The 57671-nt window shown below is 41.0% G+C and carries 55 protein-coding genes and 1 tRNA gene (1 of these 56 running past the window's edge); 17 read left to right on the top strand and 39 right to left on the bottom strand.

Annotation, left to right across the window (positions count from 1 at the left end; genetic code table 11):
* The 3 genes from AC1W6K_RS05710 to AC1W6K_RS05720 all read right to left on the bottom strand — a co-directional run.
* The coding region (locus AC1W6K_RS05710) for a succinate dehydrogenase/fumarate reductase iron-sulfur subunit (protein ID WP_481946763.1) at positions 1–646 on the bottom strand (646 nt) is incomplete at its 3' end.
* A 9-nt stretch (positions 647–655) separates the two neighbouring features.
* The gene (locus tag AC1W6K_RS05715; protein WP_481946764.1) at positions 656–2635 is read right to left on the bottom strand and encodes a fumarate reductase/succinate dehydrogenase flavoprotein subunit; all 1980 of its coding nucleotides are present in this window, start codon (positions 2633–2635) and stop codon (positions 656–658) included.
* Positions 2636–2654: 19 nt separating this feature from the next.
* Positions 2655–3323 (bottom strand): succinate dehydrogenase cytochrome b subunit, encoded by a 669-nt coding sequence (locus tag AC1W6K_RS05720; RefSeq protein ID WP_395783978.1) that lies wholly within the window; start codon positions 3321–3323, stop codon positions 2655–2657.
* Positions 3324–3507: 184 nt separating this feature from the next.
* On the opposite strand from AC1W6K_RS05720, the gene AC1W6K_RS05725 reads away from it, so the two are divergent.
* Positions 3508–6282 carry a T9SS type B sorting domain-containing protein gene (locus tag AC1W6K_RS05725; RefSeq protein ID WP_481721662.1) on the top strand — a complete coding sequence of 925 codons (2775 nt, stop codon included), beginning with the start codon at positions 3508–3510 and terminating at the stop codon, positions 6280–6282.
* Positions 6261–6641 carry a thiol-disulfide oxidoreductase DCC family protein gene (locus AC1W6K_RS05730; RefSeq protein WP_481721664.1) on the top strand — a complete coding sequence of 127 codons (381 nt, stop codon included), beginning with the start codon at positions 6261–6263 and terminating at the stop codon, positions 6639–6641. Before AC1W6K_RS05725 ends, AC1W6K_RS05730 begins: the two co-directional genes overlap by 22 nt.
* On the opposite strand, the gene AC1W6K_RS05735 is transcribed toward AC1W6K_RS05730, so the two are convergent.
* Entirely contained in the window at positions 6625–7740 is a 1116-nt protein-coding gene (locus AC1W6K_RS05735) for a sialate O-acetylesterase (protein ID WP_481721666.1), read from the bottom strand. The genes AC1W6K_RS05730 and AC1W6K_RS05735 overlap by 17 nt on opposite strands.
* A gap of 81 nt (positions 7741–7821) precedes the next feature.
* On the opposite strand from AC1W6K_RS05735, the gene fabD reads away from it, so the two are divergent.
* Entirely contained in the window at positions 7822–8709 is an 888-nt protein-coding gene (gene fabD / locus AC1W6K_RS05740) for an ACP S-malonyltransferase (RefSeq protein ID WP_481946765.1), read from the top strand.
* A 96-nt stretch (positions 8710–8805) separates the two neighbouring features.
* Positions 8806–8876, top strand: a tRNA-Gln gene (locus AC1W6K_RS05745).
* A gap of 54 nt (positions 8877–8930) precedes the next feature.
* Here the strand turns inward: AC1W6K_RS05745 and AC1W6K_RS05750 are convergent.
* From AC1W6K_RS05750 to AC1W6K_RS05760, 3 genes are read right to left on the bottom strand one after another with little or no spacing between them, the layout of a single operon-like run.
* Positions 8931–9701 carry a TonB-dependent receptor plug domain-containing protein gene (locus AC1W6K_RS05750; protein WP_481946766.1) on the bottom strand — a complete coding sequence of 257 codons (771 nt, stop codon included), beginning with the start codon at positions 9699–9701 and terminating at the stop codon, positions 8931–8933.
* Entirely contained in the window at positions 9698–10942 is a 1245-nt protein-coding gene (locus tag AC1W6K_RS05755; protein WP_481946767.1) for an AGE family epimerase/isomerase, read from the bottom strand. Before AC1W6K_RS05755 ends, AC1W6K_RS05750 begins: the two co-directional genes overlap by 4 nt.
* Positions 10923–11891, bottom strand: a complete 969-nt coding sequence (locus tag AC1W6K_RS05760; protein WP_481946768.1) for a bifunctional heptose 7-phosphate kinase/heptose 1-phosphate adenyltransferase — start codon at positions 11889–11891, stop codon at positions 10923–10925. The genes AC1W6K_RS05755 and AC1W6K_RS05760 overlap by 20 nt, the downstream gene beginning before the upstream one ends.
* A 217-nt stretch (positions 11892–12108) precedes the next feature.
* On the opposite strand from AC1W6K_RS05760, the gene glmM reads away from it, so the two are divergent.
* Both glmM and AC1W6K_RS05770 read left to right on the top strand, forming a co-directional pair.
* Positions 12109–13497 carry a phosphoglucosamine mutase gene (gene glmM, locus AC1W6K_RS05765; protein WP_481946769.1) on the top strand — a complete coding sequence of 463 codons (1389 nt, stop codon included), beginning with the start codon at positions 12109–12111 and terminating at the stop codon, positions 13495–13497.
* Positions 13498–13504: 7 nt separating this feature from the next.
* Positions 13505–14653 carry a cysteine desulfurase family protein gene (locus AC1W6K_RS05770; RefSeq protein WP_481946770.1) on the top strand — a complete coding sequence of 383 codons (1149 nt, stop codon included), beginning with the start codon at positions 13505–13507 and terminating at the stop codon, positions 14651–14653.
* A 109-nt stretch (positions 14654–14762) separates the two neighbouring features.
* Here the strand turns inward: AC1W6K_RS05770 and proS are convergent, their stop codons facing one another.
* Positions 14763–16235: a proline--tRNA ligase gene (gene proS, locus AC1W6K_RS05775; RefSeq protein WP_481946771.1), complete on the bottom strand. Its 1473-nt coding sequence runs from the start codon at positions 16233–16235 to the stop codon at positions 14763–14765.
* A gap of 191 nt (positions 16236–16426) precedes the next feature.
* Between proS and AC1W6K_RS05780 the strand changes: the two genes are divergently transcribed.
* Together AC1W6K_RS05780 and AC1W6K_RS05785 are read left to right on the top strand one after the other, a co-directional pair.
* Positions 16427–17395 carry a hypothetical protein gene (locus tag AC1W6K_RS05780; RefSeq protein ID WP_481946772.1) on the top strand — a complete coding sequence of 323 codons (969 nt, stop codon included), beginning with the start codon at positions 16427–16429 and terminating at the stop codon, positions 17393–17395.
* A gap of 7 nt (positions 17396–17402) precedes the next feature.
* A complete protein-coding gene (locus AC1W6K_RS05785) occupies positions 17403–18971 on the top strand; it encodes an OmpP1/FadL family transporter (RefSeq protein ID WP_481946773.1) in 1569 nt (522 codons plus the stop codon).
* On the opposite strand, the gene AC1W6K_RS05790 is transcribed toward AC1W6K_RS05785, so the two are convergent.
* From AC1W6K_RS05790 to AC1W6K_RS05800, 3 genes are read right to left on the bottom strand one after another with little or no spacing between them, the layout of a single operon-like run.
* The gene (locus tag AC1W6K_RS05790) at positions 18968–19486 is read right to left on the bottom strand and encodes a shikimate kinase (RefSeq protein WP_481946774.1); all 519 of its coding nucleotides are present in this window, start codon (positions 19484–19486) and stop codon (positions 18968–18970) included. The genes AC1W6K_RS05785 and AC1W6K_RS05790 overlap by 4 nt on opposite strands.
* Before the next feature lie 7 nt (positions 19487–19493).
* A complete protein-coding gene (locus AC1W6K_RS05795) occupies positions 19494–20585 on the bottom strand; it encodes a BT_3928 family protein (protein ID WP_481946775.1) in 1092 nt (363 codons plus the stop codon).
* A gap of 5 nt (positions 20586–20590) precedes the next feature.
* Positions 20591–21175 carry a DUF1599 domain-containing protein gene (locus tag AC1W6K_RS05800; protein WP_481721961.1) on the bottom strand — a complete coding sequence of 195 codons (585 nt, stop codon included), beginning with the start codon at positions 21173–21175 and terminating at the stop codon, positions 20591–20593.
* 75 nt (positions 21176–21250) lie between these two features.
* Between AC1W6K_RS05800 and folP the strand changes: the two genes are divergently transcribed.
* Together folP and AC1W6K_RS05810 are read left to right on the top strand one after the other, a co-directional pair.
* Positions 21251–22120, top strand: a complete 870-nt coding sequence (folP, locus tag AC1W6K_RS05805; protein ID WP_481946776.1) for a dihydropteroate synthase — start codon at positions 21251–21253, stop codon at positions 22118–22120.
* A complete protein-coding gene (locus tag AC1W6K_RS05810; RefSeq protein WP_481946777.1) occupies positions 22098–22916 on the top strand; it encodes an aminotransferase class IV in 819 nt (272 codons plus the stop codon). The genes folP and AC1W6K_RS05810 overlap by 23 nt, the downstream gene beginning before the upstream one ends.
* Before the next feature lie 22 nt (positions 22917–22938).
* On the opposite strand, the gene mog is transcribed toward AC1W6K_RS05810, so the two are convergent.
* From mog to aroQ, 8 genes are read right to left on the bottom strand one after another with little or no spacing between them, the layout of a single operon-like run.
* Positions 22939–23457: a molybdopterin adenylyltransferase gene (gene mog / locus AC1W6K_RS05815; RefSeq protein ID WP_481721955.1), complete on the bottom strand. Its 519-nt coding sequence runs from the start codon at positions 23455–23457 to the stop codon at positions 22939–22941.
* Positions 23454–24224: a tRNA threonylcarbamoyladenosine dehydratase gene (locus tag AC1W6K_RS05820; protein WP_481946778.1), complete on the bottom strand. Its 771-nt coding sequence runs from the start codon at positions 24222–24224 to the stop codon at positions 23454–23456. The genes mog and AC1W6K_RS05820 overlap by 4 nt, the downstream gene beginning before the upstream one ends.
* Positions 24225–24226: 2 nt before the next feature.
* Positions 24227–25180: a glycosyltransferase family 2 protein gene (locus tag AC1W6K_RS05825; RefSeq protein ID WP_481946779.1), complete on the bottom strand. Its 954-nt coding sequence runs from the start codon at positions 25178–25180 to the stop codon at positions 24227–24229.
* A gap of 46 nt (positions 25181–25226) precedes the next feature.
* Positions 25227–25931, bottom strand: coding sequence for a tRNA1(Val) (adenine(37)-N6)-methyltransferase (locus tag AC1W6K_RS05830; RefSeq protein ID WP_481721950.1), 705 nt, complete (start codon positions 25929–25931; stop codon positions 25227–25229).
* A complete protein-coding gene (locus AC1W6K_RS05835; RefSeq protein WP_481721948.1) occupies positions 25918–26541 on the bottom strand; it encodes a ribonuclease H1 domain-containing protein in 624 nt (207 codons plus the stop codon). The genes AC1W6K_RS05830 and AC1W6K_RS05835 overlap by 14 nt, the downstream gene beginning before the upstream one ends.
* Before the next feature lies 1 nt (position 26542).
* Positions 26543–27115, bottom strand: coding sequence for a MarC family protein (locus AC1W6K_RS05840; protein WP_377983900.1), 573 nt, complete (start codon positions 27113–27115; stop codon positions 26543–26545).
* Positions 27115–28158, bottom strand: a complete 1044-nt coding sequence (locus AC1W6K_RS05845; RefSeq protein WP_481946780.1) for an aminotransferase class V-fold PLP-dependent enzyme — start codon at positions 28156–28158, stop codon at positions 27115–27117. The genes AC1W6K_RS05840 and AC1W6K_RS05845 overlap by 1 nt, the downstream gene beginning before the upstream one ends.
* A 6-nt stretch (positions 28159–28164) precedes the next feature.
* On the bottom strand, positions 28165–28590 hold the full coding sequence (gene aroQ, locus AC1W6K_RS05850) for a type II 3-dehydroquinate dehydratase (protein ID WP_481946781.1): 426 nt from the start codon (positions 28588–28590) through the stop codon (positions 28165–28167).
* A gap of 71 nt (positions 28591–28661) precedes the next feature.
* Here aroQ and xerD point away from each other — a divergent pair, with 71 nt between their 5' ends.
* The gene (gene xerD, locus AC1W6K_RS05855; protein ID WP_481946804.1) at positions 28662–29570 is read left to right on the top strand and encodes a site-specific tyrosine recombinase XerD; all 909 of its coding nucleotides are present in this window, start codon (positions 28662–28664) and stop codon (positions 29568–29570) included.
* Here xerD and AC1W6K_RS05860 read toward each other — a convergent pair.
* The 4 genes from AC1W6K_RS05860 to AC1W6K_RS05875 are packed head-to-tail and all read right to left on the bottom strand — an operon-like array spanning position 29567 to position 32306.
* Positions 29567–29971 carry a hypothetical protein gene (locus AC1W6K_RS05860; RefSeq protein ID WP_481722451.1) on the bottom strand — a complete coding sequence of 135 codons (405 nt, stop codon included), beginning with the start codon at positions 29969–29971 and terminating at the stop codon, positions 29567–29569. The two genes, xerD and AC1W6K_RS05860, sit on opposite strands and share 4 nt — an antisense overlap.
* Positions 29972–29975: 4 nt before the next feature.
* Positions 29976–31193 carry an alanine dehydrogenase gene (locus AC1W6K_RS05865; RefSeq protein ID WP_481946782.1) on the bottom strand — a complete coding sequence of 406 codons (1218 nt, stop codon included), beginning with the start codon at positions 31191–31193 and terminating at the stop codon, positions 29976–29978.
* Positions 31180–31608 carry a tRNA (adenosine(37)-N6)-threonylcarbamoyltransferase complex ATPase subunit type 1 TsaE gene (tsaE, locus tag AC1W6K_RS05870; RefSeq protein ID WP_481722447.1) on the bottom strand — a complete coding sequence of 143 codons (429 nt, stop codon included), beginning with the start codon at positions 31606–31608 and terminating at the stop codon, positions 31180–31182. The genes AC1W6K_RS05865 and tsaE overlap by 14 nt, the downstream gene beginning before the upstream one ends.
* A complete protein-coding gene (locus AC1W6K_RS05875; RefSeq protein ID WP_481722445.1) occupies positions 31605–32306 on the bottom strand; it encodes an SDR family oxidoreductase in 702 nt (233 codons plus the stop codon). Before AC1W6K_RS05875 ends, tsaE begins: the two co-directional genes overlap by 4 nt.
* Positions 32307–32336: 30 nt before the next feature.
* On the opposite strand from AC1W6K_RS05875, the gene AC1W6K_RS05880 reads away from it, so the two are divergent.
* A complete protein-coding gene (locus tag AC1W6K_RS05880; protein ID WP_481946783.1) occupies positions 32337–33068 on the top strand; it encodes an MlaE family ABC transporter permease in 732 nt (243 codons plus the stop codon).
* On the opposite strand, the gene AC1W6K_RS05885 is transcribed toward AC1W6K_RS05880, so the two are convergent.
* Genes AC1W6K_RS05885 through AC1W6K_RS05895 form a run of 3 tightly spaced genes read right to left on the bottom strand, consistent with a single transcriptional unit; the run spans position 33065 to position 35661 of the window.
* Positions 33065–33919, bottom strand: a complete 855-nt coding sequence (locus tag AC1W6K_RS05885) for a transglutaminase family protein (protein WP_481946784.1) — start codon at positions 33917–33919, stop codon at positions 33065–33067. The two genes, AC1W6K_RS05880 and AC1W6K_RS05885, sit on opposite strands and share 4 nt — an antisense overlap.
* Positions 33916–34641: a proteasome-type protease gene (locus tag AC1W6K_RS05890; RefSeq protein ID WP_481722141.1), complete on the bottom strand. Its 726-nt coding sequence runs from the start codon at positions 34639–34641 to the stop codon at positions 33916–33918. Before AC1W6K_RS05890 ends, AC1W6K_RS05885 begins: the two co-directional genes overlap by 4 nt.
* Positions 34642–34698: 57 nt before the next feature.
* Complete coding sequence (locus AC1W6K_RS05895) at positions 34699–35661, bottom strand: alpha-E domain-containing protein (protein WP_395784042.1); 963 nt, start codon at positions 35659–35661, stop codon at positions 34699–34701.
* 184 nt (positions 35662–35845) lie between these two features.
* On the opposite strand from AC1W6K_RS05895, the gene AC1W6K_RS05900 reads away from it, so the two are divergent.
* From AC1W6K_RS05900 to lolA1, 3 genes are all read left to right on the top strand, one after another.
* Complete coding sequence (locus AC1W6K_RS05900; protein WP_481946785.1) at positions 35846–36889, top strand: quinone-dependent dihydroorotate dehydrogenase; 1044 nt, start codon at positions 35846–35848, stop codon at positions 36887–36889.
* 64 nt (positions 36890–36953) lie between these two features.
* Positions 36954–39407 carry an FtsK/SpoIIIE family DNA translocase gene (locus AC1W6K_RS05905; RefSeq protein WP_481946786.1) on the top strand — a complete coding sequence of 818 codons (2454 nt, stop codon included), beginning with the start codon at positions 36954–36956 and terminating at the stop codon, positions 39405–39407.
* Positions 39408–39409: 2 nt separating this feature from the next.
* Positions 39410–40012: an outer membrane lipoprotein periplasmic chaperone LolA1 gene (gene lolA1 / locus AC1W6K_RS05910; protein ID WP_481722145.1), complete on the top strand. Its 603-nt coding sequence runs from the start codon at positions 39410–39412 to the stop codon at positions 40010–40012.
* Between the two features lie 26 nt (positions 40013–40038).
* On the opposite strand, the gene purQ is transcribed toward lolA1, so the two are convergent.
* The 3 genes from purQ to AC1W6K_RS05925 all read right to left on the bottom strand — a co-directional run bounded on the left by purQ (position 40039) and on the right by AC1W6K_RS05925 (position 43563).
* A complete protein-coding gene (purQ, locus tag AC1W6K_RS05915) occupies positions 40039–40725 on the bottom strand; it encodes a phosphoribosylformylglycinamidine synthase I (protein WP_481946787.1) in 687 nt (228 codons plus the stop codon).
* Between the two features lie 119 nt (positions 40726–40844).
* A complete protein-coding gene (ahcY, locus tag AC1W6K_RS05920) occupies positions 40845–42161 on the bottom strand; it encodes an adenosylhomocysteinase (protein ID WP_481722149.1) in 1317 nt (438 codons plus the stop codon).
* Positions 42162–42267: 106 nt separating this feature from the next.
* On the bottom strand, positions 42268–43563 hold the full coding sequence (locus AC1W6K_RS05925; RefSeq protein WP_481946788.1) for a UDP-N-acetylmuramoyl-tripeptide--D-alanyl-D-alanine ligase: 1296 nt from the start codon (positions 43561–43563) through the stop codon (positions 42268–42270).
* A gap of 46 nt (positions 43564–43609) precedes the next feature.
* Between AC1W6K_RS05925 and AC1W6K_RS05930 the strand changes: the two genes are divergently transcribed.
* The gene (locus AC1W6K_RS05930; RefSeq protein ID WP_481946789.1) at positions 43610–45664 is read left to right on the top strand and encodes an FG-GAP-like repeat-containing protein; all 2055 of its coding nucleotides are present in this window, start codon (positions 43610–43612) and stop codon (positions 45662–45664) included.
* On the opposite strand, the gene AC1W6K_RS05935 is transcribed toward AC1W6K_RS05930, so the two are convergent.
* Positions 45661–46614 carry a sulfite exporter TauE/SafE family protein gene (locus tag AC1W6K_RS05935; protein ID WP_481721566.1) on the bottom strand — a complete coding sequence of 318 codons (954 nt, stop codon included), beginning with the start codon at positions 46612–46614 and terminating at the stop codon, positions 45661–45663. The two genes, AC1W6K_RS05930 and AC1W6K_RS05935, sit on opposite strands and share 4 nt — an antisense overlap.
* A 121-nt stretch (positions 46615–46735) precedes the next feature.
* Between AC1W6K_RS05935 and leuS the strand changes: the two genes are divergently transcribed.
* Complete coding sequence (gene leuS / locus AC1W6K_RS05940; protein WP_481946790.1) at positions 46736–49552, top strand: leucine--tRNA ligase; 2817 nt, start codon at positions 46736–46738, stop codon at positions 49550–49552.
* 28 nt (positions 49553–49580) lie between these two features.
* Here leuS and AC1W6K_RS05945 read toward each other — a convergent pair whose 3' ends face one another.
* The 9 genes from AC1W6K_RS05945 to AC1W6K_RS05985 form a co-directional block, all read right to left on the bottom strand.
* Complete coding sequence (locus AC1W6K_RS05945) at positions 49581–50024, bottom strand: hypothetical protein (protein ID WP_481946791.1); 444 nt, start codon at positions 50022–50024, stop codon at positions 49581–49583.
* Between the two features lie 81 nt (positions 50025–50105).
* Positions 50106–51116, bottom strand: coding sequence for an SO2930 family diheme c-type cytochrome (locus tag AC1W6K_RS05950; RefSeq protein ID WP_481946792.1), 1011 nt, complete (start codon positions 51114–51116; stop codon positions 50106–50108).
* 2 nt (positions 51117–51118) lie between these two features.
* The gene (locus tag AC1W6K_RS05955; RefSeq protein WP_481946793.1) at positions 51119–52318 is read right to left on the bottom strand and encodes a parallel beta-helix domain-containing protein; all 1200 of its coding nucleotides are present in this window, start codon (positions 52316–52318) and stop codon (positions 51119–51121) included.
* Between the two features lie 5 nt (positions 52319–52323).
* Positions 52324–52680 carry a hypothetical protein gene (locus AC1W6K_RS05960; protein WP_481946794.1) on the bottom strand — a complete coding sequence of 119 codons (357 nt, stop codon included), beginning with the start codon at positions 52678–52680 and terminating at the stop codon, positions 52324–52326.
* 32 nt (positions 52681–52712) lie between these two features.
* Positions 52713–54077, bottom strand: a complete 1365-nt coding sequence (locus AC1W6K_RS05965; RefSeq protein ID WP_481946795.1) for an alkaline phosphatase family protein — start codon at positions 54075–54077, stop codon at positions 52713–52715.
* Positions 54062–55240, bottom strand: coding sequence for a metabolite traffic protein EboE (gene eboE, locus AC1W6K_RS05970; RefSeq protein ID WP_481946796.1), 1179 nt, complete (start codon positions 55238–55240; stop codon positions 54062–54064). Before eboE ends, AC1W6K_RS05965 begins: the two co-directional genes overlap by 16 nt.
* Position 55241: 1 nt before the next feature.
* Positions 55242–56387 (bottom strand): 3-dehydroquinate synthase, encoded by a 1146-nt coding sequence (locus AC1W6K_RS05975; RefSeq protein WP_481946797.1) that lies wholly within the window; start codon positions 56385–56387, stop codon positions 55242–55244.
* Positions 56388–56397: 10 nt separating this feature from the next.
* On the bottom strand, positions 56398–57285 hold the full coding sequence (gene eboC, locus AC1W6K_RS05980; protein ID WP_481946798.1) for a UbiA-like protein EboC: 888 nt from the start codon (positions 57283–57285) through the stop codon (positions 56398–56400).
* Positions 57285–57671, bottom strand: the end of a protein-coding gene (locus AC1W6K_RS05985) for a TatD family hydrolase (protein WP_395786212.1). Its footprint extends 519 nt past the window's final position; the window shows 387 of its 906 coding nt (coding positions 520–906); the start codon falls outside the window, past its right edge; its stop codon occupies positions 57285–57287. Before AC1W6K_RS05985 ends, eboC begins: the two co-directional genes overlap by 1 nt.

The following is a 57671-nucleotide window of genomic DNA, read 5'->3' on the forward strand; positions in this document are numbered from 1 at the left end:
CAAATCCTTCCTCATCCATTTGTGCAACCATTGCCTCAGCTCTTTTTCCTGCCTCTACTTGTCCTTGCGGCAATAAAGCTAATTGTGAAATTTTAGCTGAAGTAAATAGCATCGCCGAAGCATTTTTACATGCTGCTACGCATGCGCCGCAGCCAATACAAGCCGCCGCAGCAAAAGCTTGATCTGCATTTTCTTTTGGTATAGGTAAGGAGTTGGCATCTTGTGCATTTCCCGTATTTACGGAAACGAAGCCACCAGCTGCAATAATGCGATCAAAAGCTGAACGATTAACAACTAAATCTTTAATGACAGGGAATGCACTTGATCTCCAAGGTTCCACTGTGATTGTTTGTCCGTCTTTAAAAGAGCGCATGTGCAATTGGCAAGTAGTTACACCGCGGTTAGGTCCGTGTGGTCGGCCATTTATGTACATCGAGCACATACCGCAAATACCTTCTCTGCAATCATGATCAAAAGCCACCGGATCATCTCCTTCTTCGATTAATCGGTTGTTTAACACGTCAATCATTTCCAAAAATGACATATCTGTGGAGATGCCGCTTACCTGGTATGTTTCAAATTTACCAGCTACGCGTGCATTTTTTTGTCTCCAAATTTTGAGTGTCAGGTTTAAATTTCCTTCCATTGTATCGAATTATTTATAAGATCTTTGAGCAATTTTGATGTTTTCGTATTTCAATTCTTCTTTGTGAAGTTTGAAAGTCGATTGTTTTTCGTATTCCCAAGCGGCTACATAGGCGTAGTTCTCGTCATCACGAAGGGCTTCCCCGTCTTCTGTTTGGTATTCCGTACGGAAGTGACCTCCACAACTCTCGTTGCGATCTAAGGCATCAATACACATTAACTCGCCTAATTCAAGGAAGTCGGCCACACGACCCGCTTTCTCTAATTCAGGATTTAAATTATCGATTTCACCAGGAATTTTGACGTCCGACCAGAATTCTTTTTGTAGGGCTTGAATCTCTTTAATGGATGCTTTTAGGCCTTTTTCGCTACGTGCCATTCCGCATTCGTCCCACATGATTTTTCCTAAACGCTTGTGGAAATAATCAACGGGTTTATTTCCTTTGATGTTCATCAAGGTTTCTAGACGTTCACGTACTTCTTTTTCAGCTGCCACAAACGGCGCTGAATCAGTTGACATGGCCGGCGTACGAATTTCGGATGCCAAATAAGCACCAATCGTGTATGGAATCACGAAATAGCCATCTGCTAATCCTTGCATTAAAGCAGAAGCTCCTAATCGATTGGCTCCGTGATCAGAAAAGTTGGCTTCGCCCAGCGCATATAAACCTGGCACTGTTGTCATTAAGTTATAATCGACCCAAAGTCCACCCATTGTATAGTGAACTGCTGGATAAATACGCATTGGAACTGTATATGGATCTTCACCCGTAATTTGCTTGTACATGTCAAACAAGTTGCCATATTTCTCTTTGACGACTGCTTTACCCATTGTTTGAATTTCTTCATATGATGGATTTTGCATGTTATGTTTGTTAGCCTCTCCTTGGCCGTAGCGAATAATCGCCGCAGCATAGTCTAAGTAAACAGCCATTTTAGATGCGCCTACTCCAAAACCCGCATCACAACGCTCTTTGGCTGCACGTGATGCAATGTCACGAGGCACTAGGTTTCCGAATGCAGGATAACGACGCTCTAAATAATAATCTCTTTCTTCTTCTGGAATCTCATTGGCTTTACGGGTATCGTTTTCCTTTTTAGGAACCCAAATACGGCCGTCATTACGAAGTGACTCCGACATCAAAGTTAACTTCGATTGGTGATCACCTGAAACTGGTATACAAGTTGGGTGAATCTGAGTGTAACATGGATTTGCAATGAAAGCACCTTTTTTGTGCGCTTTCCAAGCGGCTGTTACGTTGGATCCCATTGCATTGGTAGATAAGTAGAAAACATTTCCATAACCGCCAGTACAAAGCAATACCGCATGTCCGAAGTGACGCTCCAATGCACCTGTAACGGAATCACGCGCGATAATACCACGCGCTTTCCCGTCGATAGTTACGACATCAAGCATTTCGTGGCGTGTATACATTTTAACGTTACCCATGCCCACTTGGCGTTGCAAGGAAGAATAAGCACCTAATAACAATTGCTGCCCAGTTTGCCCAGCCGCGTAAAATGTCCGTTGAACTTGCGTTCCACCGAAAGAACGGTTAGAAAGCAATCCGCCGTATTCACGTGCAAATGGTACACCCTGTGCCACACATTGATCTATAATACTACCAGACACTTCTGCTAAACGGTGAACGTTTGCTTCTCGAGAGCGGTAGTCACCGCCTTTGATGGTATCGTAGAATAAGCGGTAAATGGAGTCCCCGTCATTTTGGTAGTTCTTTGCTGCATTAATACCTCCTTGTGCTGCAATTGAGTGCGCACGGCGTGGAGAATCTTGGAAGCAAAATACTTTTACTTTATATCCTAGTTCAGCTAACGAGGCTGCGGCAGATGCACCGGCCAAACCTGAGCCAACAATGACGATTTCTAACGAACGTTTGTTGGCAGGATTAACTAATGGCACGCTTGAGCGGTACTTGGTCCATTTTTCAGCCAGCGAACCTTCTGGAATTTTAGCATCTAATTTTGTCATAATCGTATCGGCTGAGGAATTATTGAATCAAATTAAAATAGAAGGCGATTGGCATCGCAGCAAATAATGCGGCAATTATAATGGAATAGATTGCGCCAATGGTCTTAATTGTAGGTGTGTACTTAGGGTGATTCCATCCCATCGTTTGGAATGCGCTTTGAAAACCGTGCAATAAATGATAGCCTAAGGAAATGCAACCTAATACATAAATGAGCACAACGATTGGACTTTGAAATACTATTTGCATTTCATTATATAGGGTATGTGTTTCAGTTAAGTCATTTGTCAAACGGGAGAAATACCAGAAATGTCTTAAGTGTACGATAAGAAATATCAATAATAATGTCCCCAACAAACCCATTGATCGCGAATACCATTTACTATTGGCTGCTCCATCTACAACCGCATAGGCTACGGGACGTTTCTTTTTATTAGCTAGCCAAAGACGAAGGCCATCAAAAATGTGTAGCAATAAACCGCCAAATAAAACAATTTCCATCGTTCGTATAATCGGGTTATGTGCCATAAATTCGGCCCCTTCGTTAAATGCGGCACCCCCATCATTCAAGAAAATCGTTGCATTTAAACCGCAATGTACAAGTAGGAAACTGATCAAAAATAGGCCGGTGATGGCCATGATGAGCTTTTTGCCTAGTGAAGAATTAAGTGATTTTGCTAGCCAAGCCATAAATAAGGTTGTTAGATTTAAGTAAAAACAATCAAAGCGATTGTTGATTTAAACAATGCTGCTGAATTTTAGCCTTCAAAACTACATTCCAATCGCTTCTCAATCAAATTAATCGCTTAAAAAATCTATTTTTTTTAATTATTAAATTTCGCCTTGTTAACTTGCTCATCTTCTCATTTGTTTTATGCGTAAATATATTTTTTTCTTCTTTTTGTTCTTCATTTCGGGCAGCCCCTTACTAGCTACGCACCTAAAGGGTGGGGAGATCACAGTTAAACGTATATCGGATAAAACGCTGACCTATGAGTTTACCTTAACCACCTATACAGAAAGTAATGCTGCGAATGATCAGCAGGAAGAGGTCAACTTTTGTTTCGGGGATGGTTCGGGTATTTTTAAGGCTAAACGTTGCTGTGGGACACCCATAAATTTGGGTAATGGGACATTGAAGAACATTTACAAGATTGAATATACGTATCCCGCACCCTCGCTCGTTTACCGTGTTTCCGCAGCTATCCCAAATCGGAATGATGGCGTTCGGAACATGACAAGATCTGTTGATGTTGCTTTTTATGTGGAGACAAGTTTCTCCATTAATTCCGGACTTGGTTTAAATTCCACGCCTTTACTGTTAAATCCAGCTGTTGACCTCACGGCCATTGTTGGTCAAAAATTCATTCATAATGCGAATGCGGTCGATGCTGAGGGTGACAGTTTAGCTTACCGATTGTCTGTCTCAAAGACTGGTGAAAGCGAAACGTGTAATTCTGTTAGTCGTGGGATTACAACACCTAATTTTAGGCAGCCAAACGAGGTATCTTCAGTCAAATCTAGTTTTGATATAAATCCGCTTACGGGTGATTTAGTGTGGGACACTCCACAAGAACTTGGACTTTATAACTGTGCATTTATAGTTGAAGAATGGCGAAATGGGGTTAAAATCTCCGAAACTGTTCGCGATATGCAAATCGAAGTGAAGGATGCGGATAACAGGGCACCTAAGTTAACGGTTCCCGCTGATGTATGTGTGTTAGCCGGAACGAACATTGTTCAAACGATAACGGCAGATGATGTGGCTTCCAAAACTGGACGTCTCGACCCATTGACCATCTTTAGTTCGGGTAATGTGTATGCGAATGTTGATCCAATTTATGCCGTATTACAACCATTTGCCTCATTTAATTCGATTCCTAGGCAAACATCACCTGCAAGGGCGACGTTTTCGTGGCAGACGGCGTGCCAACATATCCGCAAGGAGCCGTATGATGTTTTGTTTAAAGTTGAAGATAATCCGCCAACGGCCATTGGAAATGCCATCAAATTAGTTGATAGTAAAATATGGAAAATACGTGTTTTGGCGCCTGTGGTTCAAGGATTAAAAGTGGTCACTGGAACTTCCAGTGCTACATTGTCTTGGACTCCATATACCTGTTTATTGCCAAATACCTCATTGATTATTTATCGAAAATCAGGGCCTTGTGTTACGGTTGTCAATAAGTCCTGTGGAACGGGAATGACATTACCTGGTTTTGTGGAGATTGGACGTTTAAAGGCTACTGAAACTAGTTTTGAGGATAAGTCACTTCAGAAGAATACCAATTATACGTATGTCATTGTCGTTGCATTTACAAATTCAAAAGGGTTAGAGGACTTCAGTCCGATGTCTTCGGGTGTATGCGCGTTGATTGCTACTGCAGCGCCTGTAATGACGCAAGTATCCGTATTGAAAACATCAAAGACACAGGGTGAAATAAGTGTTCGGTGGTCGAAACCGCTAAATTTAGACACACTTTCATTTCCAGGTCCATATCAATATCAGCTAAAGCGTGCAGAAAGTATTTCAGCTGTTGAATTCAAATCAGTGGGCTCGCCGATAACCGATACCGTTTTTGTGGATAAGGGATTGAATACCTTGGAACGGGGTTATCGATATCAAGTGGATGTATTTTATGTAAAAAATCAAAAATTAGAGTTGTTGGATTCGCCCACTCCCGCGAGTTCGGTTCGTTTACAAGGAGTGGCTGCGGGAAAGACCATTAAATTAAGTTGGGAAGCCAATGTGCCTTGGAATAATAGTTTTCAGGTACATCGCATTTACCGCGCTCGTGGCAACGGAGTTTTCAATCAAATTAATGAGATCTCGGTAGGTGACCCAGCTACGTTTCAGTACACGGATTTAGGTGTGGATTTTGTGACAACAGATGGGAAATTTGATGTAGCGATTTTACCAGATTCAACCTATACTTATTTTGTTGAGACTGTTGGCGAATACGCTCGTCCTACATGGGCTAAAGGGCTCGTTAATGCGTCTCAATCGCTAGCAATAAAATCATTTATTGAACTTAATCCTTGCCCTCCTGTGCTGAAAATAGGGTCTAATCCATGTGATTCGCCGGGTGGTGATTGTTTGCCAACTAGTTTTACAAATACGTTAACGTGGACGCCTACTGTGACAAATTTGTGTGATCCTCAAATTGATTTTTATCGGGTTTATTTTTCAAAGACGGTGGATGGGAAGTATGGGTTTGTGGGGGAGAAAAAGGGTTTATCTTTTTTACATAGTCAGTCAAGTTCATTTGTGGGCTGTTATTATGTGACCGCAGTCAATTTTGATGGGAAAGAAAGTGCGAAGAGTAATACGGTTTGTCAAGATAATTGTCCTGCATTTGATTTGCCTAATTTATTTAGTCCCAATGGAGATCAAAAAAATGATCTGTTCTTACCTATGCGATGCCCAAGTTTTGTCAACCAAGTCACTTGTACAATAGTTGACCGATTCGGTCAAGTCGTTTACAACTACGATGGACCATTACTTGGTTTTGGTTGGAATGGTAAAGGATTGAATGGTCGGGATGTGCCACCGGGATCATATTTTTACACATGTGAGGTAAAGTTTGAAGTAGTGGATGAATCGAAGAAATCGAAATCATTGAAAGGATGGGTGGAGCTAATTCGTTAGTCGTTTTTATTGATGGGGATTGTGGTTTTTGTCAATGGGCCAGTGGTATCCTTCGTCGGATTTCAGCTGAGGAGTTGGCTATTTATCCGCAATCCACGGCGCTATGTAAGTCCTATCAAGAAAAAATCCCAGATTCTCGGTGGTCGTTAGCTACGGTTCAGGTGGTTACAAACGGTCGATTGTATATCAAATCTGCGGCGATTGCGGAGGTACTCAAGCATGCAAAATGGCCATTTTTGCCATTAAGGCTTGTTTTTTTACTTCCGGTAAAGCTTTTGGATCACATGTATGATTTCGTCGCCAAACATCGGTACTTTTTCAACGGAAAGGAAGCTTGTGAGATTAATTCGAAGGAGTAAATGGCTTGGAGACCTGGAAGAATAAAGGTGTAAGAACTTCTTTCCACTGGATGGCGGCGATTTCTAACGCGGCAAAATTGTAGTGAACGCCATCCCAACGCATGCCACCGTCTTTTACTGCTTGAAGATTTGCACCTTCGTAAGTGAAGTCAATTTCTTTCAACATACGAGATTGTGCTCTTCTGACTTTGATTTGGTCGGGTATGTCTTGCCCCGCATTGGATAGCGCAATCATGAATGGTAAATTCGGTTGACCTATTAAATCACGGGTTTTTTGAATGTAGCGTTTGGTGAAATAAATGATGTCATTTTCAGCCTCATTGTAATCATTTTCCCCATGAACGACAAGTATGGCGCGAAGGCCAGTTTTCTTCATGTCGGTAAGTAAACTTTGTTCGAATCGGGCATACGGGTAACGGATTTTCCAGTCGTAGATTTTATTTTCAAAAGGCTCTCCATATGCTGATTTCCCCCATTGAATTGAGGTCGTTCCCCCTTGGCCCGTATTGTATAATAATATAGGAACATTAAGTTTCTTTTTGGTGTAGTCGGCGACACGTCCCCAGAAAGCTGGATTTGCGCCAGGTATTGACCATAATTTTATTTGACACCAGGTTTTGTCGTAATCGCTAATTACGTAGGGTTCTTGTCCTTCTGCCAGTGAATGGCCAATCACAGCAAAGACTTCACCTACATTTATGGTGGTCGGCAGTAAACCATCTGTTGCAATTTTTCCGTCTGTAATGAGTTGAATTTGAGCATAGTAGCCGCCGCCAACTAATTTGAATTTACCCGAAAATTGTTTGTTGGCCACATCCACGGTCAAATTTTGCCAATCAGTTGATTGCCCACCAAGTCTACTGACAAATTTAATTTTGGCTGTTTGGAAAGTTGCTCCAGCTTGTCCTTTAATGATAATTTCTCCTTCGTTGCTGTTCGATCTTTGCACAAAAGTTTTACTTTTTTCGAGATCAATGCTTGCTGTGGCTGGTGCTAGAAAGGTATCGTTCGGTGAAATCGGCTCTTGGTCTGAGGTGCATGCTCCTAAGACAAAAATGCTGATAAAAAGAATGCTTACGGTTAATAATCGTTTGTGCATTTGCTGGCGTTGTTTTTAAAACCGACTAGAAAAAATTATCTTTGCCGAGCTAAAATTTAGCCCAAATTTAATAAATATAATATGAAAGCATATATTTTTCCGGGTCAAGGTTCTCAATTTCCTGGTATGGCGAAGGATTTGTACGAGCAATTTGATTTAGCTCGTTCGATAGTGGATGAGGCGGATTCAATTTTAGGATTTTCGTTGGCGAAGGTGATGTTTGAGGGGACGGATGAGGAATTGAAGCAAACGCGCGTGACGCAGCCAGCCATTTACTTGCATTCCGTTTTGGTTGCTAAGTTGGGCAAAGATTTTAATCCTGGTATGGTCGCAGGGCATTCGTTGGGTGAATTTTCAGCCTTGGTTGCTGCCGGAGGATTGGCATGGCAAGATGGCTTACAGTTAGTATATAAGCGTGCATTGGCCATGCAAAAGGCATGTGAAATTCAGCCTAGCACCATGGCGGCAGTTTTAGGATTGCCAGATGCAACAATTGAAGAGATTTGTGCCGCTTATGGTTCATCGGTTGTTGCCGCAAATTACAATTGCCCAGGCCAAGTAGTAATCTCGGGTTCTGTGGAAGGAATCGAGGCGGTTGGAATTCAGTTAAAAGAAGCGGGGGCAAAGCGTGTATTGCCCTTACCAGTGGGAGGGGCGTTTCATTCCCCTTTTATGGAGCCAGCGCGAATTGAGTTAGCAGCAGCTATTGAAGCTACGGCAATTGCGAATCCGGTTTGTCCGATTTTTCAAAATATCAATGCGCAAGCATCACAGGATTCAGGTCAAATTAAGGCAAATTTAATCGCGCAATTGACTGGTGCGGTTCGTTGGACGCAATCGATAGAAGCTATGGTTACCGGTGGTGCCAGTGAATTCATTGAATGTGGCCCTGGTAAAGTTTTACAAGGCTTAGTTCGTAAGATTCATGCGGAGGCCGAAGTATCGTCAATGGAATTGGCTGATTTATAGGAAGTAGTCTCGTCAGTGCTCAAATAAATCATTTTTTTTTGGGCGATATTTGATTTTTTCCAAGATAGAACTTACTTTTGCATCACATTTTGATACTGACCTATGGTGTAATGGTAACACACCAGTTTTTGGTTCTGGTTTTCTAGGTTCGAATCCTGGTAGGTCAACAGAATAATAAATTAGAGCCTTCTGCAGCAATGTGGAAGGCTTTTTTTGTTTGTTCAATTTTTGAGTAGACGCTTTAAATTTTCATCACTTTCTGATTTTTTAAACTCTTTACTTTGTTTCCCCCAGGTCCAAATCGTTAAAGGAAGCGTAACACCCCGCTGCAATTCCTCCGAGATGCCTGGTGTTACATCACCTTTAATCGTGCTTATGACAACTACGCCATTTGCTCCACGTACTCCGTACATAGCGGTTTGAGATGGATCTTTTAAAACTGTCACCGAAGCAATGTCATTGGGATTTATGGAATTAATATTTCCGTTGATTGGGACTCCATCGACGACATATAAAGGGCTATTTGCATTTATCGAACCAATTCCTCGAACACGAACCATAGCTCCTCCGCCAGGTGAATTATCATTCCCAATCGTAACTCCGGACACTTGCCCTTGTAATTTTTGATTGACTGTGGCTACATTTACTTGGTTTAATGTCCGATTGTCAACCTCATTAAGCGATTTTGATGTTATTTTTTCTTTTGAATTTGAGGGAATTAATTGCACCCCAATACCAGGCTCACCTTGGGCATTTCTGCCATTTATAAACTTTACCTCATGAATTTGTTTTAATGGAATCGCAGAAGTATCCCTGAATTCTTGCTGATTTACTTTGTCGGCAGGCTCATGCCAAATAACCCACATGGTGTCTTTGCGGATTGTGATTTGTTGGCGTTCACCATGAAAGTATTTTTTCAAAATGCTTTCCGCTGTTTCAGATTGTCCGAACGCTTGTAAGCCCAGTAGCATAAAAATTAAGATTTTCTTCATTTGTTTAATTCGCCTAGTTTCTCATAAGAGAGAATCATCGAACGAACGTTATGGTAGTTGATTTTCCAATTATGGGACATGTGACGCCAGATAGGCTCACCTTCTCGCGTCATGAGTGGCCACCACTCACCTGTGAGTTGATTAATCATTTTGTCAAAAACAAATCGGTGAACTTGTTTATGTGCTTCTAAAAATCTTTGATCTTTGGTTAGTTTGAATGCGTCTAGCATGCCGATGAGCATTTCGGCTTGTTGCCAAAATTCCTTCTCGAAATCCGATGCTTCACCTGTATGCGAACCTTCCACGTAAACGCCACCAAATTCCCAATCAATGCCGTGGTCTAAGGCATGATAAAAAGCTTTTTCTATGTTTGGCCGATATTTCTCCAGATCAAATCCACCGATTTTGATGGCATGCATGAGGAGCCAACCGAATTCCGCGTTGTGGCCGTAGGAGGTATTGTCTGTTGATGAGGCTTTTTGGCCTCCATCCGCAAAACGGTCCCAGCCCCAAACAATGTCAAATTTGATTTGTGGGGCTACGTCCCAATTTGCCCAAAACTGTGGAATGCCTGTTCCAGTAACCGGATGCATGATTTTATGAATCAAAATTTCGATCACTTCTTCTAGTTTTCGGCGGTGTATCTCCTTTCCACTTGCTTCATATAAAGTTGTAAATGCCTCCATTAAATGCATGTGGACATCTAGCGTTTTGCGATCTCCTCCGGGCGATCCGGGTCCCACAAGTGACCAATCCGCCGCAAAAAATTCCCAGTAACCACCGTGATACGTGTCTACTGCATGTTTTTGTAAAAGATCAAAAACCTTCTCTGCATATTCCAAGCCGATGAGGTCACCCGTTGCAAGCGTATACTCACTTAAGGCATAAATAGCAAAACTATGTCCATAGCCTATTTTTTGTTTGTTTGTGGCCTTACCCGCCCGATCCGTCATCCAATAAAATCCACCATGTTCTGCATCCCACATTTTTTCGAGAAGAAATTTGACTCCATGTTCTGCCATCTCTTTCATGATTGGTCCCCCAAAACCATGTCGGTAAGCCTGCGCATACGTGAAGACGGATCGCGTTTGAGCAATTAAAGATTTTTCGTCATCTCCGGCATCGTTCCCAAATTCATCAAAATGGGTTAGGAAGCCTCCTTGATTTTTATCGATTGTTCTCGATGTCCAAAAGGGTAGTAATTGATTTTCCGTGTAGGTTTTAATTTCCGATTGCATCATGAAGTTGTTTAATTTCTTGTGGGCTTGCGCTGCCCGTTTCTCCTATTTTTTGAATGCTGATATGAACAGCTAAACTAGCGAATTTACATGATTCTGCGATGCTAGCTCCTGTTGCTTTTGCCGCACTAAATGCAGCGACGACCATGTCACCTGCGCCCACGGTATCGATGGGGCCTTGAACAGGTATTGCTTTTTCCCAGTGAAATTCTGTCGGACTCGCATAGATCATACCTTGCTCTCCTAAGGTTACAAGGACTGGTTTATTGCGTTGAACAACCCATTGCTTTATTTGAAATTCGAAGTCAGTTACTTCGCCAATAATGTTTTTAAATTCCTCTTCATTAACCTTCAAAAGGGTATTTTGGGCTTCATTTCCCAAGCTACGAAGGTCGGCAATAGCCTTTTCGTTGGTAATGTTTTGTAATAGGTTTAAGCTTTCCTTATTCAGTAATGGGTACTTGAATTGTTCGTTGATAACCACCCAATGATACGCATCGATTTGTTTTTCAAGTGTATCAATTAACGGTTTTGCATGTGTGTGAAATTGTAGATTGCGTGTGCCGAAATCTAATCGATTTTGTTCCTCATTCACCCGCATCGGCTTCGTGTACGTAGGTGTATCTAATGCATCAATTACATGGAGGTGTTTCGTTGAAATGTGGTATTTTTCGGCCTCATGACTCATTTCGCGCCCAAATAAGTCGTTTCCTCGAACGCCAAAAGCATCAACTTGAACGCCGAGGCTAGCTAAATTTTTTGCCACATTACCTGCTCCACCTAAATAAGCCTGCGGTTTTTGGCAGATATGCACTACTTTGCCTGTTTCGACTGAAATTTCTGAACTATCTGGGTTGATATCAAAATAGAAATCCAACGCATAATCACCGATGACGGCCATCTTAAGCTGGCTGATTTGCGCCAAAAGAGCGTCTAAACGCTTGGAATTCATGAATTTAAATTTGTTGATTTGAAATTACACAAAATAAGTTTTGAAGTCAATTTATTATCTTCCCACTTACCTTTGGCAATCCTCCAAGGTTTGCCAAAGGTATAGGGGGGATTCGTTTTTTCAAGCTGAAAAACTGATAAATCGACACTTAAATAGTGATAATATTCTGCGTGGAATTTATTATTTTTGGGCTTTTATTTACCTTATCTTCTTTGTTTTGGCATTAATTAAATCTATTTCAGGCATCCGTGGGACGATTGGAGGAAAACCTGGTGAAGGCCTGAGTCCAATTGATATTGTTACGTTTGCCGCCGCTTATGGCGCTTGGTTAAAAGGAACCAAACCCACATCCAACCAAATTGTACTTGGCCGAGATGCGCGGATTTCGGGTTCCATGGTTTCTTCATTGGTAGCAAATACGCTTATTGGGCTTGGTTGGGATGTTTTGGATATTGGTTTATCTACAACTCCTACGGTTGAGCTTGCTGTCCCATGGACGAAATCTGCAGGCGGAATTATTATTACCGCCAGCCATAATCCAGCTCAATGGAATGCACTTAAATTACTTAACGACGCAGGCGAATTTATTTCAGATGCTGATGGGAAAGCGATGCTCGCTTTAGCTGAAAATCTTGATTTTACCTTTGCAGAAGTAACTAAATTAGGTAAAATCACTCAAGATGATTCGTTTTTACAACAACACATTGATCACGTCTTAGGACTTCGTTGGGTAGATAAATCAGCTATTCAAGCCAAGAATTTTAAGGTTTTAGTCGATGCTGTTAATTCAACCGGAGGAATCGTGGTGCCTCAGCTCCTTAATGCGCTTGGTGTGATGGATGTGGATGTGATATTTGGGGAACCTAATGGACATTTTGGGCATAATCCGGAACCTTTACCAGAGAATTTGATTGAAATGATTGCCAAAATGAAGGCAGGCTCATACGATTTAGGTATCGTCGTTGACCCCGATGTAGATCGTTTGTGTTTCATCTCGGAAGATGGAAGTGCATTTGGTGAGGAATATACATTAGTTGCTATTGCGGATTATATCTTGTCGATTGAAAATGGGAATACAGTTTCCAATCTGTCTTCAACGCGGGCTTTGGCAGATGTGACGCAAAAGCATAAAGGAATTTATTTTGCTGCTGCTGTAGGTGAAGTTAATGTGGTGACAAAAATGAAAGCTGAAAATGCAATCATTGGCGGAGAAGGTAATGGTGGTGTTATTTTCCCAGAGTCGCATTATGGACGTGATGCATTAGTTGGCATTGGATTATTTTTAACGCATTTAGCCCGTAAAAATAAAAAAGTTAGTGACTTGCGCGCTGAATATCCTGCCTACATTATGTCGAAAAACAAAATTGAACTTTCGGCAAATTTGAATGTTGATTTAATCTTGGCGACTGTCGCCGAACAATTTAAAGAGGAACGTGTAAACACCATTGATGGCGTTAAAATAGATTTTGCAGATCGCTGGGTTCATTTACGCAAATCAAATACGGAACCAATTATTAGAATTTATTCTGAGGCACCAACGGAGTCCGAAGCGAATGGGTTAGCCCAACAAATTATGCAGGCAATCAAAGCGATTGCCAGCAAATAAGAATAACATGACATCAACAACTAAAACACCAATTTACTTAGACAATGCAGCAACCACCTCTGTGGATCCGGCGGTATGGTCTGAAATGCAGCCTTTGTTTGAGCAATTTACCGCAAATCCATCGTCGATTCATGCCCATGGCCGACAAGCCAAAGTTGTCGTAGAAAAAGCAAGGAAGGCCGTAGCTGCTTTGTTAAATACGTCGCCAGCTGAAATATTTTTCACGTCCGGAGGTACAGAAGCGGATAATACGGTGATTCAATCGGCAGTTTTATACGGTGGTGTCAAGACGATTATTACATCGCCCCTAGAACATCATGCGGTTTTACATACCGCTGAGGCATGGGGAAAATTAGGTGTAGCAGAGGTGAAATTGGTTCAAATTACAGACCAAGGAGATATTGATTTGGGTCATTTAGAGGAGCTGTTGGCAGATAGTCCAAAGGCCTTAGTAAGCCTAATGCATGGAAATAACGAAATTGGAAATATAGTGGATTTGCATGCGGTAGGAAATTTATGCCGTAAATATGGTGCCCTTTTTCATTCTGATACGGTACAAACAGTAGGTCATTTTATACACGATTTACAAGCCTTACCTGTCGATTTTATCGTGGGTGCTGCCCATAAATTTCATGGGCCTAAAGGTATTGGATTTTTATATGCGCGTGCTGGAGTGGGCTTTCATCCATTAATGCACGGCGGAGCACAAGAGCGCAATCAGCGTGGAGGAACAGAAAATGTGTATGGGATGGTTGGCCTAGCAAAAGCGTTATCATTGGCCTATGAATCTATGGAATCCCACATGTCCCACATTAAATCCATTAAATCTTATTTTATCGAAGGACTTAAAGCTCGCTTTCCAGGTGTGGAGTTCAACGGTCGGTCAGGCGAAATAGACACAAGTTTATACACAGTTTTGAATGTTCGCTTTCCAAACGTTCCTGATGGCGATATGCTTTTATTTCAATTGGATATTGAAAAGATATCGGCTTCAGGTGGCAGTGCCTGCTCTAGCGGCACATCTGTGGGTTCACATGTGCTTTCAGCTTTAAATCCTGCAGCAACTGGCGCCGCAGTACGCTTCTCTTTTTCGAAGAATAATACCAAAGAGGAGATTGATCGCGTACTTGAGGTGCTGGAAAGATTGGTCAAATAGATTAAAAATAGACGCGAAACTTGAACTGTACCCAAAAAGTTGGACAACTTATTGGATGCAGTCCACACTCCGCGTCTTTTTTGTTTTTCAACGTCTAACGTCCAATATTCTAATATGCACGCGCAAACAATACGCGTTTGCTAGATGGATTTCCGGTCAAAATACAATTCCCTGCTTGCTCCTTGGCATCTAATGGAATGCAACGAATCGTTGCTTTCGTTAAATCCTTTATTTTTTCTTCCGTTTCAGATGTACCATCCCAGTGGGCTGAAACGAATCCGCCGATGTCTAATTTGGCATTAAATTCATCCCACGAGTTCACTTCAAATGTATTTTCGGTACGGAATGACAATGCCTTCGCATAAATTTTTTCCTGAATATCCGCTAATGTGTCAACCACCACCTGCTCAATTCCTTCGAATACCATGGATGTTTTTTCACGGGTATCTCGACGAGCTAATTCAATGGTCCCATTTTCCATATCTCGATTTCCAATCGCTAGGCGAATAGGCACACCTTTTAATTCATATTCGGCAAATTTAAAACCTGGGCTTTGGTTTTCCGATACATCAAATTTAACCGAAACCCCTTGCTTACGTAGCGTTTTTACAAGTGGATTTACTTTATCCTTGATTGCATTTAATTGGTCTTCTCCCTTATAAATAGGCACAATTACTACCTGAATTGGGGCTAATTTAGGTGGTAAAACCAATCCTTGATCATCCGAATGAGCCATAATTAAGGCCCCCATCAAACGCGTAGAAACACCCCACGAAGTTCCCCAAACATAGTCTAATTGGTTTTCCTTACTTAAGAATTTCACGTCAAATGCCTTGGCGAAATTCTGACCTAAAAAGTGAGACGTTCCGGCTTGTAAAGCTTTTCCATCTTGCATAAGTGCCTCGATACAATAGGTTTCATCTGCTCCAGCAAAGCGCTCATTAACTGTTTTAATTCCCTTGACCACAGGCAAAGCCATGAAATTTTCGGCGAATTCGGCATACACATCCAACATCCGTTCCGTTTCTTCAATGGCCTCTTGCTTGGTTGCATGTGCCGTGTGCCCTTCTTGCCAAAGAAATTCTGCGGTACGTAAGAAAAGGCGCGTACGCATTTCCCAGCGAACAACATTTGCCCATTGATTGATCAATAATGGTAAATCTCGATAGGATTGAATCCAATTTTTGTAAGATGACCAAATTACTGTTTCAGACGTAGGCCGTACGATTAATTCCTCCTCCAGCTTGGCATCTGGATCCACAATCACACCACCCCCATTGGGGTCATTTTTTAGTCGGTAATGGGTAACAACAGCGCATTCTTTGGCAAAACCTTCCACGTGTGAAGCTTCTTTTGAAAGAAAAGATTTAGGTATAAACAAGGGAAAATAGGCATTTTCGTGACCAGTTTCCTTGAACATATCATCTAGAGCACGTTGCATTTTTTCCCAAATGGAATAGCCATATGGTTTAATGATCATACATCCGCGAACGGCCGAATTTTCAGCCAAATCAGCCCGTTTTACTAATTCATTATACCATTCTGAATAATTTTCGGAACGACTAGGTAGGGATTTACTCATAAGATTTATTTCGCAATTTTATATTCTCGTTTCATTGTTCTGCTAGTAAGTGTTTAGGTTCTACCATTTTTGTTCTATAACTTAGACTAAAATTCCTAGACCTAGCGTTAATACGTATAAATAATCGAACTTTGAGCGCCAAAGATACGTTATTGTCTGTAGTTTTAACTTATAATTTAATCACTTTAGCCATGAAAAATTATTGGAATGCCTTCGTAGTTGTGGCCAGTTTATTTATTTTTTCCGCGTGTTCGCTCTCGCAACCCGGAAGCCAGCAGTCTTTAGTGGCTGATGATTTATATGATTCTTTTCAAAAACCTGCTTCCGCATATACCCCTAAAAAAAGTTCAAATTACCTTAATCCAGAAGAAGACGCTACCTTAATTCAAGAAGAAGAGGGAGTTATGATTCGTGAGGATGAAACTAATTTTTTGAATTCGCGCAGTGTTTATGCGAATTCGTATGCAGACGGGTTTAACTCCGGTTTTCAGTCAGGAATGTTTTCCGCCAATCCTTGGAATAATTGGTACAATAATCCCTTCATTTCATTTGGCATGGGAGGATTCTATGGTTCACGTATTATTGCGCCTATCAACGCATGGGGAATGTATGATCCATTTTTAAATCCTTTTGCGTTCAATCGTTTCTCCGGGTTCTACGACCCTTATTTTGGATTTAATGGATTTCGTAACCCGTATGCGTTCAATGGTTTTGGCATGGGTGGCTTTGGTATGGTAGGCTTCGGTAACATGGGCGGCTTTGGAGGATTTAATGGCTACGGGAATACAAATTATTACAGTACTCCTTCAGCTATAAATATAACGCGTGAACCTGCCATGCGACCAAATCGTGGCCCGAGAGAAGAGCGCTCAACGAACAGATACAGTGATGGAAATATGAATAACTCACCTAGAGGTGGTAATAACTCGTATAATGCGCAAAGTACGAACCAACCACGTGCAACAAGTGGCCAATCTAATAATGCTCCAGTTCAGGCTGCACCGCGTCGTAATACTAATTTTGAATATAGATCTGCGCAGCCTCAAACAAACTACAGCCAACCTCAGCAGAATTATTCAGCTCCATCCTCAAATTATAATTCGGGGGGGTCTTATTCAGGTGGCAGTGGTGGTGGTGGTTCTTCACGTGGTCCAAGATAAGGTATTCATGAAAAAGCTTCTTTTATTCTATGTATCTGTGCTCACAGTGACACAGATGCATGCACAGATTTATTCCTATCCGAATTTAGCCAGACAATTTAGTTCAAGTTATGCGACAGGCTCAGCCCGTATGCAAGGTCTGGGTGGTAGTTTTGGTGTTTTAGGTGCCGATTTGAGTTCTATATCGGGCAATCCTGCTGGATTAGGGTTTTATACCCGTTCCGAAGTTGGAATGAATGTTGGGTTTCTAGACGCACAGACTACATCAAATTACTTTGATCAATCTACCCAAGAGTCAAATTCAAGTTTACACATACCTAATTTTGGCGTTGTGATTACGGGAGATTACATGAATCGGTCGGATTGGCGGGGGACTTTTGGGTTTAGTTATTCGCAACGTACCGTGTTTACACAACCTTTACAAGTTGAGGGATTGAATAACCGCAGTTCGTATTTAGATTTCTTAATCGAAAAAGCGAATAGTCGGTATAATTATGCTGGGGGTGGTGATATAGATGGCAACGTAATCGATGATGAATATGATTCTTTTAGTAAAGCTGCTAATACGCTCGAAGGCGTTGCCTATCAAACATTTTTGATCAACAATTCAAGTTCTGGTGGTGCTCCTTTTAATCGATTTGAGCCGAATTTGCCTACGAACCAATTTGGTGTGGCTACAAATTCGGGTGTAGTTTCGCAATGGAATTTTAGTTACGGGGCCAACTATAAGGAGCGTTTATTTATAGGCGTTGGTCTACATTTTTCGAAATTAAAGTCCATCAATGATTTTAGTTGGACCGAAGAATTTATCGGAGCCAATTACATTGCCGGTTTTGAAACGAATGAAAAACTGGAGACTACAGGTTCAGGCATATCGGCTACGCTGGGCTTAATTTACAAATTAACACCAAGTTTACGCATTTCGCTAGCTGCTGAGTCGCCTATGTATTACGATCAAATGGCAGAAAGATTGACTGGAATTACATTTCCACGTGTTTTTGGTGTTCCTTCTGAGTTAAATGGAAATCCCATAACGATTACAAAAGTTAATCCAGTTCGACTAATGCCAAACGAGTTTAATTACCAAATGACAACCCCACTAAAGTTTTCAGCGGGAGCTGCCTATTTTTTCGGTAAGCGTGCTCTAGTAAGTTTTGATGCGGAATATATGAACTACCCAGGAATTCGTCTTGCTGCGGCTGAATTGGGCGCGTTTGCCAACCAGCAATTTAAAGATAAATATAATGGACAAGTTAAGGCCAATTTTCAGTCAGCACTTAACCTTAAAGTAGGCGCTGAAATTCGAGTTAGTTCAGCTTGGAGCGTTCGTGGGGGAGTGGTAACGTATGGACAAATTTACGCTTCAGATTATGATTTAATTGATCGAAGCCAGTTTCAAATTTCAGCCGGGTTGGGTTATCGTTCCAATGCCTTTTATCTAGACTTGGGTGTTTGGCAACGTACCGGGAAGGATGCTTACACGCCATATGTATTAAAAAATGCAGCTGATTATGGTTCAGCTGCATTGCAAATTTTGAATACCCAAGTAGTAATCGGAGGCGGTGTCTATTTTTAAACAGGAATGTATTGTTCTAAAAGCCAAAGGATCTGACTTACCGTTATTTCTCCATCTACTTGAATATCAGATTTTTGATATTCAGGAAGGCGTTCTTGAAATGTTTTCTTAATCGATTCAATGACTACTTCCTCACTTTGCGTTTTGTCCAATAATGGACGATTATTTCCTTGAGCCTTATAAAGTCGTTTTGCCAAATCGTTGACATCTACATTTAAAAAGATACTTATGCCATTTTGCTTTATGAATTCCATGTTATTATTAAAGCAAGGAACGCCGCCACCCGTTGCAATAACCATCGATTGATCCGGCTGAAAGCCATGCAATGTCTTCTTTTCTAATTCCCTAAAGTGGGCTTCGCCATAATTTGAAAATATTTCTGATACAGTCTTTTGTTCCCTTGTTTCAATCAATTTGTCCATATCAGTAAAGCTGTATCCCAAATTCCGCGCTAATTCTTTCCCTAATGTGCTTTTTCCTGATGAGGGCATTCCGACTAAATAAATATTTTTCATTCCTGTACTAGTTTAAACTTTGATGAATTTCATCCGCGGTAGGAAGGCTATAGGCCGACCATTTTCCTTTGACGGTTCCTTGGCTAATAAGCCAAAGACCGGGACTTGAGCGAATGATTGTTTTTAAAACTTTGGTATCTGCTGATAAGGCAGGGAAGGCCAATTGGTATTGATGTCTCAATGCATTCACCTCTTCATCTGTAGACGCACTGATTAACCAAATAGGTACTTTAAGTTCTTTTGCTAGGGCTGCTATGGTTGAAAACACCTTTTCATGTGTGTGATGTACATTAGGGACGATGACTAAAACATGATTGCCATTAAATAGCTTTTGTGTATAATTTGTGGTGTCACCGTCCACCCAGAGCTGGTAATCCGTGATCAATGGCCTAGCTTCTTTTTCATTAAGGGCTCGCATGGAAACATATTCTGCCTTAGGATCTGTGGGCATCTCCGTTAATTCGGTTTCCTTCCCATTAATCTTGTAGATGTAACTAAATTTCAGTTCCTCCCGGTTTTTCATGTTTTTAGGAATATTTTCCCCAATGGCATAGGGTAAACTATCCCAAATAGGTAGAAAAAAGTAGGAATATACACCAAAACCAATACTGAGTAGGGCACTCAATAAGACCCATTTGCCGCTTTTTGAGCGAAGAGTAGGCTTATCTGTAGCAAACAATAAACCGGTCAAGACTAATAAAAAGATATCTTTACCAAATGACGTCCATGGAGTCAATTTGATGGCTTCCCCAAAACACCCACAGTCGGTGACTTTATTGAAATAAGCCGAATAAAACGTTAGAAAGCTAAAAAATAGAATTAATCCAATAAAGCTGTAGAGGATTTTTTTCGTCTGGAAATTGAGCCATAAAGCGATCGCGAGCACTACTTCGGCGCTGCTTAATAAGATCGAAAGGAGTAAGGCTTGAGGAATAAGTAATTTCCAAAACCCAGACATCCATGGGAAATCTACCGAAAAAACGTCAAAATATTCCTCCAACTTTAGTTGAGTTCCTATTGGGTCATTAAGTTTAATGAGCCCAGAGAAAAGAAATAGTCCTGCCAGCAGAAAAGTGGCAATTTGACGGGTTAGTTTCATGTAATTTATTGTTGCTGCTGAGCCATTTGAATTTGCCCTTGTTTCAATTGAATTAGGCAGAAAACAGCATAATTCAACATGTCTTGGTAATTGGCTTCCACTCCCTCTGAAACGAGTGTAACTCCTTGATTGTTTTCAATTTGCTTAGTCCGGAATATTTTCATTAATATCAAGTCGGTCATGCTACTTATGCGCATATCGCGCCACGCTTCACCGTAATCATGGTTTTTATTTCGCAATAATTCCAGGGTTATTTCGACTTGTTGGTCATAATGCTGGCCAATTTCTGATGGACTAAATTCCATTTGATCCGAATTTTCAAGCGATTTTTGAATTAATGCAATAATACAATAATTGATGATGCCTATGAATTCACTTTCGATACCATCTTCGATTTTTTGAAGACCTTTATCTTGGATACTGCGAATGCGTTGAGCTTTGATGAAAATCTGGTCAGTTAGACTTGGCAAACGTAAAATTCGCCATGAAGTGCCGTAATCTTTGTTCTTTTTATCGAACAAGGCTTTGCAGTATGCAATTACTTGGCGATATTCGATTTCGGTTTGGGAAGGCGATGAGTCCCTATTCATACGGTCTTAATTTTTACGATGCTCGTTTTCTTTTAGCCTACAAAAATATTTAATTTATCCTAAATTTCAGCCGATTTGAAATCTCTTTTTCCATCTTTTCAAACTATTCGATTGCAAGATCGAATTTTGTCGTTTGAGCGCCCGGTGATCATGGGGATTTTAAATAGTACACCGGATTCTTTTTATGCAGAAAGTCGGGTGGCTAATCTTGAAATTTCCAGAGAACGCGCCGCGAGTATGGTCGCCCTCGGAGCTACTTTTTTGGATGTTGGTGGTCACTCAACACGCCCAGGAGCTGCACCTGTCAGCACTCAGGAGGAAATTGATCGCGTAATTCCTGTAATTTCTATGCTTCGAGAAGCGTTTCCGGATGTCTTTATTTCTGTTGATACATATCGTTTGGCTGTTGCCCAAGCTGCGTTTGCTGTTGGCGCCCATCTATTTAATGACATTGGAGCCGGTCAAATGGACGATGGTATTTTCGAATGGGTGGCAGCACATAAAATTCCTTATGTCTTAACACACAGTGTAGGTAAGTTTACTGAGGTACATGATGTGCCAAATTACAAGCAAGTTGTTGAAGATGTCTGGTCAAATTTGGCTTTGAAATTACAGGAATTACGCCAATTGGGTGCTGTGGATATTTTTATTGATCCTGGTTTTGGATTCTCTAAATCGTTAGAACACAATTATGAGTTAGTAGTACACTTAGAAAACTTTACAAATTTGGGTGCTCCTGTGCTAGTTGGCTTATCGCGCAAAACCATGATTTATAAAGAATTAGGCATTTCAGCGGCAGAATCTTTAAATGGAACGAGTGTGTTACATACGATTGCCTTGCAAAAGGGAGTATCTGTTTTGCGCGTACATGACGTTGCGGAGGCTGCTGAAGTCATTCATTTGGTAGAAAAAATAAAACAATATGGAATATCCGATTTGGTTTAATGGTTCTTGGAAAAAGGCCTCTGAAGTACATGTTTCGGTTAAGGATGTTGGCTTTTTAAGGGGCTATGGCATTTTTGATTTTTTCCGAATTATGGATGGAAACCCTGTGTTTTTATCCGACCATCTCGATCGATTTATACGCTCAGCAGACTTGATGGGGTTGAAGTATAGTTATTCGAAAGAGGAATTAGCTACATGTATTCATGAATTAGCGGCCATGTCGACGGATGCTTGTTTGGGTGTAAAAATGGTGCTGACAGGTGGAGAAAGCAGTAATGGCTTTGAACCTGCAGAATCTTCTAATTTGTGGATACTACCTGGTGTTTTTCAATTTGCGGATCCAATCAAAGGCATGCGTTTGATGAGTCAGGTATATGTACGGGAAATGGCAGAAATCAAGTCGTTGAATTATGCGTTTGCGATACGGAATTGGGCGCACGTAAAAGCCGCTGGTGCTGATGATTTAATTTATTATACCATGGAACACGGTGTATCCGAATCCTCGCGGAGTAATTTGTTTTACGTTAAAGACGGTGTTATTCATACGCCTGATGTCCATATTTTGGAAGGGATTACGCGTAAGCATATGATAGATTTGGCTTCTGAAAAGTATCAAGTTAAAATTGGTCATTGTTCATTAGCTGATTTTCTACATGCCGACGAGGTATTTACCACGGGTAGCACGAAACGTGTTGTTCCCATTTTAGCCATTGATGGCAATGTGATAGGCAACGGAGCGCGTGGGCCTGTGACGAAGCAACTCTATGATATGTTGGTTGAGTCCGAAGGGAAATAGTCCGAAGTCTAACGTCCAGCGTCTAACTTTTTGGTCTAAACGCCTTCATATTTTCCTCATTGCATTCCAAATAAGGCCCACCTATCAGATCAATGCAATAGGGGATGGCAGGGAAAACGACTTCTAAACATTGGCGAATTGCCTTCGGTTTTCCCGGTAGATTGACAATCAGAGTTTGATTCAAAATCCCAGCGGTTTGTCGGCTTAGTATCGCCGTAGGTACATATTGCAGACTTACTGACCGCATTAATTCACCAAAACCAGGGAGCATTTTTTGGCAAACAGCTTCAGTCGCCTCCGGAGTTACATCGCGTAAGGCTGGGCCTGTACCTCCAGTGGTCACCAACAAACAAACTTCTTCACTCATTTCAATCATTTTGGCCTCTAGTAAAGCTTGCTCATCTGGAATAACGGCATAAACGACTTCGAATTTTGAGGTCAAATATTCGTTTAATAATTCAACAACTGCCTTGCCCGGGATATCTTCGTAGATACCCGCGCTCGCTCGGTCAGACACATTGATGACGCCTATTTTGATCATTTTCGCTTCGATTTAAGTTTCTTCTCCATCGGGATGGGCTCGTCGAGTAAATCTCGAATGACAATGGAAGCCATGACGCCTCCAAAAGCAGCAGGAAGATAGGAGATGGTGCCGTAGGCCGACTTCTTAAAGTTGCTTCCATCGGTCAAAATAAGCGATTCATCTTTTACTTTTTCGAGTGAAAATACGGTTTTGATACCTTTTCCGACACCCATTTTTCGGATACGCTTACGAACTAATGACGCTAAATAACACTGACGAGTATCAAATAAATCTCCTGTACGCAATTGTGTTGGATCCATCTTGCCCCCAGCTCCCATTGAACTAGCAATGCGGTATTTTAAATCATAGGCCGTTTTTAAAAGCGTAATTTTAGGCGTAACCGAATCAATGCAATCCATGACGTAATCAAATTTCGTGTTCTCTAGAATTTCCTTTGCCGCTTCAGGACTCAAAAATGTTTCATGCGTAGTTAAGTGCAAGGCAGGGTTGATGGCCAACAACCGTTCCGCCATAATCTGTGCTTTTGATACACCATGATTAGTTGACAAAGCCGGTAATTGTCGATTTCGATTGGTCGGATCCACCACATCACCATCCACAATAGTCATGGTTCCCACGCCCGCGCGCGCGATAAATTCGGCCGCAAATGAACCGACGCCTCCAAGGCCAACGACCAATACGTGCGCTTTTTGTAATGTTTGAATTCCAGTTGAACCAATTAATAGCTCAGAGCGACTGAGCCAGCTAAGATCATTCGTTTGCATACTTAGGCAATTTCATCCTTGATTTGGTATTGTGTAGTTTTATCTGAATTCGTGATAAGTAACTCGCCTAAAAAGCCAGCCACGAATAATTGAACCCCTAGAATGATTGCGACCAAGGCTAAAAAAAATAACGGATTATCGGTAACGTTGCGGTACTTCAGATGCTTAGTAATGTTATATAGCTTTTCCCCAATCAACCATAAAGTGATAATAGAGCCCGAGAAGAATGATAAAATCCCTAAACTACCAAAAAGGTGCATCGGTCTTTTGCCAAATGTTTGGACAAACGTGATAGATAAAAGGTCTAAGAAGCCATACAGAAAGCGTTCTAAACCAAATTTCGTTACGCCATATTTCCGAGATTGATGTTGGACTACTTTCTCGCCAATCTGTGTAAATCCATTCCATTTGGCTTGAACAGGAATATAGCGATGCATTTCACCGTACAATTTAATGGTCTTGACAACTTCAAGTTTATAAGCCTTCAGGCCGCAATTGAAATCATTCAATTTTACCCCTGAAAGTGCGCGGGTCGCGGCATTGTATAATTTGGTGGGAATTGTTTTAGAAATTGGATCAAAACGTTTTTGCTTCCAACCTGATACTAAATCCAATCCATCCTCCTTGATCATTCGATATAATTCCGGGATTTCATCTGGAGAATCCTGCAAATCAGCATCCATAGTAATAACTACTTCGCCACTGGCTAGTTGGAAACCTTCATGAAGGGCTGCCGATTTTCCATAATTTCTGGCAAAAGATATTCCTTTTAGGGACTTATATTCTTTGGATAAGGATTGTAAGACAGTCCACGATATGTCCCGACTTCCATCATTCACAAAGATCATTTCGTATTGAAATGAATTTGCCTGCATCACGCGGTCGATCCATGCGCATAGCTCGGGCAAGGATTCGGCTTCGTTATAAAGGGGCACTACGATGGATATCTGCAACATATTGTGGTGTCAAACGGACAAAAATACGAATTCTCGTGGATATTGTTTAGTCGAAAATTAAATAGTAGGGTTTCAGCAGGTGGATGAATTCAGCGGTATAGCTTTGGTCGGAATTTTTGATGCAAATCATTTCTCTTTTTTGTACGCCAATATGGCGTGAACCTAATGCCATGACGCGTAAAGTTTCTCGGTCTTTTTGATGTTTTACTTCTACCAAATGATTGATATAAAGCCCTAGTTTTTTCGCCTCATTTTCGAATTGTTTCATGCCAAATGGAGGATACAATATAGCAAATTGACCATCCGGATTTAGATTTTTTGATATACCCTCCGCAAGTTCTGCCGGACTTAGGTGGTCCGTGTGCATGGCAATTTGCTTGCTTGCATTCGGATTCGCCTGGTGATCCATGAAAAAGGGTGGGTTACTGATAATGAAGTCGAAGTTATCTGCGAACCTTTGAATGGATTCGGAGATAATTTCGATGGAATAAGGCAAATTGAGCACATTTTCACGTGCGAGTACCCCTACGTCTGCTTGGATTTCTAGACCTGTGATGGTACAAGATGGGTTTTCTTGTGCAATCATAGAAGCTAATAATCCACATCCGGTACCAATATCGAGCACTTTTCGTGAAGCAAATTGCTGTGCCCATGCGCCGAACAAACAGGCCTCCGTTGTAATTTTAAGACCTGGACTGCCATGTGCCAGTTGAAATTGTTTGAATTGAAAGATTGATCTACTTTCGGCCATAATCCGCTGGATTTTCACCCCAATCTTCCGTTTCCCATTTAAGGATTTGTGTGGTCGTTGGGTTGTTTTTTAGCCAAGAAATTGCCTTGTCAACTAAATCGAATAGCTCCTCTGTTTGCGTGTTTCGCTCTAGATTAGTTTTTATCGCCTTATTTCGAACCCAAGCAATAGCTGTTCTTGAGTCGGAATACAGTGGATATGGGCAATTGATTTTTTTCAAATAGGAAAGGCCGTGAACGATGGCAAGGAATTCGCCGAGGTTTACAGTACCCACTGGGAATGGCCCACGTTTGAATAACACTTCTTTGGTTTCTGTATTAACACCTTGATATTCCAAAACACCTGGATTTCCTGCACAAGCAGCGTCCACCGATATGCTTGGTTTAATGCAAGGTGCAGCGTTAACCGTCCGTAAAACGGATTTGGCTTTCGGGTTTACACTCGCCCAATAATTCTTTTTTGAAGCAGCATAAGCTTCATCCCGTGTATCGAAGGATTTATATTGAGCCCCGGCAAAACCTTTAATATGCTTTTCTGTCTCAGCCCATGAATCAAAAATACCTTTTTGATGGCCTTCCCAAATCACATAATATTTCTGCTTTTTTGCCATCTTAGAACATTCGCGTCTTGAATATCTTGATTGCAATGGCAATTAAGATAACGCCAAAAACCTTGCGTAAAACCTGTGTACCCGCATTGCCCAGTTTCTTCTCAATCCAAACGCTAGAACGTAAAACGAGGTAAATAAATATCAAGTTGATGAATATACTTACCATGATATTTTCTTCCTCAAATTGAGATTTCAATGAAATAAGCGTTGTCATCGTCCCTGCGCCGGCTATAATTGGAAATGCTAATGGGACAATACTATGCGATGCACCTTCTTGAAGTTCTTCTGATTTGAAAATATTACGCCCTAAGGTCATTTCAAGGCCGATTAAGAAGATGATTAATGCACCTGCCATGGCAAATGAATTCGTATCAACTCCCAGAAAACGTAAGATTAATTTACCTGCAAAGAAAAAGCCAATCATAATGAGGCCTGAAACCAAGGTAGCTTGCTCTGCGTGAATGTTACCATTTTTCTTCCGCAAATCAATGATGATTGGAATAGATCCCAAAATATCGATTACTGAAAATAGAATCAAAGACGAGGAAAGGATTTCTTTGAGGTCGAATTTCATCATGTTAATATGTTGATGAGTTGTTGAATATCTGCTTCCGTATGGCTAGGAAAATTGGCTATTCGAACGGTATTGGATTTCCATTCCCCATATCCTTTTCCTAATTCAACGCCATGTGCTAAACAAACACGTTGGATGCGTTCGATTTCCGCTGCTGGACCTGTTAATGCCAAAACAGTGGGAAGTCGGCGAGCTTTTTCTGGAATTAAGTATTGAAGATCCCAATGCTTTTGTGTCTCCCAAAATTCCTCCCAGATAGCTAATTTTCGTTGGGTCTCTTGTTCGATTTCGCGTAAATTAGGTAGTGTTTGGGTGAGTCGACACATTAAATATATACTCAATACATTGGGTGTATAATGCGTTTGGAAGCTTTTTCGATTGTCTTCCATGAGTAAAATATCATTGTAATGTATGCGATGGTTCAAGGTATGTGCGCGTTGCAAGGCTTTTGGCGAACAAATCATGATACCAAGGCCAGCCGGAATTCCGAGGCACTTTTGAACCGAAGCAAACCAAACATCGGCCTCTTCCCAAGGCAGAACTATTCCTCCCATGGAAGAAGTAGCATCCACGGCAATAAGCACATCATTTGGGTAATCCAACCGACGGATTTGTTGGCCCGTCCCATTCGACGTTTCACTTTGGACTAAACAAACAGTATCTACATCAGACGCTAAGAGACTAGCGTTTTCAGCCAACGATTCATGTAAGCCAAAGGAAATCAATTGGGTATTTGGATTGATTTGCGAGGCATATTGGCCCCATTTTTTTCCAAAAGCGCCATTGTAGAAATGAGCACTTTTTGAGCCAACAAGCGATTGAGCCACAATTTCCCATGCTTCCGTGGCTGAGGAAACAAAATAGATGGTGTAATCTGGAGGTATATTCCAGGAAGCGGTCATAGCTTCCATGGTTTCTTTTAATAATATTTCGAAGCGTTTGCTGCGGTGATTGATGCTAACAATACCTTGGTCAAAGGCCTCTTGAATGAAATCAAGCGCCTGAGGATAAACCTTTGATGGACCCGGATAAAATGAAAGCATCTTTTTTTATACGAAAGAGTATAAACCTAACTCGTATCCACGTAAGCCAAAACCCACGATAATACCTTTGCAATTTGGGCTTAAATAACTGTGTCCTCTAAATGATTCTCGAGCATGTACATTTGAAATATGTACTTCAATGACCGGCGTTTTAATCGATGAAACGGCGTCAGCAATCGCTATAGAGGTATGCGTGTATCCACCCGCATTTAATAAAATACCTTCATACGTGAAGCCCACTTCATGTAGTTTATTGATGATGGCACCCTCTTCATTGGACTGAAAATACTCGATGTCCAATTGTTCTTCGAATTTCTCTCTCAGGATATCTAAGAACTGTTCAAATGTTTGATGCCCATAAATTTCTGGCTCGCGTGTGCCTAATAAATTTAAGTTGGGCCCATTCAGGATGAGTATTTTTTTACGTACCATGGTCTACAAATAAAAGCGAAACAGTTTTCAAATTTCTCCTAAATTTACGGGATAGTTTGAATATTATGTCCATGTGGGAAAAGGAAATCCAATTGTTTGGTAATTATCTGAAAATTGAACGTGGCCTTTCGGGACATTCACATGAAGCTTATTTGCGAGATGTGCGCAAATTTGCCCTTTATTTAGCCCCTGTTGTTGGGAAGGATTTTTCTATCGATCAAGTAACAGAAAATCATATTCTTGATTTTTTTAATGTCTTGCATGGATTAGGAATTGAGGCAAGTTCACAAGCGCGTTGCTTGTCAGGGCTCAGGAGTTTTTTTCAATTTGTAGGCGAAGAAAACACCCTAATTTCAGATCCTACTACCCACATGAAGTCCCCACAAAAGGGACGGCACCTTCCTGATACCTTATCGTATGATGAAATAGAATTGATTTTGCAGGCAAATGATTTGTCGACAAATGAAGGTGTACGCAATCGGGCAATGATTGAATTACTTTATGGTTCTGGACTTCGAGTATCGGAATTAGTGGGCCTTAAACTTACAGATATTTATGCTGATTTAGGCCTTCTAAAAGTACGCGGAAAGGGTGATAAAGAGCGATTAGTACCCATTGGACGTGAGGCATTTCATTATTTAACTTTATACCGTGAGCAAGTTAGACCGCGTATTTCGTTGAAAAAGGATGCGCACAATGTGCTATTTTTAAATCGGCGCGGCGCCATGCTTAGTCGGGTGATGGTCTTTTTGATTTGTAAGGATTTGGCAGCTAAAGCAGGAATTCAAAAATCCATTAGTCCGCATACCTTTAGACATTCATTTGCAACTCACTTGATTGAGGGGGGCGCTGACTTACGTGCGGTACAGGAACTGCTCGGTCATGAGTCCATTTTGACAACTGAAATTTACACCCATTTAGATCGAGCATACCTAAGTCAAATGGTGCAGGATTTTCATCCAATGAATCGAAAAAATTAAGCCTCGTCGGGATAAGGAATAAATACAAAATTGGTGAATTGTCCATCCACCACAAATAAGCAGGCGAACTCCTCGACATCCTTGTAATTCTGCTCAAAAAGTTCGCGATTTTCCTCCGCGATTAGTTTGCGCTGAATAAACTCCTCCAGTAATGAGGCGTGGTAATTCCATTTATTCTCACCTAATTCGGAGACTCCAATCAACTTTTGACCTATTTCAATCGGCCGCTGCGAACAAACAAAGATTGGAAAATCAGAGAATCCCCGTTTTTTAATTTGGTATGCTGCTTCCTTCAAGGCATCAGCCACTTTGATAAAGTCACTCGATATAAGTCCCAAATATTTCCCGTTTAACTCAGGTGAATTGGGCGCGTTTGATAGGGCGGTGTAGTCTTCGATCATGAAATTAGCTTCTACTTAGTAATAATAACTGAATGTCTTTCACTGCTTTTTTAAATAACTTACCCATGTGGCCGTTGGTCACATGGCCTTGATAGCAATAAATCCCCTTCATAAAGGATTTTCCTTGCCAAAGCATCTCCTCGATTCCCCCTGTTTTACCCGCTTTTAAAATAAATGAGGTCAATAAATTACTCATGGCTAAGCTAGCGGTCTGGGCAACTAAGGAAGGAATATTTGGAACGCAATAGTGCGTGATACCATATTTAGTAAACGTTGGTTTACCCAAGTGGCTTATTTCAGATGTCTCAAAACAGCCTCCTTGGTCGATACAAACGTCCATAATCAACGTTCCCGGCTTTAATTTGCTAACCATTTCTTCTGTGATGATGCAAGGGGTAACTCCTGAATCGGAACGGAGGGCGCCAACGATCAAATTAGCATCCTGAAGGGCATTCGGGAGGTTTTCGGAATCAATTACTTGCGTGACCAATGGGAACCCGAGGCTTTGTTTTAAGCGTTGTAGCTTATAAATATCTTTATCAAAAACTTGGACTTGAATGCCCGCATGCCAGGCTGCACGAGCGACTTGCTCTACTACATTTCCGGAGCCTAATAAGACGATCCGACAAGGTGAGACGCCAGTTACATTTCCTACTAAAATGCCGCCACCGTGGGATGCACTTAAAATTTGACTGGCTATGGGCATGACCATTTGGCCTGCAATTTCTGCCATGCTTTTGACAAATGGCAATCCTCCACCATTATCTTCCACATATTCCAACCCAATGGCCATGATTTTTTTGGCATTGATTTGATCAATTGCCTCTGCGCTTAGCTGGTACTTGGCCGCACTCGCTACAAAAGCTTGACCGGGTTTCATGTGACTAATCTCTTCGATGGTCGGCGCATTTATTTTTAACACGAGGCTACTTTGCCAAACTTCTTGAATTTGATCCGTCACCGAGGCGCCTGCCAATAAATAATCCGCATCACTGAATCCTGCCCGGTCCGCCGCTCCGCGTTCCATGATTAGCTCATGACCATTGGCCACCAGTAATTGTACTGCTTGTGGACTTAGACTAATGCGATTTTCGTAGGTGGACCTTTCTTTTGGTAGACCTATTTGAATGCTTTTTGCATTCTGCTTCGTCCATGACATCGCCTCCTTGGGCATAATACCCTGTTGCGCAAGTAGTTCGTGAAAAGGATTAATGGTGCTCATGGAGTGTCAGACTTCGTGTATTTTCGTCAATGGGTGTTATGTCAAATTCCACATGTGGAATATTCCAAAGTTCTTCTGCTTGCTCAGGCCATTCAATCAGGCAAATTTTCCCTGAATCTAAATAATCTTCGATGCCAATGTCTAAAGCCTCTTGTGCATTTTTCAATCGGTATAAATCGAAATGGTAAATGTCCGAATCATTTGGTCGCGCATATTCATTGACCAGTGCGAACGTTGGGCTTTGGACATGCCCTTCAACGCCTAATTGACGTGTTATTTCTTTTATGAGCGTTGTCTTTCCAGCTCCCATTTGGCCTCGAAATAACCAGATAGAACTATGGGCTAATGCAACAGGAATTAATTCCGATGCCACTTGGGCCAAATCCGTTAATGCATATGCTTGCCAAGTTCTCATAAATCAATATCACCCAATTGTGGTCTAATGAGGATTTCTTCCAATACGGTCGAAGGGTTCATTTGATAGGCTGCCCAAATCGTAGAAGCAATATCATCCGCGGGTATAAATCTTTCCGTGGGTAATTCCACGCCATCCCAAGACGGGGTTAATGTGGCACCTGGTAAGATAGCTGTCACGCGAATTCCTTGTGTTTTAGTCTCCTCGCGCAAGACTTTAGTCATACCCAATAAGGCAAATTTGCTTATGCAATAGGAGCCACCTAAGGTGTATGCGGTAATTGACGCAGTTGAACACATATTAAATATATGCCCTGATTTTCTGGCTTGAAACGTAGGCAATAAGGCACGGGTCAAATGATATGCACTGTATAAATTTGTCTCAATTTGCTTTTCCAATACCCCATCCTCCTCATTTTGAATTTGACCCGGGAGGAACACGCCCGTGTTATTCACTAAGATTTCGATCGTTTGAGATTTAGATAACACCCATGTCGCGAAGGCTTGTACTTGTTTTTTGTCACTCAAATCTGCCGCATAGGTGTGTAGGCGTGGATTATTGTATTCGTGTGCTAAGACATTTAACTTCTCCTGACTCCGTGAACAAGTAAAAACTTGGAAACCTTCTTGAAGGAATTTTTTTACTAATGCCTTGCCAATTCCCTGACTTCCGCCACTAATTACTATCGATTTATCCATTATCTTTGGTGCTCATTGTTTGTGCAACACATGTCAAAATTAGGCAAATATTTACTCTTCCTAGGTAAGCTTTTTACAAATCCTGAAAAATTTCGGGTGAATTGGAAATTGATTATGCAGGAATCTAAAGATATCGGTATCGATTCGATGTTGATTGTTACGATTGTGTCTAGTTTTTTAGGAGCAGTTACCTGTGTTCAAACGGCTGCCAATATGGATAATCCGTTTGTTCCGAAATATATCATCAGTTTAATTGTACGTGATTCGACGATCTTGGAATTGGGGCCTACGATTACATGTGTGGTTTTAGCGGGTAAGGTGGGGTCTAATATTGCGGGCCAACTAGGCACGATGCGAATTTCAGAACAAATTGATGCACTTGAGGTCATGGGAATTAATTCTTCGTCTTATTTAGTGCTACCCAAATTGATTGCGGCCATGTTGACCTTTCCGATGCTCGTGACCATGGCTTGCTTCTTAGGAATCTACGGTGGTTATTTGGCGGGATGGTTAACAGGATCAGTGACTCCACAAGATTATATTTACGGTTTACAATTCGATTTCAAGCCAAACTATGTGATTTTTGCTTTGATCAAATCGTTGGTTTTTGGCTTTTTGGTTGTCTCAATTTCAGCCTTCCAAGGGTTCTACACCAAAGGCGGTGCGTATGAAGTGGGTAAAGCCGGAACCACCGCAGTTACGAATGCGTGTATTGCCATATTGGTTGCAGATTATCTATTGGCCCAATTACTCGTAGGCTAAACGCGTTGAATAAACACTTCAGTCAGTAATGTCGACGTCGCCACTCCTCGATACGTTCCAAAAACCGGTGTGATTTCCTCTGGAAGGCAGGAGGCTGCTAAAGGAATATGATTACCAGCAACGACTTCATGTTGCGTTGGATCATATCCACGCCAACCGCCACCTGGCAAATAAACCTCTACCCAAGCATGTAAATGGTGCGTTTGATTCGGTACATCTACTGGAGCAATGCCTGTATAATATCCTGAAACGAATCTCGTTGCTAATCCCAAGGCGCGGCAAAGTGCTGAAAATAGTACCGCATAATCCCGACATGAACCTTTGCGGTTCATTAATGTAAATTCGGGGGTATTGGGTGCTCCTTCTTCGCGAATTTCGTGGGCAAATTGTTTGTAGATAAAGGCATTGACATCACTAAGGAATTCTGAAGTGCTCCATTGTACTTGAGATGCTAGGTGACGCGCTGTTTGTTCGATCACAGGTGTGACACCGTCTAAACCTAAATAGGGAGCAAGTGTCTTCACATAAGCATCTGAATAGCGCATGGGCAATCGTTTACTTTCAAATGGGAAATACACAAAATCAAACGGATTGAATTCTGTAGTCTCAACAACAGCATTTATATTAATGACTAAGCTGCTGGTGGGCGCCTTAAAGAATAAGATATTTTGGATATTACCCTCAGGATCTAAATTTTTTGAAATTTGGACGGGTGTTGGGGAGATGCTGAGATCAAATGTTTTGACCGTTAGTAATGAACTTTTACGGGGATGAACATATAACACATGCGGCTCCAAATAAACAGGTTCGCTGTACGTATAAGCTAAACTGTGGTGGATGTTAGCGATCATTTCGGGAGCGAAATTAGGTCTTTCATCCAATTTTCCTCAATGCCTTCCAATGACTTACGTAAGGCTTGATTCCAGTCATCTGAAATTTTCTGCATGTCTTCTTTGTATAAACGCACCTCTTTGGCCTTAAAGGTGCCTTTTTCGTATACGACTACGTCAATGGGGAAATCAACATCATTGGTACTAACTTGTGTGGCATCAAAAGAAAGAAACCCCATTTTTAAAGCATCCTTTAGGGGAGTGTCGAAATGTAGGTTTCGATTTAGAAGCGGTTTGCCATAGTTTGAATTACCAATAATCTGATATTTTAATCCATCGTTAATTTCGATCCAATTGCCTTCAGGAAAAATTAGAAATAATTTATGGGTATCATCTTTGGGCATTTGACCGCCAACAATCGCATGGAGGTTAAATTGATAGCCTTCTTTTTCAAGAGATTCCCGATCTTCTTGTGCAACTTTTTTAAGCATTTGCCCAAACGCTGTAGCCGCTTGAAACATAAAATCGTAGCTCGCTTCTTCTTCGTCGACCGTCTGATTAAAGTAAGTTACCGCCTTGTCCCGAACCGACCGTAAACCAGCTGTCATGATAAACAGGCTACGGTTTTTGATTTCATGAATCGAGATTTTCTTGTTCGAATACATCTCGTTTCCTGCCGTAATACGTGTGTCTGCGATGGCAATAAGTCCTTCTTTAACGGTAATTCCTAAGCAATAAGTCATATGTTCCGTGGTGGCAAATGGGTGCGCAATATTACAATTTTTTCGCGTAAGGCGTGTTTAATTTACGGGTTTCAGATCAAAATAGGTATTGAAAATAGTTTGGCCAATTTCATTGTTTTTCGTTTGGAAATTATCTAGAAACTGGTGTAATCCAGTCAATAAGATATCGTCAATTTCAGTGAATTGAACTTCTGAAAGCAATTTGGAGACCTTTTTTTCGGCCAAATTTGAATAGCCATGTTCAAAAGAAGTTCCAGAAATCGCATATAATGACAATTCAGATTCTTGCAAGCAATGTACCACGGATCTTGGAAAGCTTTTTTCTAAAATCAAGAATTCAACGATGTTACGCGGGTTGATGACTTTGTACTGTTGGCGAAACATATTGTATGCAGAATTCGACTTTAATACGGCTGACCACATGAGTAAGTCCAACGGCGAACCGATGGCCTCTATGTCAGGCAAAAGCGTGAAGTATTTGACATCTAGAAATCGGGTTGTTTTATCTGCCCGTTCAAGCAATTTGCCTAGTTGGCCAAAATGCCAACCTTCCCCACGGGTTATCGTAGAATCCACAATCCCATAGAATAATTGGCTACCTGATTTAATTTCTTCGAGGAAACCTTGATAGCGTGAAATTTCCCACTGTTTACTGCCTTCTACGCGATCTTTTACTTTCCAATAAACCTGGTTGACATACTCCCACATTTCCCGAGAAATACTTTCGCGAATGGTACGTGCATTTTCGCGTGCACTGTACAGGCAAGAAAGAATCGAGTTAGGGTTTAGTTCATCAAACGTCATGAAATACAAGACATTTTCGCGATTGGCCTTGGGGTAATGTTCAAAGAAATTGTAATGATCTGCCGTGGCGACAATAAGTGGTTCCCATTGTTCGGGAACATTCGGAGGTAAATCAAGGGCTAAATTAAAATTCACTGAGATAAAGCGGGCATAGTTGTCGGCTCTCTCAATGTAGCGATTCATCCAATAAATGGAATTGGCAACACGACTTAACATAGGCTTACTAATTTTTTAAATGCTTGATTACCACTAAGGTTGAATTAAAATTAGCCTTTTTCAGTAAAGTGTCATCACGTCTAAAATTTTTTTTTTAAAATGTCTCAAGAATCTTCAGATAATCCTTGATTTATTCCCATTATCTAGGGGGCATTTTGTATTTTTGTTGCTTCGTTAAAATTTCATGCATTTTATGATTTATCAAAAGCTAATTAAGCCATTCTTCTTTTTGTTTGACCCAGAACGCGCACACTATTTATTGGCTGATTTGCTTACATTCTCAATGAAAATCCCAGGTGTTTCTAGCCTTTTTCGTGCCATTTACGGGTATGAGCACCCCAGTCTTCGTCGGACTGTTTTTGGTATTGAATTTCCGAATCCGGTAGGTTTAGCTGCAGGCTTTGATAAAAATGCAGTCTTGGTGGATGAGTTGGCCACATTAGGGTTTGGTTTTATTGAAGTGGGAACGGTTACCCCCAAGCCACAAGATGGAAATGAGAAACCACGTTTATTTCGTTTGCCCGAAGATTCGGCCATTATTAATCGCATGGGATTCAATAATGATGGTTTGGCTCAAATGAAAAAACGATTAGAGGCTAGGCAGGCTCCTGTGATTATTGGGGGTAATTTGGGAAAAAATAAAGTGACGCCCAATGAATTAGCAGATGATGATTATTGCCAAGGATTTGAAACCTTATACCCCGTGGTGGATTATTTTGTGGTGAATGTGAGTTCACCTAATACGCCTAATTTACGTGCATTACAGGAAAAAGAGCCATTGAAGCAATTGCTTTCCCGCTTACAGGATTTGAATCAACGCAAACCTAAATTGAAACCAATCTTATTGAAAATTGCACCAGATTTGACGAATGAGCAATTAGATGATGTAGTTGATATTGTATTAGAGACAGGTATTGCAGGTTTGATCGCTACCAATACAACACTTTCGCGGGAGAGTTTACTTGCTGATCCTGCCGTAACGGCAGAAGCTGGGGGACTAAGTGGAAAGCCGGTAGGAGATAGGTCTACGGAGGTTATTGCGTATATCCATAAAAAATCAAAGGGAAAGATTCCGATGATTGGGGTAGGGGGGATTCATTCAGCAAATGATGCGATAGAAAAGTTGCGTGCTGGGGCATCCTTAGTTCAAATTTATACCGGTTTTATTTATGAAGGGCCAGGATTAATTCAAGAAATTAATCGTGCCATTGTTTCTGAAGGGCTTTAATATTTGATTTTGTAAATCAAATCAAAAAGTCGAAATTTATACGTTATTATTACTTCTGCATTAGATGGCCAAAAAGATTGTTAATCCAACCAGCACGCTTCAAATTAATTTTGACAAGGAATCGAAAAAAGACCGTGTCCCAGGTGAAGTGACTTATCGCATTCGATTGATTTTAGGTTGGTTTTTATTTTTTATTGGAACATTATTGACTATTTCTTTTGTATCCAGTTTTGTTGTAGGGGTGGCTGATCAAAGTGAAGTTGAACTAGGGGCTGCCGATGTTATTGCTGGGTCTGATATTCCTGTTAAAAATTGGGCCGGATTACTGGGTGCCAAAATTGCGCATTTCTTTATTTTTCGCACTTTCGGGTGGTCGTCGTTTTTATTGATTCCGTTGTTCTTCTTGTCGGGTCTTAAACTTGCTTACAAAAGAGAAATTTACTCGGTCGATCGCTTGTCGTGGCAAGTATTATTCTACATTATTTGGGGGAGTTTAATTGCTGGATTTGTGGTTTATCAATTGGATTTACCACATTCTTTTGGCGGGGGCGTTGGTTTTTTTGTTACCGAAAAATTGACCCAGCTCCTTGGTTATTTATCAATTTTTCTAGTGCTATTCCTAGGTTTGGTATTTTTTGTTCTTTTCTATCAATGGAATCCTTCTAAGCCGAAAGCTGCCTCAGGTGTTTTAAATAAAGAAAATGAGCTAATTCCTGTGGAAGATGAGGCGTTTTTGGATGATGATGAAAGTTTTCGTGTTGATAATGAAGATTTGGAGACGTATCGTCCGCATATTCCCCCTGTTAAAGTGGGAGATGAAGTGGATGGTGTTTTACCAGCAGATTTATCAATTATAGAACAACAGCTAGCTGAAAATGCTTTAGATGAAGTAGACGAAACACCTTTTACTTTCAAAGTTGCTGACGAAGATGATGTAGCCATTGAGGAAGTAGAAGAGGCTCCAATGAACTCAGCAGTGCAGGCGAATGATTTAGTAGCGCAGTTTGGTTTATACGATCCTACCTCGGATCTGCCCAAGTATGTGTATCCTACGTTAGATTTATTGAAAGAATACGATCAAAAGAATCAAACAACTCAGGTGACGATGGATGAGTTGAAGGAGAATAAAGAGAAGATTGTCGAGACACTTTTGAATTATGGAATTGGTATTCAGAAGATTGAGGCAACGATCGGACCCACAGTTACGTTGTATGAGATTGTTCCCAAGGCAGGTGTTCGAGTGAGTAAAATTACTTCATTAGAAGATGATTTGTCGCTGTCGTTGGCTGCCATGGGCGTACGTATTATTGGCCAAATGCCTGGTAAAGGAACGATTGGTATTGAAGTTGCCAACAAGAACCGCGAGATGGTTCCGGTGCGCGCGGTGATTGGTTCTGAGAAATTTCAAAAGTCTACGTATGATTTGCCTATTACGTTGGGTAAAACTATTTCGAATGAAATATTTGTTGCTGATTTAGCCAAAATGCCTCACTTGTTGATGGCAGGGGCAACTGGTCAGGGTAAGTCGGTGGGCTTAAACATGTTATTAACCTCGTTAATTTACAAGAAGCACCCAGCTACTTTGAAGTTTGTTTTGGTGGATCCTAAAAAGGTAGAGCTTTCTTTATTTAATAAATTGGAACGCCACTTTTTAGCATGTTTGCCAGATTCTGCGGAGGCCATTATTACTGACACCAAAAAGGTTGTAGCCACCCTGAATTCCCTTTGTAAGGAGATGGACATGCGCTATGATAAGTTGAAAATAGCGGGTTGTCGGAATATCAAAGAGTATAATCAGAAATTTATTAACCGTCGGTTGAATCCGAATGAGCATGATTTCATGCCTTATATCGTGTTGGTGATTGATGAGTTGGCCGACTTGATGTTGACCTCCGGAAAAGAAGTAGAACATCCAATTGCCCGTTTGGCGCAGTTGGCTCGTGCGATTGGTATTCACTTAGTGGTTGCCACGCAACGTCCTTCCGTCAATGTTATTACAGGTACGATTAAAGCAAATTTCCCAGCGCGTTTATCGTTTAAGGTTATGTCTAAAATAGACTCGCGTACGATTTTAGATGCAGGTGGTGCGGATCAATTGGTTGGCATGGGAGACATGCTATTATCGATGGGTTCGGAAGTAATCCGTTTGCAGTGCGCGTTTGTGGATACACCTGAGGTAGAAGAGATTTGTGATTTTATTGGGAACCAACAAGGCTATACGACGGCTTATTTGTTGCCAGAACCAGACTCCGATGAGATGGGAGGTCAAGATCGTGGTGATATCGATTTAGGAGATCGCGATGCTTATTTTGATGAGGCAGCACGTTTGGTTGTAATGCATCAGCAGGGGAGTACTTCGCTGATTCAACGCAAGTTGAAATTGGGATATAATCGGGCTGGACGATTAATCGATCAGTTGGAGATTGCTGGTATTGTGGGATCATTTGGTGGTTCAAAGGCACGCGAGGTATTAGTCAAGTCCGAAACTGAATTGGAAGAAATTTTGAAAAATTTATAAGTATGAAACAGGTAATTGTATTCGTTTTTCTTAGTTTATCAACCTTTGCGCAATCGAATCCTGCGGTTAGTTTGATCGACAAGATGCAGCAGAAGTACAAGAGAATGGGGTCGTTCTCGGCAAATTTTAGTTATCAAACAGACGGTAGTGCAAACATGACTGGATCGATTACAGTTAAGGGTACAAAGTTTCGTTTGAAGACGGCAGGGCAGGAGATTTTTAATAATGGTAAGGAAGTTGCTACCTACATCAAGGAAATTAATGAAGTGAATATCTCTTCATTTGATCCTGCAGATGGAGACTTAAATCCTGCAAAAATTTACACATTTGATAAGAAAGGCTACAAGTTTAAATTAGTGTCCCAAGTTGGCGGTATCGCAACGGTAGACATGGCACCTGGTGCTAAATCGACTCAAGTCAAACAAATTACATTGAAGATAAATACGGCAGATAATACCGTCAAAGAATGGACGATTGTCAATAAGACAGGTAAAAAACAAGTTTTCAAGGTGACTAAATTAAATCCCAAAGCGGGTGTAGATGATGCTTATTTTACGTTTAGTAAAAAGGCATTTCCAGGTGTTGAGGTTAATGATTTACGTTAGAAAATACAGGTATCGCGTCTCTACAATTAAACCAATTGAAGCACCAATTGCTTCATGATTTCCAAGCCATCCGTGTTATTCAAATCTGGATCGGCAGCACGCTCAGGGTGTGGCATTAATCCAAATACATTCCGTCCTTCATTGCAAATTCCAGCAATGTTTAGTAAGCTACCATTTGGGTTAGCAGATTCAGTCACTTGACCCGACTCATCGCAATAGTAAAATAATATTTGATCATTTGCCTGCAAGGAAGCTAAGGTAGTCTCATCAGCAAAATAGCGGCCCTCTGCGTGCGCAATTGGTATTTTATAGGCTTTGTTTATATTTAATTCTTGGGTTAAAAGGGCGTTGTTTGTGGCCGCTTTTAGGTAAATATTCTTCGAGATAAATTTCTGTGAATTGTTGCGTAATAAAACACCTGGTAATAAGTGCGCTTCTACTAAGACTTGGAATCCATTGCAAATCCCCATTAAATAGCCTCCGTTATTTGCAAACTCGATGACATGTTCCATAATGGGTGAAAAACGCGCAATGGCACCAGAACGTAAGTAGTCGCCATAAGAAAAACCGCCCGGAACGATAATGAAATCACAACCTTGTAAATCCGTGTCTTTATGCCATAATTTAATAGCTTCATGACCTAAGCTTTGAATAACACCTACGGTATCATCGTCACAATTTGAACCCGGGAATACAATTACACCAAATTTCATATCTTTTTCTTTCTTAATTTGAGGCAAATTTAGGGCTTTTCGCCGATTTATTTTAGCAAAATTTGCATAAAAAAAGCTGCACTTTCTGGTGCAGCTTTTCAAGTTTAGTAAACCTATTTCTAGTAACGGTAGTGCTCAGGCTTGTATGGTCCTGCTTGAGGAACACCTATATAATCAGCCTGCTCTTTCTCTAGTTTCTCTAATTTAGCACCGATGTGCGCTAAGTGTAAGAAAGCTACTTTCTCATCTAAATGCTTAGGTAAGATATATACTTTGTTCTCGTAATTTTTTGCATTTGCCCAAAGCTCCAATTGAGCCAATGTTTGATTACAGAATGAGTTCGACATCACGAAAGATGGGTGACCCATCGCGCAACCTAAGTTAACCAAACGGCCTTCAGCTAAAACGATTACGTTTTTGCCATCAATCGTGTACATATCAACTTGTGGTTTGATTTGATCTTTAGTCGAACCATAATTGCCATTCAACCATTCCATGTCGATTTCGTTATCAAAGTGACCGATGTTACAAACGATCGCTTTGTCTTTCATCGCTTTGAAGTGACGATCACGGATAATCTTCACGTTACCAGTCGCTGTAACAAAGATGTTTGCGCGTGTTGCTGCTTCGTCCATTGGAACTACTTCGTAACCATCCATCGCTGCTTGTAATGCACAAATAGGATCGATTTCAGTTACTAAAACACGGCAGCCCGCACCACGTAATGAATCTGCAGAACCTTTTCCTACATCACCATAACCTGCTACTACGGCTACTTTGCCTGCCAACATTAAGTCGGTTGCGCGACGGATAGCATCAACTAATGACTCTTTGCAACCATATTTATTATCGAATTTAGACTTCGTAACCGAGTCATTTACGTTGATCGCTGGCAAGAACAAGGTGCCATTTTTCATACGCTCATATAGACGGTGAACACCAGTCGTAGTTTCTTCTGATAAGCCTTTGATGCCTTCGATTAATTCAGGATATTCATCAAAAACCATATTGGTCAAATCACCACCATCATCCAGAATCATGTTTAACGGTTGACGATCTTCACCAAAGAACAATGTTTGCTCAATACACCAATTGAACTCTTCTTCATTCATGCCTTTCCAAGCATAAACTGGAATTCCTGCTGCTGCAATTGCAGCGGCAGCGTGATCTTGTGTAGAGAAAATATTACAAGAGGACCAAGTAACTTCAGCACCTAATGCTGTTAACGTTTCAATCAAAACGGCTGTCTGGATTGTCATGTGAAGACAACCTGCCACACGCGCACCTTTTAGTGGTTGTGCCGCGCCGAATTCTGCACGCAATGCCATTAAGCCTGGCATCTCTGCTTCCGCTAATTGAATTTCTTTACGACCCCAATCGGCCAATGCAATGTCTTTTACTTTGAACGGTACATATGTACCTGCTTGTGATGCCATTATATGTTTATTTTTATTTCGAAATCTTACTAAAGTGCAAATTTACATCTTTCTTGTGCATCAGCAAATTTTTGTTTGAACAAGACGTATATTTCTTATTAACTGGTTATTCATTTGCCAAAAATGGCAATGTACTTTCGAGTTGAATACCTCGTGAGCCTTTGACAAGTAAGGAACTGGATTTAATCGGGTGATCTTGTAACCAATTGTGTAGTCCGAACTTATCTGGGAAGTAAAATGCTTTGGGTAAATGACTTAATGCGTGTTGCATATGCTCGCCGATTAAAAGAACTTTTTCAAACGAAAATGAGGCAATCAATTTGCCAAGAGCCTCATGTTCTGCGGCAGATAAATCGCCTAATTCAAACATGTCACCTAAAATCAGAATTTTTGGTTCGTTATCTGTTTCCGCAAAATGGCTGATAGCGGCTTGCATCGAAGATGGATTGGCATTGTATGCATCCATTAAAACTTGGTTAGATCCAATTTTTATGTACTGAGATCGATGATTCGTTGGCTGATACGTAGCTATTCCCTCCTTGCATTGCGCATCACTTAAGCCAAAATGCTTGCCCACCGCGATCGCCATCTGAATATTTTCAAAGTTGTATACACCGGGTAAGTGTGACTGAACAACTGTCTCGTCGGCACATGAAAATCGAATGTAAGGTTTCGCTTCCAATAAATTAGTGGGCATCGCTGCATTGGCTAAAACCACTTCCGTGATTTGTCGCTCTTCAGACATTTGATGCACGATGTTTTTTTCTTTGGGCAAAAAGACGATTCCACCATGTGCGGAGACATAGTCAAATAATTCGCCTTTGCCTTTAATGACACCTGATTCACCGCCGAATCCCTCTAAATGTGCTTTACCTATATTGGTTATTAAGCTATGAGTAGGTTGAGCGATATCCACAAGTTCTTTGATATCTCCTTGTTTATTTGCGCCCATTTCAATGACTGCGATTTCATGTGCAGGTAAAATGGAAAGGATGGAAAGTGGTACGCCAATGTGATTGTTTAAATTACCCGACGTGGCGAAACAATGGAATTGTTGAGATAATACAGAGAAAATCAATTCCTTCGTGGTTGTTTTTCCATTGGATCCTGTCAGGCCAATAATCGGTATGGATAAAGTATTTCGATAGGCTGTGGCTAAATCTTGAAGAGCCTTGAGTCCATCTGAAACGAGTAGTGTGTTTGCTCCTGTTTCATAGGCTGGGTCGTCAATGACCGCGCAAGATGCTCCTTTGGCTAAGGCTTCTTCTGCTAATGCATTGGCATTGAAATTTGGCCCTTTTAAGGCAAAAAACATATTTCCTTTTTGTATTTTCCGGGTATCCGTACAAACGCCGGTCGCGGATTGGAAATGTGCTAATAAAGATGAGTTTGATATCTTCATATGGATAATCGTCTGCCATTTTGCATATTGCGACTACAAATATCGAATGAAAAATCTTTTAATCCTTTATTTAGCGCTGATTCCTCTGCAATTCATGGGGCAAGAGATCAAATTGACGCAAAATTCACGGTTAGCTGTTCAGAAATCAGGCCAAAATTTGTTGAATGCGCTAGCAGGAGGCATGAATGCTACGCAGTTCGAGTCAGTAGATTTGACTCAAGATGGTCGGGAGGATATCGTTACTTTTGATCGTAGCACGGAGCAACGGGCTGTTTTTGTGAACCAACAATCAGGCTTTGTGTTCGATCCACTTTTGACAAGTCAGTTGCCTAAATTCAACCATTGGATGCGTTTTGTTGATTTCGACAATGATGGCAGAAAAGATTTGTTTTGTGCCGCTCCTGCAGGCATTCAATTATTTAGAAATACAAGTACTAGTAGTAATCTTTCATTTCAATCTATCGCAAATCCTTTATATACCGAAGGTTTTTCTGGTCGGATAAATCTCTACGTTTCCAATGTGGATATTCCAGCCATTGCTGATATCGATGGTGATGGGGATGTGGATGTACTCGCTTTTGACCCCAGTGGTCACTATGTGGAGTTTCACCAAAACCAATCTAAACAATCAGGTAAGCTTCTAGATTTTAAGAAAATTGGGGATTGTTGGGGAGATTTTATTGTTCGTTCTTGCGGAGATATTGCGTTAGGAACTCTTTGTTCAGCCAACATATCACTTGATGCCATATTGGAACCATCGCGTACGATGCATGCTGGAAATTCCTTAAGTGTATTTATAAATAATGGAGTTCCTGATTTGGTCTACGGGCATGTCGGTTGTCGAGATCTTATCTATTTAACAAATGAGGGGTCTCGAACTACCCCAAAGTTTACCAAATTTACCGTAGGTTTTCCGAAGTCAGTAAATCTTGGGACATTTCTACATGGGTCCGTGGTGGATGTAAGCGGAGACGCAAAACCTGAACTAATCGCTTCCTTGTTTTCAACGGATAACAATGGATATATGCAGGACTTTCAACAGTCAAATGTTCTTTTTTCGAATGTTAATGGTACGTGGGTGGCATCAGGAAAGACTTTTTTACAAACTGAGATGATTGATGTAGGAGAGCAGGCAAGTCCATGTTTTTGGGATGTTGATCAAGATGGTGATTTGGATTTACTTGTGGCCAATGCTGGAATTAGGGAAGGAAATGAGGTTAAAGCCTCAATCAGTTTTTATGAGAATAAGGCTGGTGTTTTTGTTTTCACTACATCGGATTATTTAAAATTAAAAGATCAGTTAAATGCAACTAATTTACTCCTGCAAAAAGTTGATTATAATTATGATGGAACGAAAGATTTAATTCTAACCGGTCAAACAAGCCAAGGACCACGTGTTTATGTCTTATTCAAGACGGGCTTAAAGGCGGTAGATATTCCTGATTTGGGATTCAACGAGGTGCCTATTTTTTCGGATTGGAATCAAGATTCCCAGCTTGATTTGCTTATTATTAGTCGAGCAGGAAGAATCAGGACAAATGGTAATTCAGATTGGGGGAAGCTAGGTGCGCAAATGAATTGGCGTTTACGAAGTTTTTCGATGGCTGATTTGGATGGTGATGGTTCAATTGAATTTATTGGGCTAGATCAAGATGGGGCTGTGCACATAGGGAATTTTGATGCCGTGAAAAATGAGTTAGTTTGGAAAACACAGGATTTTGCAGGTATATCAGTAGGTCGCAATGCGCGAATTTTGTGTGAAGATTATAACTCCGACGGTAAGAAAGATTTGATTTTTGGTACCGGCGCTGGTGGTGTCCTCATCTATGATAATCAATCAAGTTCACCTGTTTGGGATAATCTGAAGACATCTATTTTTCAAATTTGGCCTAATCCAAGTGCAGACTTTATCTATGTTCTCGCCAATATGTCAGGTAACGTTGATTGGTTTGATATGACTGGACGAATCATAGAGCAGCGAAATGCCAAGCCGAGTGAAGTAATACGATTTGACACCAAAGGGATTAGTCGAGGTGTTTATCTACTTCGATTTATTTCAGATACTGGCCAAACAGAAACGCAAAAGTTTGTGCTGAACTAAAAAAACTTTCCAGCACCTAATACAATTTGACGCAGGCTGACGACGATAATGACGATGCCAACTAATATCATCATGCTTTTTACGGGAAGTTTGTTGGCTAATCTGGCTGCAATGGGTGCAGCAACAACTCCACCTAAAATTAATCCTACGATCACTTGCCAATATCCGAGACCAATAACTGTAAAAAAGGTGAGTGAGGAGGCTAGTGAGACGAAAAATTCAGTCAAATTAACACTACCAATCGTATATTTTGGATGACGACCTGACGCAATTAATGTGGATGAAACGATTGGTCCCCAGCCACCTCCACCGATGGAGTCTAGATAACCCCCAAAAAGAGCTAACCACCCCACCCGTTTTAATTGACGCTTTTCTTGACGTTTGATTAATGCTTTACGTATGATGATGGCCCCTAAAAATAAGGTATAAATAGATACGATCGGTTTAATGTATCCTGAATAATCTTCTAAGGACGAAAGGACGTATGCGCCTAAAATTGCGCCTATTATGCCGGGTATCACGAGCGTCCTAAAAAGTTTAGAATTCACGTTGCCGAATTTCAAATGCATATAGCCTGAAACGCCCGAAGTAAATACTTCAGATGCATGCACACTGGCTGAAGCAGCGGCGGGGGTAATACCTACCGACATTAAAAATGTGGTTGCGGTCACGCCATAAGCCATTCCCAAGGCGCCATCAATCATTTGAGCAATGAATCCACCTAAGATGTAGTATAAAATTTCTGAATTGACAGTGCTAAATACGGCAATTACGTTTTCGGCAGTTAGGTAACTGAAAATTAAATGCCCTACAATCATGAGGGCTAAGGCATTGCTAATGTGAATGATTACTTCCGTAATGCTACGTTCTCGTTTCCAAATGATGCTTATCGCTTTTAGCAGGCTAGGAAATTTAGGCTTATTGGGCGTGGAGTCAGTTTGTAATGACATACGGTTAAATGATTATCCTACAAAACTAATAGACTTTATTTAATCTACCAATAAAGTAGAGTAAATATTTTTCACAAAAATTCCCGTAAATTGCATGCCCTTTTGAAAAACAAATAGTTATATGCGTTCAGAGTATCAATTTCGTGAAATCGAAAAAGCTTGGCAAGCATTTTGGGAGCAAAACCAAACATTCAAAGCACAAGTAAATCCCAATAAACCTAAGTATTATGTGCTAGATATGTTTCCGTATCCTTCGGGTGCTGGACTGCATGTTGGCCATCCACTCGGGTACATTGCATCAGATATCATGGCGCGTTATAAGCGTTTGCAAGGGTATGAAGTGTTGCACCCAATGGGATTTGATTCCTTTGGTTTGCCTGCGGAGCAATATGCGATTCAAACAGGCCAACACCCCGCGATAACGACTGAACAAAACATTACGCGTTATATCGAACAATTGAAAAACATGGGTTTTTCATTCGATTGGTCACGTGAGGTGCGTACATCTGATGCCTCTTACTATAAATGGACACAATGGATATTCATGCAATTATTCAATTCTTGGTATAATCAAGAGTCGGATAAAGCGGAGTCGATTGAATCCTTGAAGGACATTTTGACTATTAAAGGTTCTGTTGGCCTAAAAGCAGTTTGTGAAGATGATGCTGCGCGTATTTCAGCGGAGGTTTGGAATGCGATGGGTGAGGAGGAACAGTATGCCTATTTATTGAATTTTCGTTTGGCTTATTTGGATGATTCGGTTGTCAACTGGTGTCCACAATTAGGTACGGTACTAGCGAATGATGAAGTAAAAGATGGCCTTTCTGAGCGTGGAGGATATCCTGTTGAGCAGAAAAAAATGCGTCAATGGTCGATGCGCATCACGGCTTATGCAGATCGTTTATTGCGTGGTTTGGAAGAGGTAGATTGGTCGGATTCTTTAAAGGAACAACAGCGTAACTGGATCGGTAAGTCGATTGGTACGGATGTAGAATTTGCGATTGAAGGCATTTCGGATAAGAAAATCAAAGTTTTTACAACACGTGTAGATACCATTTACGGGGTTTCATTTATGGTTTTGGCACCAGAGCATGAGTGGGTGGCGGAATTAACGAAGCCAGGCCAACAAGCCGATGTGGATGCTTACATTACCTGGACTAAGTCACGTTCTGAATTAGATCGTGTTTCTGAGGTTAAAACCGTTTCCGGTGTATTCACGGGATCGTATGTGATTAACCCATTAAATAATGAGCGCGTGCCATTGTTCTTGGCTGATTATGTATTGGCTGGTTATGGAACGGGTGCGGTTATGGGTGTGCCGTCAGGTGATCAACGTGATTGGAATTTTGCCAAACATTTTGATTTGCCTATTCCAACCATCTTAGATGGACAAAAAGATATTGATAAGCAAGCCGATAATACCAAAGAGGGAAAATACATTAACTCGGGTATCATTAATGGCATGGGGTATAAAGAGGCTACGGATATATTAATTCAGTGGTTGGAGGAGCGAGGAATTGGAAAGGGAAAAGTGCAGTATCGGATGCGTAATGCGGTATTTTCACGCCAACGGTATTGGGGTGAACCGGTGCCGGTTTATTTCAAGCCTACTGCTACTGGCCAACTATTACCTTATTTGATTCAGGAATCTGAGTTGCCTTTGGAATTGCCTAAAATCGACACGTATTTACCTACAGAAACAGGGGAGCCACCTTTAGGGCGTGCTTCGGATTCATGGAAATACCAAGGTCAATATGATTATGAGTGGTCAACAATGCCAGGTTGGGCAGGATCCTCTTGGTACTGGTATCGCTACATGGATGCTCAGAATGGTTCTGAGTTTGCCTCCAAAGAGGCTGTCAATTACTGGAAAGCGGTCGATTTATATATCGGTGGTTCAGAGCATGCGACTGGGCACTTGTTATATTCTCGTTTTTGGAATAAGTTCTTGAAGGATTTAGGCTATGTAGCGGAGGAAGAATTTGCCAAGAAATTGATCAACCAAGGAATGATTCAAGGTCGGTCAAATTTCGTTTATCGTTTGAAAAATTCAGATAAGGTGACTTTTGTTTCTCATGGTTTGAAAGATCAATATGATGTAGCTGCGTTGCACGTGGATGTGAATATTGTGGAGAATGATATATTAGACGTAGAAGAATTTAAGCGTTCTCGAAATGATGTTCCTTCAGATGCGCAATTCATTTTGGAGGATGGCAAATATATCTGTGGTTGGGAAGTCGAGAAAATGTCCAAATCGAAATTTAACGTCGTTAATCCGGATGATTTAATTGCCAAATACGGTGCGGATACTTTACGTGTATATGAGATGTTTTTGGGGCCGTTGGAACAATTCAAGCCTTGGAATACGAATTCGATTTCAGGATCACATAACTTCTTACGCAAGGTGTGGCGTTTGTTCTTTGATGAGCAGGCGCAGAAATCGGTCTTAGTGGATGCGGCTGCATTACCTGAAGAATTAAAAGTATTGCATACGGCAATTCGTAAGGTGCAAGATGATTTGGAGCGTTATTCATTTAATACGGTCGTTTCTACTTTGATGATTTGTGTGAATGATTTAGGCCAATTGAAATGTCATAAGAAATCGGTTCTTCGTGAATTAGTCTTATTGCTTTCCCCGTATGCACCACATGTAGCTGAGGAATTATGGGTGGCTTTAGGCGAAGAGGCAGGAAGTATTTCCCATGCCAAATTCCCAGTATTCAATCCGGAGTTCTTAGTCGAGAACGAATTCAATTATCCCATTTCATTCAATGGTAAGGTGAAGTTGACCTTAGCCTTTTTAGCCACAGCAAGTCCTGCGGAAGTGGAGGCAGCGGTACTAGCTAATGAGCAAGTCCAGAAACATTTGGATGGCAAAGCCCCATCCAAGGTGATTGTGGTTCCGAAACGGATTGTCAATATTGTTTTAGGAAAATAGATAGAAAGGGCTTAGGAATCAGCCCTTTTTAGTTATGGACGACTAAATCAATGATTTTAAATAGCGTGAGGCAGAAGGTCATTAAACCGAGTGTCCATTTAATGTTTGATTTCATTGTCTTTTCAATGGTGGCCTCCATTCGTGACTCAAAAGAAATAAATCTTGCCTCTAAGGTTCCGAATCTTGCTACAAGCGTTTGAAACTTACCTTCAAGTGCATAGAATCTACTTTCAAGATGATGGAATTTTACCTCAAGTTCAGAAAAGTCTAATCGTAGCTGTGCCACATCCGCGGCCAACTCATCCAATCGTATTTCGATATGATTGATGTGATTGAATGCTGATTTCAATAAAAGCGTATTGACATCTTGATCTGACAATGCTTCTCCATTTGAAAATTTGTTCTCAATCTGCTGTATTCGAGGCTGAATCATTTCTAGGAGCTGATTCTCAATTTTGGAATTCTTTCTCATTATCCGGGCTAGGTTTGATAAAACAAATTTCCCACGATAAAATCCTGTTTCCTATTCAATAAATGACTAATCGAAAGATTATTAGTTTAATGATTTAATCCACTCACGTATGAGCGCAACGCCCTCTTGATGTACAATAGACCGACCGAGTTCCGGCATCATGACGCCCGGATCATGTGAATTCATGCGGTAATGTAGAATACTTTCGGCTGGTTTTCCTGCAACAATATCGTATTGCAATCCACCCGATCCCCGGCCCGCCGCTACAGGTGATTTCATCATCCCATATGCCGTTGTGCCATAATAGCGGTAATCAAGAAATAGGCCAGAACTTTTCGCAGGCCCTTTCGGGTTGTGGCAATGCGCACAATTGATATCTAAATAAGCTTTAACGCGTTCATTTAATGATGCACTTTCGTCTATATACGAAACAAATTGTGGACGGGATGTTGCAACGTCACGCATTTGATTCGTCCGACTCCAATAGTCCAATTGGTTTTCATTCCCGTGCGCAAATTGCATCGATGCATTCATCTGCCGCGCTGAAGGACCTATCGGAGTCATCTTGCCATCGCGCTCGTGACATCCCTTACATTGATTAACATTGGGTACAACATAATTCACCTGCTGCTTTTTGCCTTGTTGGTTCTTAAACTCCACCAAACTCGTACCTCCAGCCACCTCTAAATATGCCTCCGTTTGCTCTTCATTCCAAATATATGGTAAGGCCACCCAGCCCGTTGGTTCATGGCTGAGAATACGCGTTTCCATGAGGCGCCGACTGCCATTAGGCTTACGCTCATCCATGGGATAATAAAAGGTCTTAGCGATACGGGTCCCTACAGGAAATTGGAATACCGAATCGGGATTGTAAGCCACAGATTTGCCCGATGGCAATTGTACAAAACGTAATTTGTGCGCGTAATCTGAAAATAAAGGAGATATCAATTCATAGGGAGTCACACCGGAATGGGGTAATTGATTTTTCAATTCCCGTTCAAACAAGCCATATTCCGATAATTTACTCGGAAATTTAGGCCCCGGCTGATAAGAAAATAAGCCCAATAACAAGATAAATCCTAGGTATCGCATCGCTAAAATTGATTCGATTTGACATATTCCTGTACACAATCAAGCTCCTTGGGATTGCGACGCACATTCTTAAAATCATGTTCCGCATCCATATTGGCCACAGATTGGTTTAAATTTTGATGCACGCAAATCCGATGCTGAGGTAAATATTGTCCATCACTTCCACAACGCGTTGAATCCAATATACCATCATAAACGATTTGCGGCACATTCCGACCAAAACGTAGTTTGAATCGGTATATTTGCGCAAAGCGTCCTTCCAATGGAACGCGTCCAAGCCGACGCTCAAAGGTATTTTTATATACCGAAATGGCGGTCGGATAGGGGTCATATTCTTTATCTTTAATGGCTATTTCTGCCATGAAATAAGAAATGATACCTACGCCAACAGTGCGATGATTTAAGATTTTATTGTCGAAAATGTCTACGTTGCTCGTCGCGAGAATTAACATTCCAGTTCCGCGGGGAACTTTGCCAACAATATTGCCTTTGGGTGCAAAATTAGATAGGTTATTGTCTTCAATGAGGTTGTCATGAACCTTGACGAATCCACCCTTTTTCTGAATTAGATCAGGTAAGTCAAAGACCAATATACCTCCTGTATTTCCATAGGCATGATTGTGATGTACATCCGCATAAATCGAGTTCTCTATCTCAATGCCCGCCACGTTTTGATAGGCAGTGCAATTTTTTATCTCAATGTTTTTAGATTGGCCCACATAAATTCCCGCATCTGATGCGCCTATGGCGATGCAACTATCGATTAAAATATTTGTGCAAAGCACTGGGTATAAGGCATAGGAACCATTTTGCGGTTTTGGGCCACCGGTCCATTCCGCTTTGATGCGTCGGAATATGATATCCTTCACGTGCATCGTTTTAATGAGATCACCTTTGGAATCCTGAACGGTCAAATCTTCCAAAATTATATTTTCACAGTTGGTGATTTTTATCCCTTCAGCTCCCGTTTTTTGATTTTTAAAGTTTAAAACCGTTTTGTCCATTCCTTTTCCACGAATGGTGATTTTCTTCTTTCCCTCTAAGGAAAGACTACCTGAAATTTGAAAACTACCAGCCTCCACTTCAATCACATCGCCATCTGTGGCAAGAATTAGTTGTGTCTGGAGTGCTTTTTCAAATTGGGCTTGCCCCATGACTGGAGAAAGCCCAATGAATAATAATAAAACGAAAATGTATTTCATTTGAATTAGTTACGAGGACCACCCGCACGCATTTGCGTTTGCATAGTCTTATATTTTTCTAATTGCTCAGGTGTCAATATAGCTTTTAATGTTTCCATTTGGCTCTCGTTGATCTTCTTCATTTCACCCATCATCTCCTCACGATCCATTCCTGCTTGACGGAATTCCATCATTTTCTCAACGCGAGTAACGAGCAGAGGCTCAATTTTATTCTCTTGTTCTTTCGTCAATTTCAACTCTGAACTCATGCGATTCAATTGATTCATAGCCATTTCCTGTGGACTTGGCATTTGCGCGTGTGCTGCTTCGCCAGCTCCCCAAAGGGCAACGACCATGGCGATTGTTGTTAAGATCTTTTTCATTTTTTATAGTTTAGTTTTTCAAGTTAATTAATTTATTCAAATACCGTATTCCAAATCAATGAATAAACTTCCGTTGGCTCCATGTAATCAGTTACTTGATTATCAGCAATAAATAAAGGATAATAGGCTTCTTCACAAAAAGGACTTCCATGTGATCCTTTTACTAAGTTCGCGTCCAATGGAATTACATCCATTCGGTAGCGGAATCCTGTCAGTTTACGTGCCAATTTATAGGCAGCGCGCAACTTAATCAACGGATTTTTAGGGTCCATAAATATCTCAACTGGATCGTAACCCGGCTTCTTGAAGATGTCCACGCAACGGGCAAAATCAGGTGCTTTATTGTCGGCCAGCCAATAATAGTAGGTAAACCAGGCATCAGAATCTGCAATCAACACTAAATCACCCGCTCGTGGGTGGTTGATGTGAAATACAGCTAATTCATCTCCTGAGAGTACTTTTTTGACACCTTGCGTTTGCATCAATAGCAGCTTAACCTCATCCAAAACGGATGCATCTGGACAATAAACATGTGCAATCTGATGATCAGAAACTGCAAATGCGCGCGAAGCACCACAATCCAATAATTCCAATCCTTGTTCCTCCCGTATTGCGATATAGCCTACCTCACGTAATATACGATTCAAATGAACAGGTTTTGATACATCATTAATTCCGTATTCGGATAAGATAATTACTTTCGCCCCTTTGCTTTCGAAATGCGTAATCAATCGTTCAACCACTTGATCAATCTCCTGTAAATCGCCTTTAATCTTTTCAAAATCTACCCCGAATTTCTGTAAGCAATAATCTAAATGAGGCAAATAGATGAATGTCAATGTCGCATCAAATTTCTTATCCACATAAATGGACGCATCTGCTATCCAATTCGTCGATTTGATATTCGCATTAGGTCCCCAGAAATTAAACAAAGGAAATGTCCCAAAGGCTTCCTGCAATTCATCTCGCAAATCAGCCGGATGGCTGTAACAATCAGGCATTTTCACACCATCTGAATGATATTGAGGCCGAGGTGTTACAGAATAATCAGCCGATGAATACATGTTGTACCACCAAAATAAATTAGCACAAGTGAAATTTGGGTCTTTTTTATGTCCAGCATCCCATATCTTTTCATCGTCCACCAACTTATTGGATTGCTTCCAAAACTTAACTTCGGAATCGGATTTATCATACCAACCGTTACCTACGATGCCATGCGAACTTGGATATTTTCCTGTCAAATACACACTTTGAGATGTGGTCGTTACCGCCGGAAATGGGGGCTTAATCTTCGACTTCTTTTTGCCCGAAATATATGCGTCCAAAAAGGGAGTATATCGACCTAAAATACTTTCACTTAGGCCTACTATATCAATGACTACGGTTTTTTGCATAATAAGTCTTGAATATAAGTGACCTCACGTGCGATTGAGGTTTCAATCGATTCTTGATATTCGGACGGCAAAACGCCCCATGTATAGGTCTCAATTTCCATCATGCGCGTAACGTTGTGCTGTTGATGGTAGGCCAATGTTTCTCCGATTTCTGCTTGGGTGGAATTCAATAAGCCATAGGAATCTAGGAACAAAGGCACATGGAAATGCACCCTCCATTCGTCATAAACTCCTTCTTTGTATTGCGCTAGTGCTTCTCCCAAATCCTTAAACTGCACATAGCTTCCATCTTTTTTCAAAGCTTTCACCTGGTGTAAATAGGTCGGCTCTTCGTATTGTTTTAATGCTACAATACGTTCGGTCGCATCTTTTCTCAAATCTACGCGAAGGGCGGAACTGATTTGAATCTTGCCGATAGAAATGTTTTTATCCACTAATTCTTGTAAACAATTAGCAGGTTTATCGTATGAAACTCCATAATGACATACATCGAAACAGATATGAATATGTCGGCGCACCCAATCCTCCGGAATCCCTGCAGTAATCGCAAAAGGAATCAACGTATCTGTGTACCAATCAACGAATTCGCGGTGATTTTCTAATAATCCATCCGGTTCAGGTTCGATGTCAATGTGAATCCATTTACCCGTTTTCTGTTCGGTTTGCGCCAAATATGGAACTAATTTTAATAATTCCATCGTGGCTAGACCGATCGCAGCACCGCGCTGATCCCACCAAAATTTATAAGAAAGAGGAGAAGTAGAAATCCCTCCTTCGTGTTGCTCTGATGGCAATAATTGTACGAGTAAATCGATTAACCTTCGGGAATAATTCACACGATCCTGTGTCGTCCAGTCGGGCGCATGCACCTGATCTTTAACAATTGTATTATGGAATCCACCATAAGGAAACCCATTCAATGTAAAAATGTAAATATCTTCTTGCGCTAGCCAGTTTTTTAGTGTTGCTAGTTTGTTTGGATCTTCGATTAAATCAATGCTCGCCTGATTGGCAATACGCAATCCCAATCCCATGGCTTGGTCGGGGCAAACTTCCTTTTTGACCTTTGGGACAGTTGCTTGCAAATTGGCAAAATGTTCCTCCCAAATCTCTCCAGGATGGATATTACTACAATAACTCAGGTGTCCGTAGGCTGTATTCATGTTAGGCGTAGGTGGCAAGTAAAGCAACGGATGCTTGGATAGTCTTGAAGTCCATTTCGTGCACTTCTTCCCCTTTTCCTAGGGCTTTCAACAAAGTGATGGTCAAGTGACCGCCCAAATGTTCTTGGAATTCTTGTAAGCCTTTGTGCAAGTTTTGGCAATTATTTTCTGCCAAAGCTGGATGGTATAAATCAAAGCCTAAGCCTTTGATGACTGTCAAAATACGTTCGCAATCTGAGATTGAAATCTCTCCAATCAAGTGCGAGTAAATGCAATCCAAAGCAATCCCGATCGCAACCGCTTCACCATGACGAATGTTGAAATCAGAAAGATATTCCAATTTATGTGCAGCCCAGTGCCCAAAATCCAGAGGTCTCGCTGATCCCAATTCGAATGGGTCACCACCTGAAATATGTTTCATGTGCAAGTCGGCACAACGATAAATCTGTTCCACCATCGCATCTTCGTTGCGGGCATTCATGGCTGAAACATTGGCCTCTAACCATTCGAAAAAAGCTAAATCTTTGATTAAAGCAACCTTAATTGCTTCCGCTATTCCAGAACGCCAATCGCGATCTTCTAAGGTGCTTAAAAATACCACATCATTAAACACAGCTACGGCAGGAGCAAAGGTTCCCAAGAAATTCTTCTTTCCTAAGTAATTGACCCCATTTTTAACGCCTACCCCTGAATCATTTTGGGATAAAACAGTTGTGGGTATACGAATCAATTTCACTCCTCGATGGGAGATAGCTGCGGCGTATCCCGACATATCCAAGAACGCACCACCACCAATGGCCGCCACAAATGAATGTCGGTCTATCCGATGTTCGTCTATGGCGCGTACCACTTCTTCATAGAATCTAGGGTCGTTTTTACAACCTTCTCCTCCAGGTAAGACAAGTAGTTCAGGTGCTAAATCCGCTACATTATTGGATTCAAAATAGGTGACAATCGAATTTGTTAACGTTGGATGTGCATCTGCCACGCCTTTATCAATGACAAAAAGTATACGTTTCCGGAAATTGCTTTGACCAAAATTTGAAATAAAATCACACAAGGTTTTATTGCCCACATCAAACAAGTGTTTTGTAAAAATCACTTGGTAACTAAAAGGAACTTGAAATTGCTGTTTTAAAACTTGCATGAAAAAGAGATTAAGAAACGGCGAATTTTTTACCTACCCATATCGAGATTGGCAATAATGCTAGGGTAACAAAAGCCATGTAATATTGTTCACTCACACTAACCCAGGCGGCATTCATTAAGATAAGTGTTAAAACACCTGTCTTAACTGTTTGGCCAATATTAGGTCCAATCGGGTTTTTAATTGCTTTTGTCAATTTAGAAAAAATCAAATAAGCATGCACCAAAACAAATGGTAGCATGAAAAGTAGTTTATCTGCTTTTTGGCCTACAGCTATTTGGCTTCCATGTACCACGATAAATAGAAATGCGGCAAACCATAAGGGTGCCGACTGGCTTCCATGTACCTCGCCGCGACTCACTAAGGTAATTGCAGCTATGTAAATCAACGGAATTAAAATTAAATAAAAATGTTCCAATACGCCTAATTCATAAACGCTCATGCCTAACATTAAGTTAAATGCCCGACATAATCCCATATTAATTGGTCCAAAAATACGCATGTGCTTACCCTTGTAATCGTAAAACAACGCAAATAGGGTAACGAGTACTGCTACGATGCCACTTAGACGACTCTGCCAAAAAGCTACGAATATACCCAAAGATAACAACACAATTCCTCCGAATATTGCTTCTACCCGTTGAATTCGGCCGCTTGGCAAGGCTCGCTCAGGACGTTCTAGGATATCCAACTCGTGGTCAAAAACGTCATTAAAGACCACACCTCCGGCATATAAACACATGGTTGATATTCCCAGGAACACGACTGGCCAAAATTGGTAACCTAAAGTCCCAAAGGTAAATCCTACAATCGCCATACCAGCTAATACATCTGTTAATGCCGTGATAACATTGGCAGGACGCATGAGTTCAAGAAAGGCTCTAAATTTAATGCGCATTAGCGAATGATTAAGGAATCTTTGTTGATGCGTGGAGCTTGTCCACCCCGTAAAATTGTATTTCCGTTGAATTTTTGAGTTTGATCTATTTCCAATCCGTTGATGAAATCCGATTCTTGAATCTGCCCACTTTGAGCAAATGCATCAAGTGCATTTTGATACGTTACTAAACGTATATGTTCATCAGGAACCTCTTTAATCTTCATCAATGCGGCCGTTTTCGGAATTGCTAATGGATCCGAAATACCCCAGTCGGCAGCAGAATTCACCATGATTCGTTCGGGTCCATATTGTTTTACAATTTCCACCATGCGCTCATTGCCCATTTTGGTAAATGGATAAATCGTAAACGCAGCGTAAAAACCTTGATCTAAAACGGATTTCAC

The sequence above is a fragment of the Aquirufa sp. genome, from assembly GCF_964796385.1.

Bases quoted from the DNA above. Each gene is read 5' to 3' on its own strand.
- AC1W6K_RS05715 (WP_481946764.1), bottom strand. From the start codon at position 2,635: ATGACAAAATTAGATGCTAAAATTCCAGAAGGTTCGCTGGCTGAAAAA.
- AC1W6K_RS05720 (WP_395783978.1), bottom strand. From the start codon at position 3,323: ATGGCTTGGCTAGCAAAATCACTTAATTCTTCACTAGGCAAAAAGCTC.
- AC1W6K_RS05725 (WP_481721662.1), top strand. From the start codon at position 3,508: ATGCGTAAATATATTTTTTTCTTCTTTTTGTTCTTCATTTCGGGCAGC.
- AC1W6K_RS05730 (WP_481721664.1), top strand. From the start codon at position 6,261: ATGGGTGGAGCTAATTCGTTAGTCGTTTTTATTGATGGGGATTGTGGT.
- AC1W6K_RS05735 (WP_481721666.1), bottom strand. From the start codon at position 7,740: ATGCACAAACGATTATTAACCGTAAGCATTCTTTTTATCAGCATTTTT.
- fabD (WP_481946765.1), top strand. From the start codon at position 7,822: ATGAAAGCATATATTTTTCCGGGTCAAGGTTCTCAATTTCCTGGTATG.
- AC1W6K_RS05750 (WP_481946766.1), bottom strand. From the start codon at position 9,701: ATGAAGAAAATCTTAATTTTTATGCTACTGGGCTTACAAGCGTTCGGA.
- AC1W6K_RS05755 (WP_481946767.1), bottom strand. From the start codon at position 10,942: ATGATGCAATCGGAAATTAAAACCTACACGGAAAATCAATTACTACCC.
- AC1W6K_RS05760 (WP_481946768.1), bottom strand. From the start codon at position 11,891: ATGAATTCCAAGCGTTTAGACGCTCTTTTGGCGCAAATCAGCCAGCTT.
- AC1W6K_RS05770 (WP_481946770.1), top strand. From the start codon at position 13,505: ATGACATCAACAACTAAAACACCAATTTACTTAGACAATGCAGCAACC.
- proS (WP_481946771.1), bottom strand. From the start codon at position 16,235: ATGAGTAAATCCCTACCTAGTCGTTCCGAAAATTATTCAGAATGGTAT.
- AC1W6K_RS05780 (WP_481946772.1), top strand. From the start codon at position 16,427: ATGAAAAATTATTGGAATGCCTTCGTAGTTGTGGCCAGTTTATTTATT.
- AC1W6K_RS05785 (WP_481946773.1), top strand. From the start codon at position 17,403: ATGAAAAAGCTTCTTTTATTCTATGTATCTGTGCTCACAGTGACACAG.
- AC1W6K_RS05790 (WP_481946774.1), bottom strand. From the start codon at position 19,486: ATGAAAAATATTTATTTAGTCGGAATGCCCTCATCAGGAAAAAGCACA.
- AC1W6K_RS05795 (WP_481946775.1), bottom strand. From the start codon at position 20,585: ATGAAACTAACCCGTCAAATTGCCACTTTTCTGCTGGCAGGACTATTT.
- AC1W6K_RS05800 (WP_481721961.1), bottom strand. From the start codon at position 21,175: ATGAATAGGGACTCATCGCCTTCCCAAACCGAAATCGAATATCGCCAA.
- AC1W6K_RS05810 (WP_481946777.1), top strand. From the start codon at position 22,098: ATGGAATATCCGATTTGGTTTAATGGTTCTTGGAAAAAGGCCTCTGAA.
- mog (WP_481721955.1), bottom strand. From the start codon at position 23,457: ATGATCAAAATAGGCGTCATCAATGTGTCTGACCGAGCGAGCGCGGGT.
- AC1W6K_RS05820 (WP_481946778.1), bottom strand. From the start codon at position 24,224: ATGCAAACGAATGATCTTAGCTGGCTCAGTCGCTCTGAGCTATTAATT.
- AC1W6K_RS05825 (WP_481946779.1), bottom strand. From the start codon at position 25,180: ATGTTGCAGATATCCATCGTAGTGCCCCTTTATAACGAAGCCGAATCC.
- AC1W6K_RS05830 (WP_481721950.1), bottom strand. From the start codon at position 25,931: ATGGCCGAAAGTAGATCAATCTTTCAATTCAAACAATTTCAACTGGCA.
- AC1W6K_RS05835 (WP_481721948.1), bottom strand. From the start codon at position 26,541: ATGGCAAAAAAGCAGAAATATTATGTGATTTGGGAAGGCCATCAAAAA.
- AC1W6K_RS05840 (WP_377983900.1), bottom strand. From the start codon at position 27,115: ATGAAATTCGACCTCAAAGAAATCCTTTCCTCGTCTTTGATTCTATTT.
- AC1W6K_RS05845 (WP_481946780.1), bottom strand. From the start codon at position 28,158: ATGCTTTCATTTTATCCGGGTCCATCAAAGGTTTATCCTCAGGCGCTT.
- aroQ (WP_481946781.1), bottom strand. From the start codon at position 28,590: ATGGTACGTAAAAAAATACTCATCCTGAATGGGCCCAACTTAAATTTA.
- xerD (WP_481946804.1), top strand. From the start codon at position 28,662: ATGTGGGAAAAGGAAATCCAATTGTTTGGTAATTATCTGAAAATTGAA.
- AC1W6K_RS05860 (WP_481722451.1), bottom strand. From the start codon at position 29,971: ATGATCGAAGACTACACCGCCCTATCAAACGCGCCCAATTCACCTGAG.
- AC1W6K_RS05865 (WP_481946782.1), bottom strand. From the start codon at position 31,193: ATGAGCACCATTAATCCTTTTCACGAACTACTTGCGCAACAGGGTATT.
- tsaE (WP_481722447.1), bottom strand. From the start codon at position 31,608: ATGAGAACTTGGCAAGCATATGCATTAACGGATTTGGCCCAAGTGGCA.
- AC1W6K_RS05875 (WP_481722445.1), bottom strand. From the start codon at position 32,306: ATGGATAAATCGATAGTAATTAGTGGCGGAAGTCAGGGAATTGGCAAG.
- AC1W6K_RS05880 (WP_481946783.1), top strand. From the start codon at position 32,337: ATGTCAAAATTAGGCAAATATTTACTCTTCCTAGGTAAGCTTTTTACA.
- AC1W6K_RS05885 (WP_481946784.1), bottom strand. From the start codon at position 33,919: ATGATCGCTAACATCCACCACAGTTTAGCTTATACGTACAGCGAACCT.
- AC1W6K_RS05890 (WP_481722141.1), bottom strand. From the start codon at position 34,641: ATGACTTATTGCTTAGGAATTACCGTTAAAGAAGGACTTATTGCCATC.
- AC1W6K_RS05895 (WP_395784042.1), bottom strand. From the start codon at position 35,661: ATGTTAAGTCGTGTTGCCAATTCCATTTATTGGATGAATCGCTACATT.
- AC1W6K_RS05900 (WP_481946785.1), top strand. From the start codon at position 35,846: ATGCATTTTATGATTTATCAAAAGCTAATTAAGCCATTCTTCTTTTTG.
- AC1W6K_RS05905 (WP_481946786.1), top strand. From the start codon at position 36,954: ATGGCCAAAAAGATTGTTAATCCAACCAGCACGCTTCAAATTAATTTT.
- lolA1 (WP_481722145.1), top strand. From the start codon at position 39,410: ATGAAACAGGTAATTGTATTCGTTTTTCTTAGTTTATCAACCTTTGCG.
- purQ (WP_481946787.1), bottom strand. From the start codon at position 40,725: ATGAAATTTGGTGTAATTGTATTCCCGGGTTCAAATTGTGACGATGAT.
- ahcY (WP_481722149.1), bottom strand. From the start codon at position 42,161: ATGGCATCACAAGCAGGTACATATGTACCGTTCAAAGTAAAAGACATT.
- AC1W6K_RS05925 (WP_481946788.1), bottom strand. From the start codon at position 43,563: ATGAAGATATCAAACTCATCTTTATTAGCACATTTCCAATCCGCGACC.
- AC1W6K_RS05930 (WP_481946789.1), top strand. From the start codon at position 43,610: ATGAAAAATCTTTTAATCCTTTATTTAGCGCTGATTCCTCTGCAATTC.
- AC1W6K_RS05935 (WP_481721566.1), bottom strand. From the start codon at position 46,614: ATGTCATTACAAACTGACTCCACGCCCAATAAGCCTAAATTTCCTAGC.
- leuS (WP_481946790.1), top strand. From the start codon at position 46,736: ATGCGTTCAGAGTATCAATTTCGTGAAATCGAAAAAGCTTGGCAAGCA.
- AC1W6K_RS05945 (WP_481946791.1), bottom strand. From the start codon at position 50,024: ATGAGAAAGAATTCCAAAATTGAGAATCAGCTCCTAGAAATGATTCAG.
- AC1W6K_RS05950 (WP_481946792.1), bottom strand. From the start codon at position 51,116: ATGCGATACCTAGGATTTATCTTGTTATTGGGCTTATTTTCTTATCAG.
- AC1W6K_RS05955 (WP_481946793.1), bottom strand. From the start codon at position 52,318: ATGAAATACATTTTCGTTTTATTATTATTCATTGGGCTTTCTCCAGTC.
- AC1W6K_RS05960 (WP_481946794.1), bottom strand. From the start codon at position 52,680: ATGAAAAAGATCTTAACAACAATCGCCATGGTCGTTGCCCTTTGGGGA.
- AC1W6K_RS05965 (WP_481946795.1), bottom strand. From the start codon at position 54,077: ATGCAAAAAACCGTAGTCATTGATATAGTAGGCCTAAGTGAAAGTATT.
- eboE (WP_481946796.1), bottom strand. From the start codon at position 55,240: ATGAATACAGCCTACGGACACCTGAGTTATTGTAGTAATATCCATCCT.
- AC1W6K_RS05975 (WP_481946797.1), bottom strand. From the start codon at position 56,387: ATGCAAGTTTTAAAACAGCAATTTCAAGTTCCTTTTAGTTACCAAGTG.
- eboC (WP_481946798.1), bottom strand. From the start codon at position 57,285: ATGCGCATTAAATTTAGAGCCTTTCTTGAACTCATGCGTCCTGCCAAT.